General features: G+C 49.6%; 50 protein-coding genes and 1 pseudogene. 11 read left to right on the top strand and 40 right to left on the bottom strand.

What is annotated here, in order from left to right:
- Positions 1-171: 171 nt before the first annotated feature.
- From DXC51_RS10325 to argC, 19 genes and pseudogenes are all read right to left on the bottom strand, one after another.
- Positions 172-624 (bottom strand): GatB/YqeY domain-containing protein, encoded by a 453-nt coding sequence (locus DXC51_RS10325; protein WP_025490722.1) that lies wholly within the window; start codon positions 622-624, stop codon positions 172-174.
- Between the two features lie 138 nt (positions 625-762).
- Complete coding sequence (locus DXC51_RS10320; RefSeq protein ID WP_025490721.1) at positions 763-1,305, bottom strand: hypothetical protein; 543 nt, start codon at positions 1,303-1,305, stop codon at positions 763-765.
- Between the two features lie 145 nt (positions 1,306-1,450).
- Positions 1,451-2,455: a DNA polymerase III subunit delta gene (gene holA / locus DXC51_RS10315; protein WP_025490720.1), complete on the bottom strand. Its 1,005-nt coding sequence runs from the start codon at positions 2,453-2,455 to the stop codon at positions 1,451-1,453.
- Positions 2,456-2,574: 119 nt separating this feature from the next.
- Positions 2,575-5,157 carry a DNA internalization-related competence protein ComEC/Rec2 gene (locus tag DXC51_RS10310; RefSeq protein ID WP_117544463.1) on the bottom strand — a complete coding sequence of 861 codons (2,583 nt, stop codon included), beginning with the start codon at positions 5,155-5,157 and terminating at the stop codon, positions 2,575-2,577.
- Positions 5,154-6,128: a GerMN domain-containing protein gene (locus DXC51_RS10305; protein WP_025490718.1), complete on the bottom strand. Its 975-nt coding sequence runs from the start codon at positions 6,126-6,128 to the stop codon at positions 5,154-5,156. The genes DXC51_RS10310 and DXC51_RS10305 overlap by 4 nt, the downstream gene beginning before the upstream one ends.
- A 131-nt stretch (positions 6,129-6,259) precedes the next feature.
- The gene (locus DXC51_RS10300) at positions 6,260-7,750 is read right to left on the bottom strand and encodes a sensor histidine kinase (RefSeq protein WP_025490717.1); all 1,491 of its coding nucleotides are present in this window, start codon (positions 7,748-7,750) and stop codon (positions 6,260-6,262) included.
- 51 nt (positions 7,751-7,801) lie between these two features.
- A complete protein-coding gene (locus DXC51_RS10295) occupies positions 7,802-8,491 on the bottom strand; it encodes a response regulator transcription factor (RefSeq protein WP_021638111.1) in 690 nt (229 codons plus the stop codon).
- A 157-nt stretch (positions 8,492-8,648) separates the two neighbouring features.
- Positions 8,649-9,311 (bottom strand): helix-hairpin-helix domain-containing protein, encoded by a 663-nt coding sequence (locus tag DXC51_RS10290; protein ID WP_117544462.1) that lies wholly within the window; start codon positions 9,309-9,311, stop codon positions 8,649-8,651.
- 300 nt (positions 9,312-9,611) lie between these two features.
- Complete coding sequence (locus DXC51_RS10285; protein ID WP_021638114.1) at positions 9,612-10,043, bottom strand: DMT family transporter; 432 nt, start codon at positions 10,041-10,043, stop codon at positions 9,612-9,614.
- 171 nt (positions 10,044-10,214) lie between these two features.
- Positions 10,215-11,753: a sugar ABC transporter substrate-binding protein gene (locus tag DXC51_RS10280; protein ID WP_117544461.1), complete on the bottom strand. Its 1,539-nt coding sequence runs from the start codon at positions 11,751-11,753 to the stop codon at positions 10,215-10,217.
- A 72-nt stretch (positions 11,754-11,825) separates the two neighbouring features.
- A complete protein-coding gene (locus DXC51_RS10275; RefSeq protein WP_021638116.1) occupies positions 11,826-13,043 on the bottom strand; it encodes an aspartate aminotransferase family protein in 1,218 nt (405 codons plus the stop codon).
- Positions 13,044-13,068: 25 nt separating this feature from the next.
- Positions 13,069-13,956, bottom strand: a complete 888-nt coding sequence (gene argB / locus DXC51_RS10270) for an acetylglutamate kinase (RefSeq protein ID WP_025490713.1) — start codon at positions 13,954-13,956, stop codon at positions 13,069-13,071.
- Positions 13,957-14,103: 147 nt separating this feature from the next.
- Entirely contained in the window at positions 14,104-15,327 is a 1,224-nt protein-coding gene (gene argJ / locus DXC51_RS10260; protein ID WP_117544460.1) for a bifunctional glutamate N-acetyltransferase/amino-acid acetyltransferase ArgJ, read from the bottom strand.
- Positions 15,328-15,368: 41 nt separating this feature from the next.
- Entirely contained in the window at positions 15,369-15,812 is a 444-nt protein-coding gene (locus DXC51_RS10255) for a GNAT family N-acetyltransferase (protein ID WP_025490710.1), read from the bottom strand.
- Between the two features lie 139 nt (positions 15,813-15,951).
- Positions 15,952-16,440: a DNA-deoxyinosine glycosylase gene (locus DXC51_RS10250; protein WP_025490709.1), complete on the bottom strand. Its 489-nt coding sequence runs from the start codon at positions 16,438-16,440 to the stop codon at positions 15,952-15,954.
- A gap of 210 nt (positions 16,441-16,650) precedes the next feature.
- Positions 16,651-16,761, bottom strand: a pseudogene (locus tag DXC51_RS30580) (DUF3990 domain-containing protein); the annotation flags it as partial.
- Between the two features lie 87 nt (positions 16,762-16,848).
- The gene (locus tag DXC51_RS10240; protein WP_117544459.1) at positions 16,849-17,313 is read right to left on the bottom strand and encodes an ASCH domain-containing protein; all 465 of its coding nucleotides are present in this window, start codon (positions 17,311-17,313) and stop codon (positions 16,849-16,851) included.
- 74 nt (positions 17,314-17,387) lie between these two features.
- On the bottom strand, positions 17,388-17,528 hold the full coding sequence (locus DXC51_RS29495) for a hypothetical protein (protein ID WP_155858268.1): 141 nt from the start codon (positions 17,526-17,528) through the stop codon (positions 17,388-17,390).
- A 26-nt stretch (positions 17,529-17,554) separates the two neighbouring features.
- Positions 17,555-18,622 carry an N-acetyl-gamma-glutamyl-phosphate reductase gene (gene argC / locus DXC51_RS10235; RefSeq protein WP_117544458.1) on the bottom strand — a complete coding sequence of 356 codons (1,068 nt, stop codon included), beginning with the start codon at positions 18,620-18,622 and terminating at the stop codon, positions 17,555-17,557.
- Between the two features lie 395 nt (positions 18,623-19,017).
- Between argC and DXC51_RS10230 the strand changes: the two genes are divergently transcribed.
- The 3 genes from DXC51_RS10230 (at position 19,018) to DXC51_RS10220 (ending at position 21,452) form a co-directional block, all read left to right on the top strand.
- Complete coding sequence (locus DXC51_RS10230) at positions 19,018-20,238, top strand: argininosuccinate synthase (RefSeq protein WP_021638127.1); 1,221 nt, start codon at positions 19,018-19,020, stop codon at positions 20,236-20,238.
- 10 nt (positions 20,239-20,248) lie between these two features.
- Positions 20,249-20,545 carry a DUF1294 domain-containing protein gene (locus DXC51_RS10225; RefSeq protein WP_021638128.1) on the top strand — a complete coding sequence of 99 codons (297 nt, stop codon included), beginning with the start codon at positions 20,249-20,251 and terminating at the stop codon, positions 20,543-20,545.
- Positions 20,546-20,681: 136 nt separating this feature from the next.
- On the top strand, positions 20,682-21,452 hold the full coding sequence (locus tag DXC51_RS10220; protein WP_117544457.1) for a LytR/AlgR family response regulator transcription factor: 771 nt from the start codon (positions 20,682-20,684) through the stop codon (positions 21,450-21,452).
- A gap of 243 nt (positions 21,453-21,695) precedes the next feature.
- Here the strand turns inward: DXC51_RS10220 and DXC51_RS10215 are convergent, their stop codons facing one another.
- Positions 21,696-22,535: a DegV family protein gene (locus tag DXC51_RS10215; protein WP_021638133.1), complete on the bottom strand. Its 840-nt coding sequence runs from the start codon at positions 22,533-22,535 to the stop codon at positions 21,696-21,698.
- A 696-nt stretch (positions 22,536-23,231) separates the two neighbouring features.
- Here DXC51_RS10215 and DXC51_RS10210 point away from each other — a divergent pair.
- Complete coding sequence (locus DXC51_RS10210) at positions 23,232-23,735, top strand: DUF5721 family protein (RefSeq protein WP_147332356.1); 504 nt, start codon at positions 23,232-23,234, stop codon at positions 23,733-23,735.
- Positions 23,725-24,615, top strand: a complete 891-nt coding sequence (locus tag DXC51_RS10205) for a helix-turn-helix transcriptional regulator (RefSeq protein ID WP_117544455.1) — start codon at positions 23,725-23,727, stop codon at positions 24,613-24,615. Before DXC51_RS10210 ends, DXC51_RS10205 begins: the two co-directional genes overlap by 11 nt.
- Positions 24,616-24,776: 161 nt before the next feature.
- Here DXC51_RS10205 and DXC51_RS10200 read toward each other — a convergent pair whose 3' ends face one another.
- From DXC51_RS10200 to DXC51_RS10115, 17 genes are all read right to left on the bottom strand, one after another.
- The gene (locus tag DXC51_RS10200) at positions 24,777-27,245 is read right to left on the bottom strand and encodes a beta-mannosidase (protein WP_117544454.1); all 2,469 of its coding nucleotides are present in this window, start codon (positions 27,243-27,245) and stop codon (positions 24,777-24,779) included.
- A 234-nt stretch (positions 27,246-27,479) separates the two neighbouring features.
- A complete protein-coding gene (locus DXC51_RS10195; protein WP_117544453.1) occupies positions 27,480-28,901 on the bottom strand; it encodes a DUF6034 family protein in 1,422 nt (473 codons plus the stop codon).
- Between the two features lie 367 nt (positions 28,902-29,268).
- Positions 29,269-30,657, bottom strand: coding sequence for a sensor histidine kinase (locus DXC51_RS10190; RefSeq protein ID WP_117544452.1), 1,389 nt, complete (start codon positions 30,655-30,657; stop codon positions 29,269-29,271).
- A 2-nt stretch (positions 30,658-30,659) separates the two neighbouring features.
- Complete coding sequence (locus DXC51_RS10185; RefSeq protein ID WP_117544451.1) at positions 30,660-31,340, bottom strand: response regulator transcription factor; 681 nt, start codon at positions 31,338-31,340, stop codon at positions 30,660-30,662.
- Positions 31,341-31,784: 444 nt separating this feature from the next.
- Positions 31,785-32,141 (bottom strand): SpoVA/SpoVAEb family sporulation membrane protein, encoded by a 357-nt coding sequence (locus DXC51_RS10180; protein WP_021635186.1) that lies wholly within the window; start codon positions 32,139-32,141, stop codon positions 31,785-31,787.
- Positions 32,142-32,520: 379 nt separating this feature from the next.
- Positions 32,521-33,636, bottom strand: coding sequence for a DUF3810 domain-containing protein (locus DXC51_RS10175; protein WP_243003176.1), 1,116 nt, complete (start codon positions 33,634-33,636; stop codon positions 32,521-32,523).
- Between the two features lie 808 nt (positions 33,637-34,444).
- Positions 34,445-35,425: a DMT family transporter gene (locus DXC51_RS10165; RefSeq protein WP_117544450.1), complete on the bottom strand. Its 981-nt coding sequence runs from the start codon at positions 35,423-35,425 to the stop codon at positions 34,445-34,447.
- A gap of 38 nt (positions 35,426-35,463) precedes the next feature.
- A complete protein-coding gene (locus DXC51_RS10160; RefSeq protein ID WP_117544449.1) occupies positions 35,464-36,480 on the bottom strand; it encodes a hypothetical protein in 1,017 nt (338 codons plus the stop codon).
- 409 nt (positions 36,481-36,889) lie between these two features.
- A complete protein-coding gene (locus tag DXC51_RS10155; protein ID WP_021635178.1) occupies positions 36,890-37,396 on the bottom strand; it encodes a shikimate kinase in 507 nt (168 codons plus the stop codon).
- Between the two features lie 5 nt (positions 37,397-37,401).
- Entirely contained in the window at positions 37,402-37,779 is a 378-nt protein-coding gene (locus DXC51_RS10150) for a RidA family protein (RefSeq protein ID WP_021635177.1), read from the bottom strand.
- A 160-nt stretch (positions 37,780-37,939) separates the two neighbouring features.
- Positions 37,940-38,170: a hypothetical protein gene (locus DXC51_RS10145; RefSeq protein ID WP_025490697.1), complete on the bottom strand. Its 231-nt coding sequence runs from the start codon at positions 38,168-38,170 to the stop codon at positions 37,940-37,942.
- A gap of 467 nt (positions 38,171-38,637) precedes the next feature.
- Positions 38,638-39,687: a stage V sporulation protein AD gene (locus DXC51_RS10140; protein WP_102286879.1), complete on the bottom strand. Its 1,050-nt coding sequence runs from the start codon at positions 39,685-39,687 to the stop codon at positions 38,638-38,640.
- 189 nt (positions 39,688-39,876) lie between these two features.
- Positions 39,877-42,084, bottom strand: a complete 2,208-nt coding sequence (locus DXC51_RS10135) for an alpha-galactosidase (protein WP_117544596.1) — start codon at positions 42,082-42,084, stop codon at positions 39,877-39,879.
- 71 nt (positions 42,085-42,155) lie between these two features.
- Positions 42,156-44,096 carry a beta-galactosidase gene (locus DXC51_RS10130; RefSeq protein WP_117544448.1) on the bottom strand — a complete coding sequence of 647 codons (1,941 nt, stop codon included), beginning with the start codon at positions 44,094-44,096 and terminating at the stop codon, positions 42,156-42,158.
- Between the two features lie 242 nt (positions 44,097-44,338).
- A complete protein-coding gene (locus DXC51_RS10125) occupies positions 44,339-45,181 on the bottom strand; it encodes a carbohydrate ABC transporter permease (RefSeq protein ID WP_021635172.1) in 843 nt (280 codons plus the stop codon).
- A gap of 18 nt (positions 45,182-45,199) precedes the next feature.
- Complete coding sequence (locus DXC51_RS10120; RefSeq protein ID WP_021635171.1) at positions 45,200-46,105, bottom strand: carbohydrate ABC transporter permease; 906 nt, start codon at positions 46,103-46,105, stop codon at positions 45,200-45,202.
- Between the two features lie 79 nt (positions 46,106-46,184).
- Complete coding sequence (locus DXC51_RS10115) at positions 46,185-47,501, bottom strand: ABC transporter substrate-binding protein (protein ID WP_117544447.1); 1,317 nt, start codon at positions 47,499-47,501, stop codon at positions 46,185-46,187.
- 170 nt (positions 47,502-47,671) lie between these two features.
- Here DXC51_RS10115 and DXC51_RS10110 point away from each other — a divergent pair, with 170 nt between their 5' ends.
- The 3 genes from DXC51_RS10110 (at position 47,672) to DXC51_RS10100 (ending at position 51,547) form a co-directional block, all read left to right on the top strand.
- Positions 47,672-49,219 (top strand): ATP-binding protein, encoded by a 1,548-nt coding sequence (locus DXC51_RS10110; protein ID WP_181970076.1) that lies wholly within the window; start codon positions 47,672-47,674, stop codon positions 49,217-49,219.
- The gene (locus DXC51_RS10105; RefSeq protein ID WP_117544445.1) at positions 49,209-49,901 is read left to right on the top strand and encodes a response regulator transcription factor; all 693 of its coding nucleotides are present in this window, start codon (positions 49,209-49,211) and stop codon (positions 49,899-49,901) included. Before DXC51_RS10110 ends, DXC51_RS10105 begins: the two co-directional genes overlap by 11 nt.
- A gap of 260 nt (positions 49,902-50,161) precedes the next feature.
- A complete protein-coding gene (locus DXC51_RS10100) occupies positions 50,162-51,547 on the top strand; it encodes an MATE family efflux transporter (protein WP_117544444.1) in 1,386 nt (461 codons plus the stop codon).
- A 116-nt stretch (positions 51,548-51,663) separates the two neighbouring features.
- On the opposite strand, the gene DXC51_RS10095 is transcribed toward DXC51_RS10100, so the two are convergent.
- Positions 51,664-52,119, bottom strand: coding sequence for a SpoVA/SpoVAEb family sporulation membrane protein (locus tag DXC51_RS10095; RefSeq protein ID WP_025490691.1), 456 nt, complete (start codon positions 52,117-52,119; stop codon positions 51,664-51,666).
- Positions 52,120-52,489: 370 nt separating this feature from the next.
- Here DXC51_RS10095 and DXC51_RS10090 point away from each other — a divergent pair, with 370 nt between their 5' ends.
- From DXC51_RS10090 to DXC51_RS10080, 3 genes are all read left to right on the top strand, one after another.
- Entirely contained in the window at positions 52,490-54,034 is a 1,545-nt protein-coding gene (locus DXC51_RS10090) for an amidase family protein (RefSeq protein WP_117544443.1), read from the top strand.
- A 371-nt stretch (positions 54,035-54,405) separates the two neighbouring features.
- Positions 54,406-55,674, top strand: a complete 1,269-nt coding sequence (locus tag DXC51_RS10085) for a Y-family DNA polymerase (RefSeq protein WP_025490689.1) — start codon at positions 54,406-54,408, stop codon at positions 55,672-55,674.
- Complete coding sequence (locus DXC51_RS10080) at positions 55,658-55,990, top strand: YolD-like family protein (protein ID WP_320620505.1); 333 nt, start codon at positions 55,658-55,660, stop codon at positions 55,988-55,990. The genes DXC51_RS10085 and DXC51_RS10080 overlap by 17 nt, the downstream gene beginning before the upstream one ends.
- A 198-nt stretch (positions 55,991-56,188) precedes the next feature.
- On the opposite strand, the gene DXC51_RS10075 is transcribed toward DXC51_RS10080, so the two are convergent.
- Positions 56,189-57,034 (bottom strand): MFS transporter, encoded by an 846-nt coding sequence (locus DXC51_RS10075; protein ID WP_117544442.1) that lies wholly within the window; start codon positions 57,032-57,034, stop codon positions 56,189-56,191.
- Positions 57,035-57,051: 17 nt separating this feature from the next.
- Entirely contained in the window at positions 57,052-57,612 is a 561-nt protein-coding gene (locus DXC51_RS10070; RefSeq protein WP_117544441.1) for an HAD family hydrolase, read from the bottom strand.
- Between the last annotated feature and the right edge of the window lie 59 nt (positions 57,613-57,671).

Genomic DNA, 57,671 nt, shown 5'->3' with positions numbered 1-57,671 from the left:
CTGTACAGGCGGTATTTTATAAAAAGATCAAAAAATACCTCTGACAGAAATTTTTCCCATCAGAGGTATTTTTTGATTTATTTACAGCTGTCCGGCAGCACTACAGTTGCCGTTATTTTATTAAACATCGGTTGGAGAACCATATCTGGCAGGTATGAAGCCAGCCGGATATTACGGCCGGACAAGAGCTTCTCCCACAAGCCTGTTGACAAGGGCGCCGTCCGCCTTTCCCTTGACTCTTGGCATAAGCTCCTTCATAATTTTCCCTTTGTCCTTCACAGTTGGCGTTACGATTCCCAGGCCGGCAAGAACCTCATTTATTTCTTTCCGGATGGCCTCTTCACTCATTTCCTCCGGCGCAAATTCCCTGAGTACCGCAAGGCGCTTCTCGCATTCCTCTACAATATCTGCCCTGTCTGCGGGAGCCAGATCCTTTGTTTCCTGGGTCTGCTTGATTTCCTTCTTAATGACCTCATTTTCTTCCGCTTCCGTCAAATCCTCTCTTTTGTCAATGGCCTTGTTCTTCAGCGCCGCAAGAAGCATGGAAAGCGTATCCTTCCTCTCCTTGTCCTTATTTTTCATGGCAGCTACCATTTCCGCTCTTACTTCATCAATTTTACTCATAATTTTCTCCCTTCTGCGCACCTTGGCGCCCATGTTATTTAATCCGTCCAGCTTGGGCGGTGAAAAATCTTTTTGCCTTTATTGTCTTTTTTAACCAGCAACCGTCCCGCCGCCCCTACAGCGGCTCCCGCCTCTTTCCTATAATTCTTCCCTGCAAAAATAACAGGTATACTTCTGTCTGCTTCCCTGCGGCACCAGATTTTCCGCACCGCAGTAGGAGCATTTTATCACCCGCATGCCCTGGGGCACGCTGTCACCCTCATATAATCTTTGTGCAGAAGGCAGACCGCCAGTCTCCCATCTGGTCCGCATTTCCTCCTGCCGCTTATCCTGCAGGTGATCCGCCTCATCCAGAACAGCCTTCTGGCGCAGGTAATCAGTCGTTGACATATTGGCCTGCTTTTCTGTTGCCATTGATGCCGGCGGTGTTTGATGAGTTCCTTTCACTGCACCGTGCCTGTGCTTTTCCGGAACCGTACCTGCGGAATAATCCGGCTGTGGCGCGCGGCTCTGCGGCATTGCATTCCCGTTGTTCCGGGTATTCTGCGGCGGTACGGTAGTGCCGTTCTTGTTATAGGGATTCCGGTCCTTAGTCCCCGAACCGTTACTTTTTCCCTTCAATACGCCGGATACAGCCGCCATGATTACAATCCATATGATTACAGAAATAATACCGCTCATACCTTTTCTCCTTTGCTGTTCCGAAGTGTGTCTGAAAACTGCCTGCCCTGAACCATAATGGCTGTCTTTACACAAACCCGTCCAGGATCCGAAACCTTTTACCAAAACGTGGGCAACGGATTTTCAATGCGGATTTTCAATGCAGTTAACCTGCATTGCTGTTTTTGTTTACTCCGGAGCTGTACCTTACAATCAGCAGTTCAACACCCATCGTATCGTTCAGCCGCCCGCTTTTTACCGCCTCATCGGTATCCACGCACGCTTCCAGCGCTTCACGCAGCTCTTCCTTTTTAAAACGGGAAGCCTGGCTTACGTATTTACCCGCTATAAAGCTGTGAAGCCCTGTCTTTTCCCCGATTTTCCTGTTGTCATAGCCCTTTGCCTTCAATTCCTTTACCTGGAGCAGCAGATTAAACTGCCTTCCTATCAGGAACAGGATACGCATCGGCGGTTCCTTCAGCGCCAGCAGATCATAATACAGCTTCAACGCCTCCCGCTGCTTCTTCAGCGCAATATCCTCAACCATGTCAAAAATCTGGCTGGTTACCTGATGCGTGCATACCGCTTCTATATCTGCCTCGGTAATGCTGTCTTTTTTCAGTGTATAACAGAAGAGCTTCTCCATCTCCCTGCTGATATTTTCCATGTCGGACCCTGTTTTCTGCAGGAAAAAATCCAGGCCCGCAGGAGAAATCGTTTTATTCTCCTTCTTAATCCTGCCCAGAATCCACCTCTTCAGCGTAGTCTCATCCTGTGTGGCAAATTCCACCGCACAGCCGCAGTCCCTGACAGCCTTAAACAGCCGGCTGCGCTTATCAACCTCCGACTCTATGAACAGGATGCACACGGACGGAGCAGGCTCCTTCATATAATCCGCCAGCTGTTCGCCGCCCTTTTTAAAAAGGCCGCTGTCCTCTATCAGAATCACACGCCTGTCCGCAAAGAAGGGCATGGTTTCCGCCAAGTCAATCACTTCGCCGGAATTCACATCCTTTCCTCTGAAAGCGGTGAAATTCATGGTATCGCCTTCCTGTACAAGCGCTTCCTTCAGCCTGTCCCTGTACTGGTTCTTCAGGTAAGCCTCCTGCCCATAAAGCAGATACGCCTGTTTGAACTGTTTCTTCTTTATGTCTTCCAACAGCTGCTGCATTCTCAGTTTCCTTTCCTGCAACGGTTCTGGCAGCTGAACTGTTACTTTTTCTTCCCTTCATTCCTTCGGGTTGTGAACTGCCGGGGTTTACTTTTATTATCATGACATATTCCGGGCCATCAGTCAACGTTCAAAAAAGTCTCCACCGTAATTTTTTTCTGCCTTCTGCGCACCGTAACCGCACCGCATTCGTTTGTGACAAAAACCGGGATCCGTGCGGCTTTCAAGCGCTCAAGAACCGCTTTATGCGGATGTCCGTAGGGATTATTTCTGCCGCAGGAAATAAGGGCGCAGGCCGGTGCTGCGGCATCCAGGAATTCCCGGGTGGTCGAGGTTTCAGAACCATGATGTGCGGTCTTTAAAATATCGCAGCTTTGCAGAAGTCCGGGGGAAGAGGCAAGAATTTTTTGTTCTCCCTCCGCATCCACATCTCCGGTGAGCAGGATGGAAAAATCCTTATCCCCGTTCTCCGCCCGCAGAGTGAGCTGCACAACCAGAGAGGCTGTATTCCGGTCTGTAAAGCTGTCCCTTCCATCCGGATGCAGACACAGGAATTCCGTTTTCCCATCCTTTAAAAGATCCCCGGCCGCCATACGGTACACCGGAATGTGATAGCTTCCGGCCATTTCCACAAGCCGGGACGGCTCATCCTGAACGACATGGGCCTGCGGCAGCACCAGGCCGCCGATGGAAACGCCACTCTTTTCCGCCCATTCAAAGACTGCCTCCAGACCATTGATATGATCCGCATCCCAATGGCTTACGAATACCGCCTCCAGCCTGCCCACACCCTGATATTTCAAAAATGGGATCACCTGCCAGGTTCCGGTATCCTTCTGCGAAGAGCTGCCCGCATCATACAGATAATGCTTACCGCTCTCCGTTCTGATATAAATACAGTCTCCCTGCCCCACATCCAGCATGGTCATCTGCATGCCGTCCTGAGGTTTTAACACAAAAACAAGACACAGCAGCACTGCTGCAGGCACGCCTGCCGGCCTGGGGATTTTCTCCGCCAGAAGCAGAAGAAGCCCAAGGCCTGCAGCAAAGACAAGAAGCTGCCACAGCTCCGGCTTTCCCGCATGCCAGATACCAGGCAGACCTTCGGAAAGCAGGCACAGCTTTTCATAAAAAATAAGGATTCCTTTCACCGGAAGCGCCAGGATACGAAGGAAAACAAAAACCGGCTCTCCTATGCCCCCAACAACGCTCCCGGCCAGTACAAGAAGCACCGTTCCTCCCATAAGAATCCCCATCAGCGGGATTACAAGCACATTCAGCAGGATGGACAGAAGGTTCCATTCATAAAACACAGAAAGCAGCACCGGCAGGGTGGTAAGGCTGATGCAGAAGCTGGAACGGAATCCCTGAAGCAGCCTCTGCATGACGGGATGCTTCTGTTTTTCCCCATACATTTTTATATAATTTTTCTTTCCTTTGTCTTTTCCGAAAAGCTTTACAGCATCACTGCCCATCCGTTCAAAGGCAGGAATGGTGACCGCTGCCCCGGCCGCTGCAGCAAAGGACAGCTGAAAACCGCCGTCCTGAAGCCAGGCAGGGTTTTCAAGCAGGAGCAGGGCCGCCGCCGTGGAAAGCGCGGTGGGCATATCATAGGTCCTTCCCACAATTTTGGCGGTCATATAGAGTAAAAACATAATGCCCGCCCTGGCCGCGGATGCTGAAAACCCGGTCATGACAAGATAGGAAAAAAGTACGCCGCAGGAAAGGAGGCCGGACAGCTTTCGTGATAAAAAGCGGCTCAGCAGACGGTAAAGCCCCATCCCAAGCAGGGATATGTGCAGGCCTGAAATCGCCAGGATATGGGAAATCCCGGCCCCCTGATACAACGCCTTAATTTCCGAATCCATTCCCTTTTTTTCTCCCAGAAGCATGGCCTTCAGTACAGACGCTTCCTTCTGCGGGAAAATATTTTCCAACACCTCCCCAGCGTGGCGCCGCAGACGATACAGTGCATGACGCCAGCCGGAATAGCCCTCGCTCTTCCCCGTCAGCACAGCCTGGGAAAGCTGCATGCTGATACCCTGCCCTGCATAATATGCCCTGGCATCAAACTCACCGGGGTTTGTCGCTGTTTTAAAATGGCGCGCCTTTCCCCGATAGCAGGCCCTGCTGCCGATCTCCGGCAGGCGAACTTCCCCCTCCTGCAGCCTGCACATTACACCGGTACCGCCCTGTGACCGCATTGGTATTCCCTGTTCCTGAGCGGACTTTTCCAGTGTCTGCGCCGGCATTCCCTGCTCCTGAGCGGACTTTTCCCATACCTGCATATCTATTTCCTGCAGCTGCTTCTGCGCTTCTTTTTGCGCCGTAATATTCTGTTTTAAGTCTCTGTCTGAAAAATTTACTGCCCTGATACCGGCAGCCGTGAAATTGTTTAGATTTGTATTAAGAGATATACTGTCAGTTTTTATTAACTCAGCATCTGGATCTTTAAACTTAAGATCCGATTGCGTTTCTGCCCCCTGATAGGGAAGCGCATCCGCAGCCTTCAGATAAACAATATGTACCATCTGCCCGTTTTCCGGGTCCATATAGCTTGTGATATCCGAAACCGTCCCGGCAACCACAGCCGTCTGCCCGTCCTCCATCGGAGGGGAGGGCTGGGGCAGCGGCTTTATCCATGTCATTATCCGGACTGCGGCCGTAAAGCCCAGCATAGCCAGGCATAAGGGCCGTCTCATTCCACATTTTCTCCTGTCTTTACGAGATCCAGGTTTCTTTCATAAAGATTGGACAGATTGAAAGTCTCCCTGTATACGATGTCTGTCTTTCCATTTACGGCTATCTGCACCTTGTTTACATTGGGAAGCTCCACCAGGGAGTTTGCAATGGAATAAATCACCACATCCGCAGTAACATTATAAAGCTGCGTCATGAAGTTTTCATCAAAATTCACGTAACAGATACCGTCCTTGACGGTTACGCTCAATATTTTCGTACCCGGATTAATCACCGGATATACGCCGTCGATGTCAGGACCCTTTACCAGATATTCCACCACCAGCTTTTCCATGGAAATATTGCTGTTGTATTCCACAGGCTTGACGATTTCCACCAGGCCGTCCCCTGCTTCATTGGCAAAAAAGAGCTTGAGCTTCACCATTTCATAGGAATTGATTTCTTTTCCCGCATTGTCAATGAACGCATCGGCAGTCATGGGACCGATTGCTGTTCCCGTGCTGTCTGCCAGCGGCTGTCCTCCCACCGTCATCAGCACATGATTGATTCCTTCCGCCTGGGAAAGCGTCCTCACAAGCGCCGCCCTCACCAGAACCTCCGTGGTGGGCGCAAGCTTTCTGTAGCTTTCATCCACATCCAGATCCAGCTGTCCGCCTTCCTCCACCCGGAACCCGGTCACCTGGAAGCTGTTTCCCACGGAAGACTTCAGGGACACATCCTCCGGCACCGCTTCCATGGCTTCCAGCAGTCCTGCTATCTGTCCTGACTGCTCCCCGGAATCAATATAGTGAACCTCTTTGGCTATTTTTGTTTCTTCCCTGTTGAGATAATAGATATCAAAGGCCGTTCCTTCCGGTTCCGCCGCCCCCGTACTACAGGCCGGAAGCACCAGGCAGAAAAGCAGCAGCATGCTGGCTGCCCATGCCGATTTTTTGTTTGAAGCATCCTTTTTTCTGTTCGAAGTATCCTTCATTCGATTTTTGAACCTCCGTTCAGGCTTTCCGTTCTTCCATACATGCCAACTGTACCTCAGATACAGTCCTGCGCTGCCTTATCATTTTTCCTGCACGATAATCCCCTGTAAAAAGGCCGCAGAAAACCACGTCATCTTACATAGGTAAGCGGGATCTTTACGGTAAAGCTGGTGCCTTCTCCCTCCGTACTGGCTACCTTCACCGAACCGCGGTGAAGAAGGATGGCATTTCTGGTAATGGCCAGCCCCAGTCCGGTGCCGCCGATCTCCCGGGAGTGGGATTTGTCCACTCTGTAGAAACGCTCAAATATATGATCGTAGTCCGCCTCCGGAATACCGATACCGGAATCGGAGATCTCCACGGTAAAAAACTGATGATCCGCATCCAGCAGCACCTTGACCCAGCCATGCTCCTTGTTGTACTTAATCGCATTTTCCACCAGATTGGTAAATACCTGGGTGATCTTCACCTCATCAATTTCCGCGGTGACCGGACGTATGCTTTCAAAGGTCACCTCCACATCCCGCAGCCTGGCAATGGGGCGGAGACGCTTTAACACCGATTCTATCAGTTCATTGATATCCACCGCCGTGATATTCATCTGGGCGGCCGTCTTGTCCATTTTTACAAGGGAGAGAAGATCATTGATGATTTTATTTTCACGTTCGATCTCATTGGCAATGTCCTGCATGAATTCCTGATACAGCTCCAGAGGCGCGTCCTCCTGCTGCATGAGGGAATCGGCCAGAACCTTCATGGAGGTAAGCGGCGTCTTCAGTTCATGGGAAACGTTGGAAACAAATTCCTGCCGGGAATCGTCAATCACCTTCATCTGCGTCAGCAGCTGGTTAAAGGCATCGATAATGTGCTCCGTTTCGATATAATCGGGAACTGCAATGGGCTCGTCCGTAAAACCGTCCTTTACCTCGGTAATCGCCTGGGTCACCCGGTTGAAGGGCTTGACAAGAATGGAGGAAAATCCCACGGCCACACCGAAAATACAGATGATCATCACGATCTCTATAATCAGGGCCTTCCGGTTCAGGATTTCCATTGTCGTCGCTATGCTGTCCGTGGAAACACTGGCAAGCATAACTCCAACTACCTGGCTCTGCTCCGGCTTCTTCCCCGCATCCGCCTGCGTTGTCTGATTCTTTCCGGAGCTGGGGGCTTCGATGGGAATGGTCATTTCGATATAACCGTTTTCCTTGTCATACCGGGTGGTGCTCTCTCCCTTGAAACACCGGATGACCTCCTCGGAAATAATCGTTTTGCCTTCACTGATACTGTATGTATCTTTTACAATACGGAAATTGCCGTTAATGATAATAACGCGGCCGTCGTACAGATTGGACATCTGTTCCAGCTCCGCGTTAATTGCCTCATTTGAGGTATCCTGCAGATAATTATTGTTCAGAAGATGGTTGGCAATGATCTTGAACTGCGTCTGCGTATCCGAGATACGCAGGTTCACCGCACGTTCTTCATAGCTCTGAAGGATACCAACCCTCATGATGAAGCTGGGAAGGATGCCCATCACCAGCATCAGAAAGAATATATAGACCTTCATGCTCCTGAGAGCAGGTATTTTCATAAATAGCTTTTTAAGCCTGGTAAGCATTTTGGCAGCCTCTACTTCCATTCAGCCTGGCACATTCCCCAAAGCCGGAAATCAGGCTCTGAAGAAGTAGCCGACTCCCCACTTTGTATGCACATATCTGGGTTCACTTGGATTGCTTTCGATCTTCTCACGAAGCCTTCTGATATGGACGTCCACCGTGCGGACGTCTCCGGGATAATCGCTTCCCCATACCAGCTTCAGAAGATTTTCACGGCTGTAGACTTTGTTGGGATTTAAGACAAGCAGCTCCAGCACATCGAATTCCTTGGCTGTCAGGTTGACCTCCTTGCCGGCAATATAGACGCGCCTGCTGTCGCAGTCCAGCTTCAGATCACCGTTCACAACGGTTTTGGGCGCGTTTGACGCGTTATCCCTTACTGTGGTCCTGCGCATTATGGCCTTGATCCTGGCCTTGACCTCCAGAATATTGAACGGCTTTGTAATATAATCATCGGCGCCGTATTCCAGGCCCATGATTTTATCCATATCATCATCCTTGGCCGTCAGCATGACGATGGGGACATTGGAAAATTCCCGTATCTGCTGGCATACCTCCAGTCCTGTCAGCTTGGGAAGCATGATATCCAGAAGGATCATGTCAAATTCCGAATTTCTCGCCTGCTCCAGCGCTTCCTCACCGTCATAGGCACAGGTGACCTCCATACCGTCCTGCTCCAGGCTGAAACGGATACCTTTCACAATCAGTTTCTCATCGTCTACAACCAAAACCCGCTTTCCCATAGCTCCTCCAAAGATTTTATTCCGTAACTGCCTGGTTTCTTCACAGTTACTGCCAAATCAATCCGAAACCGCCTGCGGCGGTGGATTTATGCACTCCTGAACCATTTTCCCGCATGCAGTGCAGCAAATGCTCCTGCCGGCCGGACCTTTCCCATCTTTACTGTCTGACGCATATCCTGTCCTTCAGCTTTGCAAAGCTTCCCTCCTTGATACCGTCCACCTTCATAATATCCTCAATGGATTGGAATTTACCATTCTGCTGCCTGTAGGCAACAATCGCATCAGCCCTTGTCTGACCGATTCCCGGCAGTGTCATCAGCTCCGCCGCATCCGCGGTGTTGATATCCACAAGGCCGTCCTTTCCTGATCCATTTTCCTCCATAACCCCGTCCGGCGAAAAAATTCCCTGTTCCGCTTCTTCCAGGGTCGGAATCACAATCTGCATCCCGTCCGATATGGGCGCCGCCTGGTTCACACCTCTTTCCGCCGCGTCCTCCGCAAGGCCGCCTGCCGCCTCAACGGCATCCACGACCCGGCTTCCCGCCGGCAGCCTGTACACTCCCGGCACAGCAACTGCGCCGCAAATATGTATCACACACTCCGCCTCACCGGACACATCCTCACCGCCGGAACCGCCCGCCCCGGGAAATGCTTCCGCCTCCCCCGCTGCGCCTTCTCCGGCATCATCTTCCTCCCCGGCCCCCGCCGGAACCTGATCCTGCGAAAGCTCACGCAGATCCATATCCCTGCCGCATCCGCCGAACATGAAAGAAAAGACCAGTACCAAAACAAGTACTGGAGTTATTCTGCAATTTGACATTTTATCTCCTTTTCAACGTATCACCGCTCCCGGCGCACCCGAAAAGGCCCCCGTAACTCACTGCCCTTCCATTGTAAAATAAAAAGAAAAGTTTTACAAGAGGAGAGTGGTTTTTTTTCACAGCTACAAGCCGGGCAGGCAGGAACAACAGCCTTGCTGCGGGGGAGCTTGCTCACCCACAGCAAGACTGTTGTTCCTGCCTATGCGGCGCCAGCCGCAAAGTGAGAGAGCGCAGCTCTCGAACCCCGGCGCCCGCCCCCCCCCAACCCCTAATCCCTTGCCCTTAATCCCTTGCCCTTATCACTCCCACTTAAACACCACAATCCCCGCAATAGCCACCGCCATCCCAATAGCCTTCCGCCATTCCCATCCGGTCTTCTCCACACCGAACATCCCGAACAGCTCAATCAGATAAGCCACCAGCAGCTGCGCCACCACGATCAGCATAACGGCCCTGGCCGGCCCCAGCATATCCATACTCTTAATCACCGTATAAGTAATGAAAGCCCCGATAGCGCCCCCCAAAAGCATATACTTGGGCTGCACCTGAAACACGCCAAGAAGAGAACTCCTGTCCGTAAACGCCCATGCGGCCAGACACACAAGCAACGCCGTGAACTGCACAAAGCAGTTGGCCGCCCAGATACTGGACGCCTTAGTAACCTGCGTGTTAAAAACACCCTGAATACTCATCAGCGCGCCGGAAATCAAAGCAATAAATAAACCAATCATATAGGCCTCCTGTCATAAGGGTCTTTTCAGGCTCCCGCAGCGCTGCAGCGGTTTCCAAACCGCTGCAGCGCCATCTGAAGCCCCGCCCTTTTCTACATTCTGCCCATACGATTGGCAACTTATTCAAAACTATTCGCAGCCGCACAGTCCCTCTGCGGTAACCGGCAATCCTTACTCTTCCTCGCCGATATAGCCTTCCGTCTCCTCAACAGGCTCCTCGATATACTCTTCCTCAAAAGGCTGGCCCGTCACCTGCGTCATAATCTTTTCAGACAGCGCTTTTAATGTATCCGTCGCACTTTCCCCCGACCATACCCGGGTAAAAGCAATTTCCATCTGCACCCAGTAATTACTCGTTGCCATCATCTTCGGAATCGGCACCGACAGCGCATACTCCCTGCCAAACGCCTCCGCCTGGGGATTTTCAAAGCTCACGCCCTTCCTGGCCGGCATCCTGCCCGTACGCTCATACAGATTCTGCGCACGCTCCCCGGTCAGATAAGCGGCAAACTCATTGGCAATGTCCTTTTTCTGGCTGTAGCCGTTTACCACCACCGCATTGGTCACGGAAAGACTGCGCGTCTTCAGCTCCTCATCGATATTGGGTATATTCGTCACCCCATACTCATACGGGAACTCCCCGTTCTTCTTCGCTTCCTCGATCCTGCCCACAATATCCGTGGTAGCCACCGTAAAAACCAGCTTGCCGTCAATAAATTCCCGAATTACAGAATCGTAATCCACCTCATCCGGATCAATGGAAAAAAACTGATTCAAATCCTGATACGCCATCAGGCACCGGATGGCATCCAGATTGTAAATATCAATACTTTCCGTATCGTCACCGCAGGAACCGCCCACATCAATATAATTCCCCACAAAGAAGTAATTATAAAAAATATCGTCCACATCCCACTTGAAAACAGCCTCTACCTGCTCCGGCGCATCGTAGCTGTCCGCAAAAGAAAGGATATCATCGATTGTAGACGGGATCATTGCATTAATCCGTTCCTCCAACTGCGCTTCCTCAGGGACAAACGTCTCCGGCTCACCGGCTTCACCTTCGCCCTCTGCGTCCTGTCCCCCTTCAGCCGCCCCTTCCGTACTGCCTGCATCCAGCGGCTCACCGTTTTCATTCAGCGCCTCCATGGCGGCCTCGCCTTCCGCCGCATCCGCTTCAGCCTCCAGAGAAGCCGCCGCCAGCGCTTCCATATAAGTCTTATTATAAATCAACGCGCTTGTCTCATAATAAAAGGGGTAACCGACCAGCCTGTCCTTATAGGTCACCGCCTCCAGCGCCGGCCGGGAAAAATTCTCTTCGCTCACAAGCCCCGCCTCATCCTTCACAGGACTTGCCAGTCCCGCAAGATAAGCCTTTTCCAGACAGTCATTGCTTATGATATATAAATCCGGATAAGAATTGGTCTGCAGGGAATCCTGGTTGATCGTCTCCAGATATTCAAGGCCCGATACCAGCTTCGGAATCACACGGACATCTTTTTCCTCTGAAAAATCCAGGGCAACGCTGCCCAGATAATCGCTCAGGGCTTCGTCCGTATACCATAAATTCACCGTAGGCTTACTAAGCAGGGCGTTGTCGGGTATTTTGGTAAGATCAGCCAGCCTGTCGCTTGCGATCCCATAATAAATCAATACACCGGCGGCCGCCGCGACCGCTGCCACGGCTGCAATTCTTTTCCAAAGCTTCATGCAAAATCTCCTTTTTTCGGGGCGTTTTTAATACCGTCCGGCAGACAAAAAGAACAATAGGGCTGCCAGAGGCTACGATATTTTTACTTCATCCAGGCAGTCCCTGAGGATTACGATCATGTCATCCACATTCTCCCGGGTAATCACAAGAGGCGGCACAAAACGGATAATATTGGTTCCCGCATTGATCAGGATCAGCCCCTTTTCAAGCGCACGGCTGATAATATCCCCAACAGGGATGGAGAAAACCAGCCCCTGCATCAGTCCCACGCCTCTGTGAGCCTCAATAAAATCATAGTTATCCACCAGGGCGGCCAGTTTTTCTTCCAGATATGCACCGACCTGTCTTACATTATCTATTATATTGTCCTTTTCGAATAAATCAAGAACTTTACTCACAGCCGCGCAGGCCAGCGGATTCCCTCCGTAAGTGGTGCCATGGTCACCGCTTGTCAGGGAATGGGCTCCCACCTTTTCCGTCATCAGGAATGCGCCCACCGGAACGCCGCAGCCCAGAGCCTTTGCCGTCGTCATAATATCCGGCTTCACGCCGTAACGCTGCCAAGCATACATATAACCTGTACGCCCCATGCCGCACTGGATCTCATCCAGAATAAGAAGGATATCCTTTTCATCACACAGGGCGCGCACCTTTTTCAGGAACTCCTCCTGCGCAGGATAAATACCGCCTTCTCCCTGTACGGTTTCCATAATGATGGCACAGGTTTTGTCCGTCACCTGTGAAAGGACGCTGTCAAAATCATTCAGCTGCGCAAAACGGATATTTCCTATCATAGGCTCAAAGGCTTCCCTGTAATGGGGATTTCCCGTCACGGAAAGCGCGCCGAAGGTACGGCCGTGGAAGGAATGCTCCATGGCAATGATCTCATGATCCGTGCGTCCGTCCTTCAGATATGCATATTTCCTGGCTGCCTTCAAAGCGCCTTCAATGGCCTCCGCGCCGCTGTTGGTAAAGAAAACCCTGTCCATGCCGGAAACCTTTTTCATTTTCACAGCCGCTTCCACAGCAGGCACATTGTAATAATAATTGGAGGTATGGATAATTTTATCGATCTGTGCCTTCAACGCGTCGTTATATTCCCTGTTATTATAGCCCAGGGCAAAAACAGCGATGCCGGCGCAGAAATCCAGGTACTTTTTGCCTTCCATATCATACAGGTAAACGCCGTCGCCCTTATCCAGAACCACCTGATACCGGTTGTAGGTATGTAAAAGAGCGGCTTCCGCCTCTTCGATATATTCCTTCATGCTCAAAGCTTTTTCACTCATGCCATTCTCTCCTTTTTACCGCTTCCTACACTTCCTCATCATCGGATATAATCGCCGTTCCCACGCCTTCGTTTGTAAAAATTTCCAGCAACAGGCAATGGGGAACCCTTCCGTCCAGGATATGCACCCGGTTAACGCCGTTGCGGATGGCTGAGGTACAGTTGTTCAGCTTGGGCAGCATGCCGCCGCCGATGATTCCTCCGTTGATTAATTCCTCCGCCTGTCCGGCAGTCAGCCGGGAAATAAAAGAGGATTTGTCATTGATATCCTTATACAGCCCTTCAATATCGGTAAGGAAAACAAGCTTATCCGCTCCCACCGCCTTGGCAATGGCGCAGGCGGCATCATCCGCATTGATATTGTAGGTATTGAAATCATCATCCAGCCCAACCGGGGCCACAATCGGGAGAAAATCCTTTTCCAGAAGGTCATAGAGCACCTTGGGATCCACTTCCTTGATATCACCTACAAAGCCGATGTCCTGGCCGTCCGCATATTTTTTATCCACCTTCAGAAGGCCGCCGTCCTTGCCGCTGATACCTACGGCCTTGACGCCAAGCTCCTCCACCATGGTCACCAGATTCTTGTTTACACGGCCCAGGACCATTTCCGCGATTTCCATGGTTTCCTCATCCGTCACGCGCAGGCCGTTCACAAACCTGGCTTCCTTGCCTACCTTGCCCACCCATTTGCTGATGGCCTTTCCGCCGCCATGCACGATAATCGGCTTGAAGCCCACCAGCTTTAACAGGGTAACGTCCTTGATGACGTTCCTCTGCAGCTCTTCATTGCTCATGGCGCTTCCGCCGTATTTTACCACAATAATTTTACGGTTGAATTTCTGAATATAAGGCAGCGCTTCAATCAGCACCGATGCCTTCTGCATTACCTGATCCATTTCCTTCTGTTCCATCTTCGCTCTCCCATCACATGTTTGCATCCGTCCTTGTAAAATTGCCGCACGGTGGGCCGGATGCTTTCTTCCTCTGCGTATTCATACGGTCTGCGCTGCAAAATGCGCAGGCCTGTATGAATGCTTTCATTGCGCAATTTATTTTTCTCAGGAGCGGTAATCCGCATTGATTTTTACATAATCATAGGTGAGGTCGCAGCCCCAGGCAGTGGCCTGCGCTTCGCCCATCTTCATATCCACAACAACAGTCACCACAGGGCAGGAAAGGATTTTAGTGGCCTCCTCCTCGCTGTAATCCGTGGCCTGGCCGTCCTTATATATCTGAATCCGTCCCGCGCTGCTTTCAAAGAAAAGCTCAATCGCCTCCGGATCGAAGCTGGCTCCGCTGTAGCCAAGCGCGCAGAGAATCCTTCCCCAGTTGGCGTCATGGCCGAAAATGGCCGCCTTGGTCAGGCTGGAGCAGATGACGGATTTGGCCAGCGTCCTGGCGTCCTCTTTATTTGCCGCATGGATGACTTTTGTCTCAAACAGCGCGGTAGCCCCTTCACCGTCCCCTGCCATCATTTTTGCCAGCGTTTCGTTTACCTCGTGAAGCGCCTGGCAGAAATGGAGGTAATCCTCGTTTTTCTCCGTGATCTCAGGGTTTCCGGCGCAACCGTTTGCCAGTACCACCAGCGTATCGTTGGTGGAGGTATCGCCGTCTACGGAAATCATGTTAAAGGTGTCCACCACATCCGCGCTTAATGCCTCCTGCAAAAGCTCTTTGGAAATGGCGATATCCGTGGTTACAAAGCCCAGCATGGTGCACATGTTGGGATGAATCATCCCGCTGCCCTTGGACATGCCGCCTACGGTCACGGTTTTGCCGCCGGCCTCAAACTGCACAGCCACCTGCTTGGAAATCGTATCCGTGGTCATTATCGCTTCCGCCGCCTGGGTTCCGGCTTCCAGCGTATCCTTGAGGCAGCCTGCCAGAGCCGCCACGCCTGCGGTGATTTTGTCCATGGGAAGCTGCATGCCGATAACGCCTGTGGATGCTACAAGCACACAATCCCCGGGGATTTGCAGCGCGCCTGCGGCGGCGTCTGCCGTTTCCTGGCAGTAAGCGTAGCCCTGACGTCCCGTACATGCATTGGCGATTCCCGAATTCACTACCACGGCCTGAATATAGGGGGAGGTATTAATTTTTTCCCGATCCCATACCACCGGCGCCGCTTTTACCACATTGCTGGTAAAAACACCCGCCGCCTTACACGGAACCTGGCTGTATACCATCGCCATATCCTTCCTGTTCTTATACTTCACATTTGCTTCCACGCCGGCCGCCATAAACCCCTTTGCAGCGGTCACGCCTCCTTTGATATGTTCCATATTCTCCTCCTTTGGGCAGGGTTGAAATCCCCGCTGCCGCTTCAGTCGTTAAAACGCTCTATATTTTCAGTGTTAAGTACAAAATCGTAATAGTTCAGATCCTCCCGCTTCGTCCAGCCGATGCAGCGCCAGAAGGTATTTCCCACATCATTCTTGGTAAAGGCAATGAGGGATACCTTGCTGATATTCTCCTTTTTCAGCGCATTCATGGCAAAAACCACCATGGATTTGCCGATTCCTCGCATCCGGTATTCCGGATCCACACAAACATGGTACATACAGCCGCGTCTGCCGTCATGCCCGCAGAGAATTGCTCCCACGATTTTTGAATCCTCCACCGCTACCACGCTGGTTTCCGGATTTCTTTGCAGAAAGCGCTCCACGCCTTCTCTGGAGTCGTCGATGCTGCGGATGGAAAATCCTTTGATTTTATGCCACAGCCGGCTTACCTCGTCATAATCATCAATGTTCATTGTTCGTACCATGTTTGTAATTCCTCACTTCTTTATGTATTTCGGCAGTCTGGTAAACGGAACTGCCACATGCCTTGGAGAGTATCTGCAATTTTCTCCAGGTCTTTTTAAACGCTGCGGGATGAAGCGGATGTCTGCTTTCACCGCGTATTCACATATATTCACGAATCACGCTCCAGGCCTGTATGAGCTTTTCCAACGTCCATGCCGCATTGGCCGGGCTTGTGGAGGGCAGTCTGATAATTTCCCTGCCGGCCTGCTCCATACAGTATTTCCGGTAAAGCTGGCACGCCTTATCCCCATTGGCAAACACCGCCCGGATGGAGGTCTGCGCCAGAAGGCCGCCGATGTCATTGGCCTTTACATTGCGGATGGAACTGTCGCTGGAGCCTTCAATATCACAGGTATCTATCACATCCCAGATGGCAATATGGCCGTCAAGGAGCATTTTCTTCTTTTCTTCAATGGTTACGGGTACCTCTTTCTTAAGAAGCGCCGCCGTCACCCTCCAGAACCGGTTCTGGGGATGGCCGTAGTAAAACTGCTGCTGCCTGGATTTCACGGAAGGGAAGGTCCCCAGTATCAGGACACGGGAATCCCTGTTGAAAACAGGCTGGAATTCATGGGTTACTCGTTCCATAAGCTTTTTCCTTTACTAAAGAAATTACAGTTCAGCCTGCATCCGCCCTGCAGTCTCCAATATTGCTATTGGTTCACAATGAAAAACATCCGCATAATCATAAATTCTTTCAATAGCCTCCTTACCAAGGGCATCCGTAATAAATTTACGAGGCTGCAGAACCTTGCGTCCGATAAATTCAATGGACTGCATGTAAAAAACAGTGCACTGTTATTTTTTTCTGCCATGGATTTTTTCACTCCTTTGGAATGTGAGGGTATCCAGCGCCAATATAGTATGGAAACTTATCTGATGTGTTGGGCGATTAAATTTTGCCAGTTCTTACAACTTTAAAAACCTTCAACAGTTTACGCCTATCCGTACCTTCTGTCAATTCCTTCCTGGCAGCCACCCCACATCCACAATCATTTACTGTTTGTTTTCGCTCTCTCCCCGGTAAACCACCTCAAATTCCTCGCAGACGCAAATCATGTCTTCGGTAAATTCAATTCCACACTCTTCCCTGCACTCCCGGGAAAATGCCTCTCTGTGGGCTTTTTTCCAATAGGCCAGGGATTTATCGCCTTCGCCCTCCCTGCGCGCATATTCTTCGGTAATATCACAGAAACGAACCTGCGTTACCTTTGTGATCCGGGTGATGCAACGGGGCCGCTGTGTGCTGTCCAGGATGACGGAATAGTCTCCGGCGCACGGAAGCGGCTCCTGCTCCAGTTCATAGAGCTTAAGGAGGCTGGTGGTGGCTCTTTTTTCTCCGGTCAGCACAAGCGTGCAAAGCTCATCTGCGATTTCCGGATATCCGTAGTAATACGCCTCATATTTTTTAATCTCCGGGCAAAATCCTTTTACGAAATCCGCAATACTGTTCTGATCCATTTATCCCTCCCAGCCTCAGGCTTCCGGCATTCGGCGCTTCACCACCCTGCCTTAGAATTACAATTATCTTGCACTTATACATCTGCCACAACAAGCTCCATCCGGATTCTTCCCCATTTTTCTTTCTGAAATGCAAAGCATTCCGGGGTTCTCTCATCCGTGCTCCAGCCTGCTATAACGGCGGCATCTCTTTTTTGATAAGGCCTTAATCTCATGCTCGCTCCTCCGCCGGCCGGTTTCCTTACGGGAACATGGGAACCAGCTCCAGCCCCTTGGTTTCCGGCAGACCGAACATGAGATTCATATTCTGCACCGCCTGTCCTGCCGCGCCCTTCACCAGGTTATCCATAGCGCCCATCATGATGACGCGTCCGGTTCTTTCATCGATTTTAAAATTCACGTCCACATAGTTGCTGCCCTCCACCCATTTGGTTTCCGGGCATACATTCTTATCCAGAACGCGGACGAATTTTTCCTTGTCGTAGTATTTATCGTAAGCCGCCCGTACCTCTTCATAAGAAGGAAAGGCCCGGGTGCCGTCCGGCTGCAGCGTACTTTTCAGGGAAGCATAAGCCGTTATCAGGATGCCCCTGTTCATGGGAACCAGATGAGGTGTGAAATTTATCAGCATTTCCTCTCCTGCGGCCAGGGAAAGCTGCTCCTCGATCTCCGGCGTATGTCTGTGGTTTGCCACGCCATAGGCCTTGATATTCTCGTTGACCTCACAGTAAAGGTTATCCACCTTGGCGCCCCTGCCGGCCCCTGAAGTACCGCTCTTGGCATCAATAATCACGGTGGACGGATCGATCAGTCCTTCCTTTAATAAAGGATAGATGGAAAGAGTGGAGCAGGTGGGATAACAGCCGGGATTTGCCACCAGGCGCGCATTTTTCACCGCCTCCCTGTTGATCTCACACAGCCCGTAGACGGCTTCTCCTATGTACTGGGGAGCCTTATGCCCAATGCCGTACCATTTTTCATAGGTCGCCACATCCTTGATGCGGAAGTCCGCGCTCAAATCCACAAGCTTTGCATTGGAAAGAATCTCTTCATTAATAAGGGACGCGCAGAAGCCCTGGGGTGTGGCGGTAAAAATCACATCCGCCTGCTTTGCCAGTTCTTCCATATTATCATCCAGACATACGGCATCCACTATCTGGAACATGTTTTTATAGACTTCATAGTACTTCTTGTCAATATAGCTGCGGGAGCCGTACCATACGATTTCCACATCAGGGTGGGCCGTCAGCAGTCTTACCAGCTCTCCTCCCGCATAACCTGTCGCTCCAATAATTCCTGCTTTTATCATTTTCCTTCCATTCCTTTCCCTTAACCGTTCAGTTTTCAGTTATCTCACAGATACTGTCAGAATCCGGCTGATATTTTCCGGTAAAACCAGTATAATCAGAATCCGCCCGAAACTCAACCTTTTCTGTCTTTTCCATCCCGCATAGTCACGGTGGCATCCCCGGTTTTCGCATAATTATACGTCTGTTTTGCATAATATGCAATAGTTTTTTAAAGTTTATGCATATTTTTCATAAAAAACACTTAAAAATATGCATATTTTTTCACTTGCATTCTAAAAAGTTTTGTTGTATATTAATTCCAGAACAAATGAGCCGGCGGCCACAGGCCAGGGCTCCTGAAATTTCACATAATTAATAAGCATGCCGGTTTTTTGCGGCAGGAAAGAGGAACATAATGAAAGAAAAAGTAATCCTTGCCTACTCAGGCGGACTTGACACCACAGCGATTATCCCGTGGCTGAAAGAAAACTTTGACTATGAAGTCATCTGCGTCTGCATCGACTGCGGACAGGCGGAAGAGCTGGACGGTCTTGAAGAAAGAGCAAAATTCTGCGGCGCTTCCAAGCTTTACGTTTTGGATGTTATCGACGAATTCTGTGATGAATACGTTATGCCCTGCGTAAAAGCACATGCGGTTTATGAAAACAAATATCTGCTGGGCACCTCCATGGCAAGGCCCCTGATCGCCAAGAAGCTGGTGGAAATCGCCCGTAAGGAAGGCGCTACCGCCATCTGCCACGGCGCTACCGGAAAAGGAAATGACCAGATCCGTTTTGAACTGGGTATCAAGGCACTCGCTCCCGACTTAAAGATCATCGCAGCCTGGAGAAATGAGAAGTGGACCATGGATTCCCGTGAATCCGAAATCGAATACTGCAAGGCGCACGGCATTGACCTTCCCTTCTCTGCAGACAGCAGCTACAGCCGTGACCGTAACCTGTGGCACATCAGCCATGAAGGACTGGAGCTGGAGGATCCGGCCAATGAGCCTAACTATGAGCATCTGCTCGTACTGGGAACCACTCCTGAAAAAGCGCCCGATGAACCCGAATATGTAACCATGACCTTTGAAAAAGGAACCCCCACCAGCATCAACGGTGAAAAAATGAAGGTTTCCGATATCATCCGCAAGCTGAACGAGCTGGGCGGCAAGCACGGCATCGGCATCGTGGATATCGTGGAAAACCGTGTGGTAGGCATGAAATCCCGCGGCGTTTACGAGACTCCCGGCGGAACCATCCTTTATGAAGCTCATCAGCAGCTGGAAGAGCTGATCCTGGATCGTGAAACCACCACCACGAAGCTTGATATGGGCAATAAATTCGCACAGATCGTGTATGAAGGAAAATGGTTTACCCCTCTGCGCGAGGCTGTCCAGGCTTTCATTGAAAGCACTCAGGAAAATGTAACCGGCGAAGTGAAATTCAAGCTCTACAAGGGAAATATCATCAAGGCAGGCACCACCTCCCCTTATTCCCTGTACAACGAATCCATCGCTTCCTTTACCACAGGTGACCTGTACGACCATCATGACGCAGAAGGCTTTATCAATCTGTTCGGCCTTTCCAGTAAGGTACGCGCCATGAAGCAGCAGGAAATCGAAAAAAATAAATAAGGGATTTCCCATGAATGTTATTTTAATTCTTTTTCTTTATGTTATAATAGTGAATATAGTGGGTTTTGCCATGATGGGTATCGACAAACGGAAGGCAAAAAGAGGTGCGTTCCGTATCCCGGAGGCCAATCTTTTTCTCACCGCCCTGGTGGGCGGAAGCATCGGCTGTATCGCCGGGATGTATACCTTCCGTCATAAAACCAAGCATAAAAGCTTCGTTTTCGGCATGCCTGCCATACTGATTGTTCAGCTGGCAGTGATACTTTATCTTTTGTTTGCGGCACCAGTACATTTCACGCTTATGTAGCAAAAGAAATCCGCCCGTCTGGCAGAACAGTCAGACGGGCTTTTTGCTGTGCGGCCGCAAAATAAAGCATCACAGCGGTGCAAAACGCCGGGCGGACACGCCATAAATCTGAACATACAAAGAGGAGGAAAAAGCAATGCATCTAGCGGTATGTGATGACAATATAGCGGACAGGAAACAAATGGAACGGCTTCTTGGGCGGGAATCGGACCGCAGGCTGAATACCACCGGGGTTCTTTACGTGGATTCCTTCGGCAACCGCAGCGCCATTTTGTCAACTCCCATGATCTATGACGGCCTGTTTATGGATATGGTTGAGGACGGCTGCAATGCGGCGGAAATCGCCCGGGAGCTGCGAAACGCCGGGAATACCCTCCCCATCGTTTTCTGCTGCTCCAAAATCAATTACAGGGAGGAAACGGACCTGCCTGACAACTGCTTTTTTATGGACAAGCCTATCCAGCCCGCAGAGCTGACCGAAGTCGTGGAGACCCTTCTCACCATCAAAAACAGCCAGGAAAAGCGGATGGAATTCCGTACGGATACGGAAGCCTTTTATCTGACGGAGGAAGAAATCATGTACGCCTATCCCGATGACCGTTATATACGCATTCATCTGGCAAACGGCGGAAACAGGGAGTGTGTTGCCAACATGCTTAATTTCAGCGCCACCCTGGGCTTCGATACTGACTATTCCGCAAGGGGCACCACCAAGCTTGATCTGGGCTTCATCCGTGTAAGTGAATCCGGCCTGCTGGCCATGATCGGCTGCAGCGCCGTCATCAACTTAAAGTATGTGGATAAGGTTTCCGCCTTCCATCTGACCATGACGGACGGGCACAAAATTAAAATTGCGCCTTCCAGCAAAAAGGCGCTTCGCCAGATGGCCGCGGAAATGAAGGAATGAAGGGAAAGCGGCTGAGTAAGGCTGCAGATCTATTTCTTTACAGTTACCATATCATAATATGTTTTACCGATCTAAAAACGGCTCCGCCTGCTGGCAGCGCCGTTTTTCCTTTTTTCATTTAATTTTTAAACAGCTCTTGCAACTACTGCAAAATCCATCCTAAACCGCCTTTGGCGATGGATTTTGGCACTTCTGTAGCATTTCCTTACGGTCAATTCCTGTGCGCCGGGAATACTTTTTCTGTCAGACTGCGATGATAATCCCGCCGTCATTGGCATACATGCTGCTGATTCCTGCAGTATCAAGGATTCTGGCTTCCGCGAACTTTGCCTTTGCCAGAATCATGTCACGCACGCTCTCGGCCTTTGCCAGATTGTTGCAGTGCGTAATCATAAGGCATTTTTTCTGCGGATTCGCTGTTTCCCTGGCCACAATATCCGCCATCTTCTGCAGCGCCTTCTTCAGCCCGATGGCCTGTCCCAGCTGAATGATCGTTCCTTCCTCCGTGGCTCCCATTACAGGCTTGATATTAAGTGTGGAAGCCACCAGGGCCTTCACGCCGGTAAGGCGGCCGTTCTTTCTGAGCGTTTCCAGGTTGTTCAGGACAAAATACGTATTCATTTCATCCCGGAAAGCTTCCAGCTGCTGAACGATTTCCTCAAACGCCAGACCTTTTTCCTCCAGTTCCATTGCCTTCAGTGCAATCTGCGCCTCGCCGCCGGAAGCTGATTTGGAATCCACCACATGAATTTTCTTATCATGGTGCTTTTCCTCGTAAAGATTCTTTCCCAGCACTGCGCTGTTATGGCTTCCGCTCAGGTTCGCAGACAGCGTGACAACGTAGATGTGCTCCGCATCACAGTCAAAGCTCTGTTTATATCTATCCGGTGAAGGGCAGGAGGAACGGGGGCACTCAGGGCACTCCGCCACTCTTCTCAGAAATTCTGCCTGATTAAAGGTCTCATCATCCTGTATCCGCCAGTCCCCTACTTCAATCCCCAGAGGCACAATCTCAAAACGGGGATCTTTTTTCAGTTCATCCGGCAATTCACAGCAACTGTCCACTACAATTTTATAACTCATTGATTCCTCCGATTATTCACTACAATTACACGTAGTTTTCATTACCACTTATAATAACACCCGCCTACATATATTGTAAAGAGAATTTCCAAAAGTTATGTATTTTTTCATCGCATTTTATAGGGGGATTGTAATCCGGAAGGCTTTGGGGTTTTGCTCCGGGGGATTTTCCCGCCCTGTCCCAGCCGTCCGGGGTGCGGGGGAGGTGTCTGTTCTGAGCGGTCAGACGTAAAAATTGGATATTTCTAACAGTATATTTTTCCCCTTCTGCTGTTAACGCGGCTGAACTCCTCACGCACGACTTCGTCTGTGCGTTCGTCAGACAAGCCGCTAGGGGCAACAGCAGAAGGGGAAAAATATGCTGTAAGAAATATCTCAATTTTTTCGTGATTCCCTTTCAGAACAGACACCTCCCCCGCACCCCGGACGGCTGGGACAGGGCGGGAAAATCCCCCGGGGCAAAACGTAAAGGTTCTGGAGGACAATGCGCCTTATAATGGATAAAAGATGGAAGGCGAAAGGTGGTTGGCTGGTTTTGAATGGATTTCATTGAAAAATAAGAGAGACAGGTGGGTTAATAGACAGGGAAAAAGCGGGTGGTGAAAATGGTTGCTGTTGGGGGGAGTTTTCATTATAATAGAGGGGAATGGGGCCGACGTGGGCGGGCTGAGGGCGGAAGCAGGATGGAGAGAGATTATGATTGCATTGCAGGTGAAAGAAGTTAAGAGTTTTATGGGAAAGCTTTTGGGGTCGTCTTGTTTTGATTCTTTTTTGTTGGAGGAAGCCACGATTTCCACGTATAATACGTTCCATATTGACGGGCATATGAACCGGGATTTTTTCAGCAGTGAGGAGTGGGATGATCCTGAGTTGCGGCCTGATGATTTTTCTGCGTGGAAAAATGTGCGGCCGTTGTGTTTTGATTTGATTAAGGGGAGGAAAACACCGTCGGGGTTTAAGTTTATTCTGCATCTGATGCCCCGTTTTATTCCGGGGATCCTGAAGGCGGGGGAAACGGATATTACGGCGGATCAGGTGAAGGCTTTGGTTCTGACGTGTAAGTATGACGGGAGCGGGCTTACTTTGGTGACGGGTACCGCTTTTCATACTTTTATTATGGATAAGAGTGTGGATGTCCTGTGGGACAGGACAGTGAGGACATTTCTGACGAAAAAGGGGATCGGTTTTGATGAACTCTGATTTGCGGGGCTGCGGATGCAGGGATAAGGAGGGGCGCGGCGGGAAGCCGTGCGCGGAGGTTCCCAGGCTGACTTTAAAGGGGGAGGAATGTGGTTTCCAGCATCAGTTCAGTGTGCGGGAGACTTATCCGTTTCATACGCATACTTTTTATGAGTTCTTTCTTATTAATAAGGGGAAGGGGATTCACAGGATCAATGGTTCCTCCGTGCTGCTTTCGGAGGGGTCTTTTGTTTTCGTGAGGCCTTCCGACAGGCATGGGTATGATTTTTTGAATCAGTATGATCTGGAGCTGATTAATATTTCTTTCCTGCCGTCTATTTTTGAAAAGATATGCGGGCTTCTTGGATGTGCGCCGTCTTTTTTTACGGATTCCCCTTTGTGTCTTCAGACGGAGCTGGCTGAGCCGGTTTTGTCTGATATCCGGGAAAAAATGCTTCATGTGGGCGGTTTGGAGCCTGGTGCGGCGCGGCGTTTGTATTTGAATGCCGTACTGCCTTATTTTTTGTATCATTTTTGTCCGGGGCCGGCCCTGCAGGAGGTGGATCCGCTGCCGGGATGGCTTTCTTCGCTGATACGGCGGATGGAGGAGCCTGAAAATTTCATTGAGGGGCTTCCCCGGCTGATTTCCCTGGCGAATGTTTCCCAGGAGTATTTAAACCGTTCTTTCCGCAGGTATCTGCATATGTCCCCTACGGAATTCATTAATATGAGGCGGATGGATTTTGCAGCTTCCCTGATTCTGGAAAACAGGATGGAAATTATTGATATCTGCCAGGAGTGCGGGTTCAGGAACCTGAGTTATTTTTACCGGGTTTTCCAGCGGCAGTATGGGTGTGCGCCGGGAGAATTCCTGCGAAAGAACAGGCCGGGCAGGGGATAGGAAAGGCAGTAACTGTTAAGGGGGAATGGAGTTACTATACGAAGGTAAAAAAGTAACAGGGGGCCGCAGCTCCCTGTTTTCTTTATAAAAAATATTTTGGAAAAATTTTGCAGTTGGTTCCCATAATCCGGTAAGTGAAACGGACGGGCGTTTAACAGGTGTTAACGGATATTATAAACGCTGCGTATTTTCAGGCCGTCCGGGCTTCCTTTCAGGATTTTTACCTTTCTTTCTCCGGCGTCCATGTCGAAGTAGTTGTCTTCAAGGAGCATGTCATCGGCTTCGTTTATGATTTCCACGCCTCTTGCATAGGCCTGTGCCCTGACGGTGAGTTCATCGCCGGAAACGGTAACCGTAAGGCCGGGATCTGCGAAGCGGTAGTGCTTGGGCGCGCAGAAGATGACGGTTCCGCCGGAAACGCGTTCTTCTCCCCGGAAGCAGGTATAGCTTACATAATCGCCGTAGGTGTCGGCATCCATACAGTCTGTTTTTTCAAGCCAGAGGCTGGATAACGGGGATACGGTTACTTCTTCGCTGCCGGAGCGCAGGATTTCGGATCGGTTATTTCTGAGCGACCACTCCACGCGCAGCTGCTGTTCCTGCATGGTTTCGTTTGCCACGCACAGATGGATGGATTTTTTTACCTCGTAAGGCTCTGCATTGGGGTTGGTGTCCTGGGTGAGGATGCCTTCCTCGGCGCAGGAAAGCATCACCGGGGCGAAGAAACGCTTCGCATAGTAGTGCAGCGCCTTCCATCTTCCGCAGTAGTCAATGGAGGACCAGCTGGCTACCGGCCAGCAGTCATTGAGCTGCCAGATCACGGTTCCCATGCATCTGCCGCGGTTTCTGCGGAAGTGCTCCACTCCGTAGCGGATGGCTTCCGCCTGGAGAAGCTGGGAGGCATAAAGGGTGGTGTCAAAATCATTGGGGTACAGGAAAGTCTGTTCCATGTAATTCATGATTTTCCCATTTGCCGTTTTGTTGCGCTGATGTTTTTCCATAACATAGGAAAAAATATTCCGGTCCTCAGGCTCAGTAAAGGTTTCCACCGTTTTTAAGGAGGGGAAGGACTGGAAGCCGAATTCGGAGACATAGCGGAAGTAGAATTTCCGATATTCCGTGATTGGCTTGTTTCCATGCCATACGTCCCAGTAGTGTACATCCCCCCGGTTTTCATCGTTGGGATCATCGAAAGCGCCGCCTGAGGAGGGGCTTGCGGGCCAGTAAAAGGTATTGGGATCGTATTCCTTGAGCACCTTGGGAATGATGTATTCGTACATTTTAACGTAATCGCTCTTCTCCTTCGGTCTGGATACCCAGTTGCCCTGCGCCACGAACATTTCCATTTCATTGTTGCCGCACCACAGCCCCAAGGATGCATGGTGGCGGATACGCTTGATATTGTCGATGAATTCGGCAGTGATGGTTTCCTCAAACTCTTCCGTCAGATCATAGACCGCGCAGGCGAACATGAAGTCCTCCCACACCACCAGGCCCAGCTCGTCGCAGGCATCCCAGAAGCTGTCATAGGGGTAATTCCCGCCGCCCCAGACGCGAATGCAGTTGAAATTAGCATCCTTTGCCTGCTTCAGCAACGAGTAGGTTCGTTCCGGAGTCACCCTTGACAGGATATTATCCTCCGGTATGTAGTCCGCGCCCATGGCAAAAATACGCACGCCGTTTACCTCATGGGCAAACTGCTCGCCGTATTCATCCTTTTCCCGATGTACGCTCATCGTGCGCAGGCCGATACGGCCGCTCCAGCTATCCAGTACATTTCCATCCTTTAAAAGCTCCGCTTCCACCAGATACAGGGGCTGCTCTCCATAGCCGTTGGGCCACCAGAGGCGGGGATTTTCAATCACGGCTTCTTCCGGGCAGGCTTCCGTAAGGATTACCTTGCCGTCAGGATCGGTCACCTTCACACGCCAGGACAGGCCTTCCAGCTCTTCCTCATCCCTTCCGAAACGGCAGATATTTTTTCTTCCTGCTTTCTGTACGTCCACACGAAGCTGTAAGGCCACGCGGCCCGGCTCGTGCTTCTGGGTAATGTAAACGCCGTCTAGTCTGGCATGGTCAAAGGCAAGCAGCTTCACCGGACGCCAAATTCCTGCATCAGGAAGGCGGGGACCCCAGTCCCAGCCGAACATACAGTGAGCTTTCCTTAAATAGGGAAAGCCCTGCATGGCGTCGGAGCTGCCTTCCATTGGCCTTTCCCCATAAGCCTCCCTGATAAAACGGGTCGGGGAATACAGCACCACCTTCAGCTCATTTCCGCAGTCACGCAGCAGGCTTTTCACCGGGAATTCCCAGATTCGGTGCATATTCCGGACACTCCCCAGCAGCGTTCCGTTCAGGCTGATATCCGCGATGGTATCAATCCCGTCAAAATGCAGTAAAACCTCTTCCCTCTCCCTGATTTCCTCCGGCGCGTCAAAATATGTAACATAGGTAAAATCATTATCCATGATTTTAAGAGCCTTCAGCTCATTGTCCCTGTAATAGGGATCCTCCATCCTGCCGTTGTCCAGCAGATCCTGGTAAACGCTTCCCGGTACGGCGGCGGGCAGAAACTCCTCCGTATTGTTGATGCACATCTGCCAGTTGTCATGCAGCATTTGTATCCGCATCCCAAATCCTCCTTGTTTTTCCGAAGGAAAAATGCGAGCCTCTGCGAGCAGAGGATTTTCCTCCTTGTTTTTCCGAAGGAAAAATACGAGCCTCTGCGAGCAGAGGATTTTCCTCCGTATTAAAAAAATCTCGTATGTAATCAAGTTATCACTTCTGCCCTGTCTTTTCTTCTTTTTTGTTGACCGATTATTGTACTATATTGACCTGATATAGCTGCCAGTTACAAGCCGGCATCAATACCCCAGATTCCTGTCAATTACCGTGCCATCCATGGCATTGATGGTAAACCAGCTGTCGTAGGGGCCGCCTATTACTTCCGTTGTTCCGTCCTCTCTTTCCACGGTCTGGCTGCCGAAGAAATCCCACACCGGCACCATGGTTCCTTCCATTACGTTTCCTTTTTCCATCACGCGCATATAACCCAGGCGGATTTCATCTATGGCAAAGTTCACCTTCATGTTGTTTTCCGTATAGAATGCATATTTTTTCTGGAACATTTCCTTAAAAATTTTCTGGATTTCATCAAAGGGCATCAAGAATACGTATTCATCGGACTTATCGGTCACCGTATACGGATCCCACCACTGGAAATCAACCAGGCCCCCATCATTGTAGATCATATAAAGCTTTTCATAAGGCCAGGACGACCAGTTTCCTTCCGAGGTGCTGCCGTCGGTATGGGTATAGGTTACAGGAATACCGTCTATCACTCTTGTAAAATAAACGCCGTAACCGTTATCCGCAGCCACCATTTTTCCCTCTTCATCCTCTGTAAAGGTTGAAAAATATTCTCCTCCGCAGGACATAAACTCATCAAAGCCCATATCTGCAGCTGCTTGTTCCGCTTTACTGATGATATCCTCCGGTGGTGCGTTCAGGGATGTGCCGGCTGCCGGAGTGTCACCCACCGGCATATAGTTTCCTCCATTTTCCAGATAGGAAACCATGAAACTGATCCAGCGCCAATCGGGAGTCAGTTCATTGCCAAGGCTTACAACATAATCTTTTCCGTCCGCGGTAACATTGCCCATCAACCAGTTTTTTTCAGGGGTCCCATTTGCCGCGGCGTCCGGATCGTACTGTACCTTTGCTTCAATTTCCCTTGTGCCCACCGTATCAGGCGCATACTTCAGCATTTCCTCAAAGTTTTTTATTGCTTCCCCGTAGCTTCTTTCGTCCCCGTATTCATCCACATAGGTTGCGCCCGTGGCTTCCAGCCTCTTCAGCTCCTCTATCCGCTGCTCAATTTCCGCTTTTGTAAAGCCATGGGCCGGATCGTCTTCCTCCACCGCACGTTCCCACAGTGCCCCGCCACCCAGCAGCACACGGTTAACCGCATCATAATCCTCCTGGGTAAAAGTGCGGGAAGCCACGGTTTTCAGCCGGAAGCCCTCCGCCGCGGGAACCGTGACGGACGCGTCCACCGATACCGAAAGCTGCCCCGCTGTATCTGAAAACTCCAGGGCAAAACGGCTGGGCGCCTGCACCTGATCTGCGATACTGCCCTCTGCCGCGGCCTGCGGCGCCTGTGTACTTTCCTCCTTCGGTTTTACCAAATCCTCCTGAGGCTCCGGGGTTCCCCCGCATCCGGCTAAAACGGAGGCCGCCAAACCTGCCGCCATGATTACAGCCATCCAACGCTTACTTTTTCTCATTTTCAATTCCCTCTTTCCGTATTTGTGTTGCTGTTCACTCCGTGACCAATAACTGTATAAATCCATTAAAAATTGCCTGCGGCAATGGGATTTATACACTCTTGAATCACTTTCTTACGTACTATGCAGTAAATGCACAGTACTGAGTGAACAGTAACGTATTTGTTTCATCTCTGCCTGTTTCAGGGCAGCTGCCCTGCGCATCTGTGCGAAGCGTTATGCTTCAGGCATAAACCAAGCATACGCCCGTGCCTCGTAAAAAGTATGCAGCAGGATGTAAACATTTTGCAAACAGGGTTATATTTTAAAACATACGCAAGCCCCGGCCGGACCGTTACCAGCCGTTTCAGTTCCTTCACAGCTTCCGTCAGGCTTCCCCCTGGAAAACCACCGTTACCCGAGTTCCTTCCCCTTCCCTGCTTTCGATATGGAGAGACGCGTTATGAAGCTCCGCTATCCTGCTGCAAAGCGCCAGCCCAAGGCCGATGCCCCCGGCTTTTCTGCTGCGGGATTTATCCACCATATAGAACGCCTCTGTAACGCGGGGCAGATCTCCGGGCGGTATTCCCCTGCCCTGATCGGTGACGCTGATTTCATTTCCGGCAGCCTCCAGACGGATGGCATCACCCTCTTTTCCGGCTTTCACAGCGTTATCTATCAGATTAATAAGAAGACTTTCAAAAAGATCTCTGTCCAGCCTGCGCATCTGGCCGTCCGACCGGGTTTCCAGCGTCATCCCGCACTCCTCCAGGTGATATTTTTCCAAATCCGCCACCCGGGAAAACAGGTCCTCCACCTCCGTCTCCTCCAGCCTGATACTATCGTTATCATACAGACCGATCAGGTTCATCAGCTTGCCGGACAGACGCTCCAGCCTCCTGCACTCATCATGAATACGATGCAGCGCCTGTTCCCGCCGCTCCTCGCTCAGCTTCACATGCAGCAGGGTATCGGAATAACCGATGATTGATGTCATAGGCGTTTTCAACTCATGGGTCAGGCTTCCAAGCAGCATCCCTCGCTGCGCTGAAACCTTTTCCAGCTCCGTCACCTGCTCCTCAATCCGATCCGCCATACGGTTAAAGGAAGCCGCCATGGCGCCGATTTCATCCTTTGAACCAGCCTGCGCCCGCTGCCCGAGCCTTCCCTCGCTGATATCCGCAGCCGCCTGCTGCAGCTTACGCAGCGGCTTCAGCAGCCTGCCCGTTATGAGAAAAATAATCAGCACCGATAAGACTGCCGCCGCAAAATAAATCTCCGCAAACAGCCAGGCCTGTTTTTCCATATCCGCATAAAGCTCCGTAATGTCCTGCACCAGGACAAGCCGGTAGTCCGAAAGGGAATCCGCGGGCAGTTTTTTCCCGAGAATCAGCAGATGCTGCTCCCCCACCTGCCGGAAATCCGCGGAAGCCTCTGTCCCCGCCCAGCGCTCCTCCCGCGGGTTTACCAAATCAAAAGCCGTGAGATTGCAGACTACCTCCCCGTCCTTAATCAATATGTATTTTGAAGCGCCGTATTTTTTTAAAATATAATTATAAAATGAGCTTCTGGTTGCCTCCGTGTAGCCCTCAAGCTCGCTGTCGCTGATTTCCTTCCCCAGCGCATAGGCGGTGGCGTGAAGCTGCTGCTCATAATTTTCCACCGTTTTTGTCTCATTATACTGTACGGTGCGGTGAACCACAATTCCCCCTGTGACGCCGGTCGTCACAAGCAGTACGGAGGTGGTCAGAAGAGAAATTTTTTTCCAAAGCTTCATATTCAATCCTCCAGCCGGTAGCCTGTTTTTGGAATGGTCCGTATGACCTCAAAAAAATCCAGCTTCTTGCGCAGCCGCCCGATATGCACATCCACGGTTCTGGTTTCCCCCATATAATCGCTGCCCCAGACCTGATTCAAGAGCTGCTCCCTGGAAAAAGCCACATTTTTATTGGCCGCCAGGAGCACCAGCAGCTCATACTCCATCGGCTTGAGGGCCACCGGAATTCCCGCCTTCATGACCTGATGCTCCTTCCTGTCAATCCTCACGTCGCGGATTTCAATGATTTCCTTCCCCCTGCCTGTCCGTTCCAGCACCTTTTCCATACGCACCAGCAGCTCCAGTACCTCAAAGGGCTTCACAATATAATCCTCCGCCCCCGCCCGCAGCCCGTGTACCTTGGAAATCACATCCGCCTTGGCCGTAAGATATATCACCGGAATTCCGGCCGACTGCATGCACCCCATCAATTCAAACCCATCCTTGCCCGGCAACATAATATCAACCAACGCCAGCGCATAAGACACGCCTCCCTCTCCGCTGCCGGCCAAGCCCGATACGATTTTTTCCGCCTCCACCCCATCATAAACCGGAACCGGCTCATACCCCGCCGCCTCCAGATTCATACAGATAAGCTCCGATATGGAAGCATCATCCTCAATCACTAAAATTCTCGTCTTCATCCTCTTTCCCCTCATCCGCACAACAATCAAATCCCCCGCTGCAAGGAACAGAATATTTATCCTTTAAAAAATTATGTACTAAAAATACTGCCTGCCCATAATCCCCTTTAGTGTAACACACCATCCACAGAAAAAAAGCACCAAAATGTAAACATACTGCGCGGCCCGGGGAGGAACCGCCCTATGGCTGCAACAGGCGGCGGCCCGGGGAGGAAAAGGAAGTTTCCCGGACACATTTTCAGACCATGGAGATGAGACTAAAAAAAGTGTCGGCCCCACCTGACACTTTTTTCGCCCAAGGCTCATCGCAATGCCCGATCTGACTGTGTCCGGGAAACTTCCTTTTCCTCCCCGGGCTCCTGTTGCAGCCAAAGGGCGGTTCCTTTCCGGGCGTCCACTCCCTTCCGAGAGGCCGCCTTCTCCTATCGGAGGTTCACACCCCCATTATTTTTTCATTTTGGGTTTGAAAATAAGGGAGGCAATGTAGCCGAAGATAAGCGCGGCGGCGGTCCCTACGGCGCCCGCCTTGAAGCCGCCGGAAAACAGGCCGAGAAAGCCCTGGCTATCTACTCCTTCCTTGACTCCCTTCATCAGGGTATTGCCAAAGCCCAGCAAGGGAACGCTGGCGCCGGCGCCGGCAAATTCCTGGAAGGGTTCGTACAGGCCTATGGCGCTGAGCACGGCCCCTGTACATACAAGAAGAACCATGATACGGCCGGGCATGAGCTTTGTTTTTTCCATGAGTATCTGGACGAGGGCGCAGATAAGGCCTCCCACCCAGAATGCATTAATATAATCCATCTTAATAATCCTCCTACTGGTTTTGCGGAGCAAATGCGAGTCCTCTGACGCGCGTGTACAAATCTTTTATTCCCGCGAGCAACGAGCCAAGTATCCATGCTTGCATGGATATTTGGCGACTGCCGCGAGGGTCAAATACCCCGTCGCTTGCAGCGGGGTATTTGATTGCGGAAGCGGGGCTTTCTGTGATTTGCGTTCAAATAGTTTTTTCTACGCTGTAGTATGAGGAGTTTTGCGTTAAAATATTCTTTTTGGCAAAAGAAAAAGAAGCAGCGCGGGAAATTGATTTTAGCCGTTTTGCTTCTTTCATTGTTAAATTATTTAACACAGGCTTCGTACAGGCTGGAAAACCATCCGGCCTGTACGAAGCCTATGTAATTTAATATAAAATTCCGTCGTAATATTTCAAAAGAAGGGTAACCACGCGGCTGTAGCTTTTCATGCCGTCCTCCACTCCGTTGATTTTCAGCGTGGCTTCAGTGAACTGATTGGAGGCTTTTTTTACGGTTGCAGTCTGGATCACGGCCTTTTCTTCCACCTTTTCCCACGCTTCGGCAGTGAGGAACAGGTCGTCGCTGTAAACGCTTTTCGCTATTTCCGGATGTTCAAAGTACTTGGATGCCTTATGGTTAATGGAATCACGGAACTCATTTTCCACATAGTTAAGTACGCTCATGTAGCCGCTGTACTGAAAGAAGATGTCATCGGAGTTAATACATGCCAGAAAACCGATAAAATTGGCTTCGTCCTCGTAAATGAAGCCCTTCAAATGGGCAAGCTCATGGCAGATAGTTGCCGGCTTGTTCACGATGTACATGCGTTTATTATAGTTGGCTTCCATTGAAAACGGGAAGTAGTAGCCCATCATATGTTCCTGGCTGAGGAAATCAGAGGAATGGATGGTCTTGGCCCTCGGATAATAGCCGGACAGCTGGCCGTACTCCTTTCCAAGCTCCTGCATGGCGGTAATCGCCCCTGCGGTAATTTCGTCATTATATACAAGATAGCCGGCATCGTCCCGTTCCATCTCGACAGTCAGTTCATTCAGCTTTTCCACAATATGATCTCTTACAAGGGCAAGCTCCTTGTCAGTATACCCCCGCTCTGTTTTTTCGGGCATATATTTTTCATCAATGGGAGAAGCATGGTAAAGAAGAAAGCAGTTGCACGTCATAATCCAGAAAACCGCAAGCAGAATCCAGGCAAAAGCCGTATAGAAGCCTTTGCACACCCGTTTCAGCCATTCCCTTCTCACAAAAATCCTGACAGCCGCCAGAAGCACCGCTTCCAGCAGAAGCAGCAGACCAAAGGCTATCATCCACTCTCCCACGGAAAAAGGAAAGACGGACATCAGTCTGCCATAGGTATTAATGGACACCGGAAATATAAACCGGATATGCCAGTCACAAAACGCCGTGCAGTTCCATGCCAGAATATTGATTACAACGATTGCCGCAAACAATGCAAACCATATTTTCTTCTTCAAAAATCTCATCCCCCGCTCACCTGGCCTGCCGGCAAATCAAATGTCTTTCCCGGCCTGTCAGGCTGTTTTTTCCCCTATTTATACTATACCTGCGGGGCGGTTTCAAAACAAGGGAATCACAGAAATGCTAGAAAGAGTTAACAGTCTATTAACAAATCTGTAATGGAAAATTTACGTAACCAAATGACATCGGAGACTGAACAGTTACAAATTTACGATAAGTAGAGGATAAAAACTTGACAAAACAGATCGTATATGTTCCTGCGTATTGACAAAATAAGGGGAATTTTATCTTTCAGGAAATGGGCATAAAAAACGGGGCGAAAACGGTTCGCCCCATAATTATCATGGTGTTCATTCTTTTATTTTTGAAGACGACGAACGGAATGTGCAAGGATTAATTTTACAAACCACCAGAACACAGTTCATTACAATTAAAAAACTCATAATTTGCAGTGAGTTTATCAATATCTTCTCCCCATTCTGCATAGCCTGCCCCAAAGCAACAATACTGCCACATGGGAATTAGAACCATAGAAGCAATCTCCCTGCGGTAATCCTTAAAGCAGCTTTGCCACGTATAATCTTTTACGCCATGCTTCAACAGGCTGTCATAATAATGTTTTACAAGGTCAATCTGTATCTTTTCCCTGAATTCATCGGGAAAATTAACTCTTGTCAGGTGAGCTAAATCCTTTCCAAATAATCACTGTCTATCTGTGGATTTGCAGACATCATTTTTTTATATACCGGATCCCCTTGCCAAAACATATTTTTCCCCCATTCACCTTATACGGCTGATTGCATGTTACCTGTTTTATGAATCAGCCCCGGACATAAGCGCCGCCTCCCCGGCCTTCTCCGGCAGCTGCACCAGGATTACCGCCGCAAAAACAAGAACACATCCGAATATTTCCTTTAGATTCAACGTCTCCCCCAGAATCACCCAGCCGGCCAGCACAGACACCACGGATTCCAGGCTTAAAATCAGCGAGGCCACGGTAGGATCCAGGTGCTTCTGCCCGATTATCTGCAGGGTATAGGCCACGCCGCAGGACATAACACCTGCATAAAGAACAGGGACTGCGCCGCTTACCAGCCCGCTCCAGGTCGGTTCTTCAAATAGAAAGGCGCCGATTGTACAGATAATCCCCGCCACAAAAAACTGGATGCAGGAGAGCTTCACGCCATCCGTCTTTGGTGAAAAATAATCAATCACCAGGATATGGATGGAAAAAATCACCGCACAGATAAATACAAGCACATCTCCCCGGTTCAGGCTGAGTGTCTCATTGACACAAAGCAGATACATTCCTGCCGCGGCAATCGCCGCCCCGGCCCAGACAATTCTTCTCACTTTTTTCCCAAAGAAAAGTCCCATAATGGGAACAATGATAATGTAAAGAGTGGTAATAAATCCGGCCTTCCCCACCGTGGTATACTGTATGCCGATCTGCTGGAACATACTTGCCGTGCATATGGCGAGACCACAGCAGACGCCGCCAATCAGCGTGATCTTCCGTCTTTGTTTTCTCTCCTCCGCCGTTTCCTTACGTGTCTCTGCCTTCTTCTGTTTCTGCTCACGGAATGCAATCAGAGGCAGAAGAACCGTGCCTCCAATAAGGCTTCTTGCACCATTAAAGGTAAACGGCCCCATATAATCCATCCCTACGCTCTGCGCCACAAAGGCCACACCCCAGATGGATGCCGCAAGAAAAAGGAGCAGACTACTTCGGTAGCTGTGATCTCTGCCGTGACCGATCTGTCCGCCCCTGCTGCTTTCGCCGTTTTGATTCATTTATATGTACCTTCTTTCCCGAAATTTGTCTTTCTGTTTCAGAGCGCGCTTGAAAAATCATTCCCGCTCTTCAGCCTGTGATATATCTGAACATTGTCATAATCCGGCGCAAATTCCTCTGCCGCCTGATAAATCTTCCTGATTGTCTCCACGCTTTCTTCCAGCTCCTCTGCCGCTTCCTCCGGACTTTTCCCTTTTACAAGCTTCCTGCAGGCCAGCTTGATAAGCAGAAGAATTTCCCCTTCCTGTTTTGCCATTTCTTCTATTTCTTCCAAAGCCTTACACATATCCGTTTCCCCTTTCCCGCTGTCTGCGTCTGCTTTCCACCATCTGTCCGCATGAAGAAGCGCCTTCAGCATATCGTAAGTATCCGGTGGAATATGTCTGAACATTTCACTGTTTTCCTGTATATACTCCTTCATTCCCGTTCCGTCGCCGGCCATCTTCAGCAATGAAAAAATAAGCTTCCAGTCCGTACGGAAATTATCCGGTTCCGCATTTTCCGGCTGTATTAAATTGAGCCGGTAATTTGACAGATATGGACGCATGTCCTCAAATTCCTCCGGAATATCCATCATGTCCAGAAGCTCCATCGGCCCATCCCACGGTGTTGTTCCGTAATAAAGGCACAGCGTTACCACCGGCACGAGCCTGTCCTCAGGGAAAAAGCCTGATAAAAACTGAGCGCTGTTCTGATAGTCTGCGTTTTCCCGATGCCTTACTGCCGCCTGCTCCACCTGGCTGGTATAGCTCATGGCATCGTAGAGCATTTCCCTTACAGGCATAGCATAGTGTGCCTTGTCCTGCCCTTCCACAGCGAATATGGCGTACAAGGCATTTCCGCATGCCTTCCGGACCGCATCCCTGTATCTCTTAACAGTTACCTTCCTGCCATCCTTATCCGCAAAGCTGACAATCGCTTCCCCTGGCAGGCTCTCTAGGCTGCCGGCCTTCAGCACCTGTTTCCCGCCAAACAGCGATCCATTAAACAGATCACAAAAATGGGCCGGATTCTCCAGAAATCTTTTTACTGCCGAATCTTTTTCTTTCTTCATACAAGTATACATTCTCCTTAAATCTTGTTGGTAAATCCAAAAGATGTATACTTTATACAGGTTATATTATAGACATATCCCGTCGAAAAAGCAATTCCTTCGGATACCAAATATAAAAAATGGAATCAATGGCTGATACAGCCGGATGAGTAAATAAGAATTATGAAATATTTATAACTGTTCAGTACCCCTCGCAGTTACAATTATTTATACCATATATCTGGAGAATCCGAAATAGTAATTATTCACAAATTGTAAAAAGTGCAGAAGAAAAGGCAGCAATTCAGTTTTTTCACAGTAACCGGAAAAGGTTACGCGGCCTCATGTGTTTTTTAACTGTATAAAGGATTCCTTTGCAGCATAAAATATCGTTACAAAGGAATCCTCAGAAATACTGTTAAGTAAAAATTCACAGGGCAAAGTGAGCGGACAGGTCGGATACGATCTGGCGGATTCTTTTTCCTTCGCAGAAAAGGATCACATCCGCATATTTTTCATATAAAGGAACTCTCTCTGCATAAAGCTCCTCCAGCGTCTGCCCGTCCTTCAGAGCCACGCCACGCTGTTTCAGATCGCCCAGCCGTCTGTTGATTTCCTCACAGGAAAGCTGCAGATAGACTACTGTGCCGATCTGTTTTAAGTGTTCCATGGCTTCTTTTCCATAGATTACACTACCGCCGGTGGCAATTACGCAGTGCTTCGCCTCTATCCGGCTGTTCACATCATTTTCCACCTGAAGGAAGCCGTCCAGCCCTTCTTCGGAAATGATTTCATGCAGCAGACGGCCGGTTTCCTCCTGGATAACCAGGTCGGAATCCAAAAAATGATAGCCCAGGCATTTGGCCAGAACAACGCCGACCGTGCTCTTGCCTGCGCCGGGCATTCCAATCAGTACGATGTTATCTTTTGTATTCATATAAATTATCCCAGGTACGCAATTACTTCCACTTCACAGAGAACGCTCTTGGGAAGCTCTTTTACCGCAACACAGCTTCTTGCGGGCTTTTCTGTAAAATATTTCTCATATACGCTGTTGAATGCAGCAAAATCTGCCATATCAGCCAGGAAACAGCTTGTCTTAACCACACTGCCGTAATTTACGCCTGCTTCTTCCAGAATGGCTCCGATATTCTTCATTACCTGTTCTGCCTGGGCCTCGATGCCTTCCGCTTCAATCGTACCGTTTGCCGGATTAATCGGAATCTGGCCGGATGCAAACAGAAAATCTCCTGCTGCTATCGCCTGTGAATAAGGTCCTATTGCCGCAGGTGCTTTATCGGTCGCTATTTTCTTTAACATAATATTTTCCTCCTTTTATTTCAGCTGCTGTCATGTGAATCAATTTCACTTTTCCAATCATACCATCAAATTTCGTGTCAGGCAAGAATCATTGTGGTCAAAAATCAGCTATAATTGAGGTATTCGTAACCCTGGAATACAAAAGCTTTTGCACATTTTCTTATTCGTCAAAAGCTACGGTTACATAGAAGCCCCTCTCATTTTCAATGACGGCTGTTACGTCTCCTTCCTTTGACAATAGTTTTTCCCGGAAGGGATAGTTCCCGGACATGGCAAGGGAAGGGTCAATTGTATAATAATAGTTGCTGGGAAGGACTCCTTCCGTTACCGTTACATGGTCGCCTTCCTTTAACAGGCCGGGCCGTTCCATTTTAAATTCCATTGTGCGCATTGCTTCATCCTTCTTTCCTGAAACTGCATTTCCTGTAATCAGCGTTTCCTCTTCGGCCGTTATGTTACAGCTAAGCCTGCAGCCGCTCCGTAACTGCAGCCACCCATGACAAACCGCCTTTATTGAAGGACGGAAGTTTGGGCTTAATTTATTCTGTGTCTCCCCGGTTTCGCACGGGAGCCGGATACGGCTGAACTGCAATGCTATTATACTGCCGCCGCATGTTATTGGCAATGTCTGTTCCGCGTGCTTTGATGCTCAACCTGCCGGTTTCTCTGTTATCCCCCAAGCCCAATCTGCCACTTCCTATACTTCCATAACACACCGCTGTCGAACAAAATTCTCCCATGTCATATGTATTATCGCATAAAAGTAAGGTTTCCAACCACACCATCATACAATAACATCGGGGCCTGCAGCAATCAGCAGCCCCCGATGCACATACACGTACTCTTATAAAAACTAATCTATACCGGACTTTCCAGCACTACCCCATGGGCGATTCCCGGAACATTCTGTCCCTCATTAAAGCTTGTTTTGCTCAGAAGCGCTCCTGTAGGCGCAAATAATACACGCTTCCACACGCCCTCCTCCAGCATTTTCAGGACATAGGCGGACAGTGTCACTGCCGAACAGCCGCAGCCTGAGCCTCCTGCATGGGTATCCTGTTCTCCCGCATCGAAAATTTCAATGCCGCAGTCCATATGCTGGCCGGAAATGTCTATTCCTTTTTTATTCAGCAGGTCAATTAATACGGTCTGTCCCACTTTTCCCAGATCGCCTGTAATGATTTTATCGTAGTAATCAGGCTGCCTGCCGAAATCCTTCAGATGCTGCTCAATGGTATCCGCAGCGGCAGGCGCCATACAAGCCCCCATGTTCATGCTGTCCTTCAGTCCGTAGTCCACGATTTTTCCCGGCGTAAGACCGGTGATTTTGGCCCTGGCCTTCCCTGTTTTCTCCGCACCCAGCAAAAAAGCGCCGCTACCCGTCACGGTCCAGGTGGCCGAAAGAGGGCGCTGGTTACCGTAGGCAAGAGGAAAACGGAACTCTTTTTCCGCACTGGCAAAGTGGCTGCTGGTGACACAGGCTGCCTTATCCGCAAAGCCTCCGCTTATAATCATCGATGCCAGGGTCAGGGAAAGGCCGCAGGTGGAGCAGGCTCCATAAAGGCCGAACAGAGGAAGTTCATAGTTCACCAGGCCGAAGCTGGTGGCGATTTCCTGTCCCAACAGATCCCCTGCAAACAGGTATCGTACCTCCTGCGCCTTCCAGCCTGCTTTCCGCAAGGCGGTGCCCAGTGCCTCCTTCTGCAGGGTGCTCTCCGCATCTTCCCAGGTCTGGGCGCCGAACATGTCGTCCTCTCCCACCAGGTCAAATAAATCGCCCAGCGGCCCTTCCCCTTCTTTTTTCCCCACAATGGAGGCGCTGTCTATCATGTATACCGGTTTCTGAAGGCTCACGCTCTGCTTGCCCAGAATCGGGGAAACCGGTGTTTCTTTCCTGTCTTTTTCCATTTTTACCGCATTCCTTTCTATCTGGTCTGCAGTTATTATTTGGTTATTTTAAGGAAAGTATGCAAACATAAGCCCATGGAAAACCAGAATTCTTTTTTTCATAAATTTTACAGACAGGGTAAGGGAAAGGAAGCCGCCAAAAAACGGCGGCTTCGGATTGTTTTTCCTGCGTTATATTTTCACTGCCCCTTAAACCTGCACCAGATGAATCAGTTTTCCCTGAAAATCGCCCCACATCCCGGCGACCTGAAGACCTGCATACATCAGCGTATCTCCGCCGAAGACGCCGTCTTCTCCCTCGATACGATACTTTTTATCCGGGTGCAGCCCTCTTAAGAATACTCTTCTGCTACGCTGGCCCGTACGGCCTTTTACCTGGATAAAAGTTACAAGGCTCTCCGTTCCGTCCTTAGATACCACCTGCCAGCTGTCATACATCTGATTTTCAGAAGCGGATGCCAGACGGAAATAATCGCCCTCTCTCACCAAATCATTATACTTATGATACATGGCGGTCTGCGCCGGAATCTGTTTCCTGTCCTCCTCCGGTATACGGGTCACATCCAGTTCATAGCCAAAGGTGCCTGCCAGCGCCACATATCCCCTGGTTTCAAAAGGCGTCACCCGTCCCACCGCATGATTGGGGCAGTCACTGACATGCGCGCCGATGGTAGACAGCGGATAAATCAACGCCGTTCCTTCCTGAATCGCCAGCCGTTCGATGGCATCCGTATCATCCGAGCACCAAATCTGAGGACTGTAATACAGCATGCCCGCATCATACCGGGCGCCTCCGCCTGAACAGTTTTCAAGCAAAATATTCGGGAACCTGGAAACCAGGCGCTCCTGCAGTGAATAAACGCCCAGCATATAACGGTGGGACAGCTCTCCCTGACGATCCGGCGGCAGCGCCGCACTCCCCAGATCACTCAGCGGCCGGTTCATATCCCATTTCACATATTCGATGTTGGCAGAGCTTAACACCCGTTCCATCATCTCCCATACACCGTCCACTACCTCACTGCGGGAAAAATCAAGCACATATTGGTTGCGCGCCCTCCCCGGGGTCCTGCCCGGCACTGCAATCGCCCAGTCGGGATGCTTGCGGTATAAATCGGAGTCCGGAGATACCATTTCCGGCTCAAACCACAAACCGAATTTCATTCCCAGCCTGTTGATTTCCTCCGCCAGGCCGGACAGGCCGCCGGGCAGTTTTTCTTCATTCACCACCCAGTCACCCAAGGCGCAGTTGTCACTGCTGCGGGCGCCGAACCAGCCGTCGTCCAGCACAAGCATTTCAATCCCCAGTCCTGCCGCTTCCTTTGCAATGGCAAGCAGCTTTTCCGTATTAAAATCAAAATAGGTTGCTTCCCAGTTGTTAATCAGAATGGGGCGTTTTTTATCTTTGTATGGGCTTCTGATAATATGCTGTCTTATAAAATCGTGATAGTGCGCCGTCATTCCGGAAAGCCCTGAGGCAGAATAGGTCAGCAGCGCTTCCGGAGCATCAAAGTGCGCGCCTGCTTCCAGCTTCCAGCAAAAATCCACAGGATTAATGCCCACCTGCAGTCTCACAGAATCATACTGGTTGACATCCGCCCGGAATTCATAATTCCCCGAATAAACCAACTGTACGCCGTACACTTCACCGGTATCCTGTGTGGTATTGGGGGTGACCAATGCAATAAATGGATGATCCTGGTGGCCGGATTCCCCCCGTCCTGATGTGACACCCTGCATCCCGATCCCAATCTTCTGCCTCTGGATATGACGCTCTCTGGCCCAGGAGCCGTGCAGGGTAATCGCTTCAAACTCACGATTATCCATATCCATGCACATGGAGGAAACCTTTGTCAGCCAGATTGTGTTTTCACTGTTATTTAGTATAGACACATGCCGCGCAATTACATCCGTGTCCTCAAAAACAGAATAGCTGAGCACTGCGGTCAGGTTAAGCACGCTGTCTGTGCAAAGCAGCTCCAACGTAAAGCACCCCTCCGGCTTACCGTCCTTTCCCGTCTTTGCAAAGGAAGCAGGCAGTCCCGGAATTTCTTTTTTCCCTGCAAAAATTTCATGCGAGACATATGAAAGGCTGCAGGCTGTATGGCCGGCCTGCGTCTTTACCCTGAAAGCGGCTTCCCGATAGTCGCCTGTTCCGTGTCCCGGATATTCCATCGGGAAGGAATCCAGGAAGGATACCCTGTCTCTTGCATTCACCGAAGGCACATAGGGCGATTCTTCTGTTCTGAGCAGATATGCCAGATTATGATCCTCCAGTTTTTTTCCATAATAAATGTGCCCTATAAAATTTTCCTCATCTGTTATCCCGATCAGATAACTGGTATTTTTCGTATCCAGCTTAAAAATTCTTTCTTTTTCAAAATATGTAATTCCCATACTTTTCTCCTTGCCTTCCTTCATTTTAAATATCGGATGGATGCCTCATTTCCTGCCTTGCCTGCCATTTTTCACACCGCTCCTCCTTCCAGCACCTTCATCTCAAACGGCTCCATCCTCATCGGTATTCCCCTGAAATCAAATTCCTTTGCTGCTTCATCATTATTAAACAGAAAGGTGAAGCGCTTCCCCTTGCCTTCGCGAACCGTCACTTCTACACGTTCCGGCAGATTCTCCACGTAGGGAATATCCGTCTGACGCAGCATCTCTTCCGCCAGCCTGCGGCAAAGCCCGGGCAGCCCTACCGTTCCGATATAATAAACGCATCCCTTCCCATAGGAATTTTTCGTTACCGCCGCCTTCCCTGCATAGAAGTTCTCCCCATAGACCGCCAGGGTTTCTGCGCTTTCCGTTCTGATTATATCACACCAGCGCATACCCTGGTAATACTGACCATCAATTATTACCGGAATTTTACGATTGCCGACAGCATCATATTCTTCCACCCAGCAGCCTGTCATATCTGAATAACCGGCCGGCAGCGGCTGCATAATACAATTATTATGTTCATCCTTCACTCCGCTGCGGGCCGTCAGCAGTACAATGCCGCCGTTTTGCGCAAATGTGTGCAGCTGGTCTGACGCCTTTTGGGAGCGCACATACATCGCTGGCGCAACAACAATGCGGTATTTCCCCAAATCTGCCTCCTGGTCAATAATATCCACATTCACTCCGTAATGGGTAAATGCACTATGAAAAGCCTGCATCTGTTCCAGATAGTAAGCGCCCTCCGCCTGCAGCTGCAGGCTAAAAGCATATTCACTTTCAAATCCGCACAGCAGCGCCACCCCGGACCGGATTTCGGTTCCTTCCATATGCTTCAGCTTTTTCACCGTCCGGCACAATTCTTCAAATTCCGCATACCGCCTGCCAGGCACATTGCTGTGATCGATCAGGCCATGCCAGAACATCTCGGCGCCGCCTACTGCGCTGCGGAAACGGAAATTAATGACCGCATCCGCCCCATGGGCAAATGCCTGCATCCCATAGCCTTTGATCATTCCCGGCTTCACCGTAGGCGCCATAGGCATCCAGCACCCCGGCGTTCCGCTCAGCTGCTCCATAATCCAAAAGTTTTTTTGCTTCACGCCCCGGATGAAATCCAGATGAAAGGCGTGAGAATAATATCCCTCTTCCGGCAGCACCGTCGCAGGATAATTGTCATAAGAGCAAAAATCCAGCTTGTCAAACAGCTTATAAAAATCCGGCATATGATCACAGAACCAGGTATTGGTGGTAATCGGAGTCTGCGGAAAATACTCCCGCAGCAGCCGCTGCTGAAAATTCACATAATCTATCGTACTGTCCGACATAAACCGCTGATAATCCAGCATATAGGCCGGGTTATACTGTGTCACAGGGCGATCTCCCAGGGGCGGGTGAACCTGGGACCATGCAGAATAGCTTCCGCTCCATACTTCATTATGATATGCCTTGTTAACAGCCTCCAGGGAACCATATTTCTCTTTCAGCCACTCCCGGAATTTTTCCGCACAGCTGTCACAGCAGCAAAATCCGGCTTCCACTTCATTATCTATCTGCCAGGCTGCCAGATTGGCCATATTCTGATAGTGCTCTCCCATTTTTCGGACAAACTTCTCAACGAATATGCGGTACACCGGCGCATTATAGCACCGGTGCCCCCGTATTGCCGCCTCCTGTCTCTTTCCATCCCTGCCTACCTGCAGGACTTCCGGATATTTTTCATACAGCCAAAGCGGCGGGCAATTGGTGGGCGTACACAAAATAACCTCAATATTCCTGTCTTCAAATAATTTTACCGCCTCATCCAGCCAGGCAAAATCATAGACGCCTTCCTCCGGTTCCATTTTACTCCAGGCAAACTCCGCCATACGCACCAGACTGACACCGCTTTTTTTCATTAAGTCCGCATCCTGCTCCCACAGGGATTTATCCCAATGTTCCGGATAATAATCCACGCCTGTTTTCATTTGAAGTCCTCCATCTCAATATTCTTTTAATTATATCTGTTGCTGTAAACATATAAAACAGGAACGCCCGGCGGCTGTTCCTGAAAATATTTTGAATAACTGCAAAATATGCTTCCTTCCAGGTGACAAGCTATATTATATCACTTGTCTGCCCGGAAGGGAGCATATCATTTAGTACGCCTGTGTACCTCCTTATGTAATATAACCATATCCATAGCGCCTCGATTTCAGGCAATTACCCGTTACCCTTTCAGGCCGGAGAACGCAATACCTTCAATCAGATATTTCTGCGCAACACAGTAAATCAGCACCATGGGAAGCAGTGAACAAACGGTTCCCGCCATAATCAAACCATATTCCGCGCCATATTCCGTCCGGAAAGCGGCCAGGCCAATCTGTATTGTTTTCAGCTTATCCGTATTCAGGTAAATCATCGGGCCCATATAGTCATTCCACATGAAATTAAAGGTAAAAACAACAAGGGTAGCCAGTCCCGGCTTACACATGGGCATTATGATCTGAGAGTATATTTTCAGCTCCCCGCAGCCGTCGATCCTTGCCGCCTCGGACAGCTCCATCGGAATACCAAGCATGAACTGCCTGAGCAGGAACACTCCGAAGGCGCTAAAAAGATTCATGAGGATAATGGACCAGTGGCTGTCATAAAAGCCCATATTTTTGATGATAATGAACTGCGGGATCATGATGGCATGCCAGGGAACCATCATCGTTGCAAGATAGCACAGGAAAATCTTGTCTCTCCCCGGATAATCCATCTTTGCAAAGGAATAAGCAGCCAGGGAGCAGGTTACGACCTGTCCGACCGTAACGATTATGGACAGCTTAATCGTATTCAGATAATAGGTGAGAAAATTTACCCTTGTCCACACCTCCTGGTAGTTGGACCAGCGGAAAACCTCCGGAATCCATTTGATAGGATATTCAAAAATTTCCCTGTCATATTTAAAAGAGGATGACAATGTCCAGAAAAACGGGACCAGCATGGTCAGTCCGATTATCATTAATATGACAAACAGCAGGGAATGCTGTATACGTACTTTTCTTTTATATGATTTTGTCAGCATGCTGAAAGCTCCTTCCTTTTACTGCATATAGGTAACCCATTTTTTCTGTCCCCTGAACTGGATCAGTGTAATGATCAAAATAATAATAAACAGGAAATAGGCCATAGCAGATGCATAACCGAAATTAAGGTATTTAAAGCCTTCCTGGTAAATCCGGTAAACCAGCACATTGGTCGCCCGGCCCGGTCCGCCCTCCGTCATAATGGAAATCAGATCGAATACCTGGAAGGAGCTGATCAGCGCCAGTATCGTAACCATAAACATGGTAGGTGAAAGCATGGGCAGCGTGATGTGGAAAAATCTTTTCAGCCCGTTTGCCCCGTCAATTTCAGCGGCCTCATACAGCTGCTTCGGTATGGACTGGAGCCCGGCAAGAATGATAACCATATAGTAGCCGGCCTGTTTCCAAATGGCAACGATCATGACTGACACCAGCGCCGTACTGGAGGAAACCAGCCACTGAGGCGGATTGCTGATCCCGATATGGCTGAGGAAAAGATTCAGCGGCCCTCTGGTCGGATGAAAAATCATGGCCCATACAATACCGACTGCAACCATGGAGCTGATATTCGGGAAGAAAAACATGGTCCGGAACAATCCTGTCCCCTTGATCCCCACATTCAGCGCCACCGCAAGGAGCAGGGCAATAACGATGGTACACGGCACCGTAACGCCGGTATAAACCAGGTTGTTTATAAAAGAAACCTGAAAATATTCATCGCTGAACATTTTTATATAATTGCTTAATCCGACAAAATCAAAGGTCTTAAAGCCATCATAATTGGTAAAGGAAATTACCAGTCCCATAATAATGGGAATTCCCATAAAAATTAGAAAACCGATAAAATTCGGCAGGATAAAAAGGTAGCCCTTCAGCCATTCTTTTTTAAATTTTTTCTTTGGCACAGCTGCATTCTTAGCCATTTTCTCACCCTTTCCTGAAAAAGGGGGAGCAATTCCCGCCTCAACGGTTACCCGCTCCCCTTTTGTCACAGTTTATCTCTTACTTGCCCATCAGATCCGCTCTCTGCTGCAGGAACTTATCCATAGTTTCCTCAATGCTTTTTTCTCCCAGCAGGTAAAGCTCGGCATTTTCCTTGTAGATATTAAGAATCTGGTCAAAGTTGCTGGATGCCGGAGATTCCTGGACTTTTTTCGCATTGAAAATTACGGATACGGAATCCTTTCCCACGGCTTCCTTATAAGCTGCTTCCGCGCCCTCATCCGTATAAGCATGTACCATTCCGGTGCTCGCATAAATGGCAGCGCCTTCCGGTCCGCACAGGTATTTCAGGAAATCAAAGCTTTCCTCCGGATGTTTGGTAGTAGAGGTGATTCCCGCAAACTGGAACTGTCCCCAGGTGGTGCCTGGTTCCACGCCGTCCGGAATAGGCATCGGGGCGATTTCCCAGCTGACATCTGTTTTCCCTGCATTAATATCGTTGAGAAGCATATTGATCATCCATTCACCCTGAGGCATCAGCGCTACTCTCTTGTTTTCAAAATCTGCAAGATACTGGGTATCCGTAGCCTTCATTTCTCCAAGGCTCATATGGGATTTGTCCACATTGTACAGCTGGTTTAAAAGCTCCAGGGAATCCTGGACTGCGGTAACATCATCCGCATTCACATACACGCCCTGCTGTGTGGCCATGAACTGTGTATGCCAGTCAACCCAGTAACCGCCCCACTGTTTGTCAGGGCCTTCCCCTGCGGTGAGCTTTTTGGCCATCTCCGCATATTCCGTCCAGGTAAGCTGCTCCGGCATCTCAACGCCCGCTTCTGCAAGCAGGTCGGGATTATAAAACAGCATCCAGCAGGTGGTCCTTGTGGGCAGGGCAAAAATCTGTCCGTCGGGATAACTGGAATCCCACATAGCGCCGTATTTGCTGATATCCAGTTCACTGTTTTTCACCAGCTCCGTCAAATCCATCAAAGAACCGGTATCCCTGTACTGCGTCACCTGCGCAAGCCCTCTGATATCAACGATGTCCGCTTCATCTCCGGCCGCCATCATAACCTTTAATTTGTCATCATAGCTGTCATTTGCAATACTGATCATTTCCACATGGACGCTGTCGCTCTGTGCATTGTATTGCTCAACTACCTTGGAAATATAGTTTTCTTCATCACTCCAGATATAGAATTTAAGGTTTGTCTTTTCACCGCCCTTTGTATCTGCCGCCGCAGTATCCTGCGCCGCCGTACCTGTGCCGCTGTCAACCGTACCTGCACTTTCTGTTTTTCCGCCGCAGCCCGCAAGCAGACTGCATGTCATTACTGCCGTTACTGCCATTGCCAATACACGTTTGAACTTCATTTCAATTCCTCCCTGATACTATTTATTTGTCGTAGAACTTATTGACACGACTTAGTATATATGTAAACATACCCAGTGCAAAGGTTGAAATTTTATAAACCTTTGTGTATATTATACTAATAGAGTGATCGTACATTTCGCATTTTGTACATATGCGGGGAGGATTTATAATGTTTTATGCGCTTTTTATTCTTCTTTTCATCATATTTTTTATGCTTTACCAACATCACAGGGAACAGCATACCATTTCCTTTACCCTTGTTCTTGTTTCATACTTTTTTGCCATTATTGGGATGATGATCTATTTCTCCCGTGACGCCTATTACTACAATGTGATAAAGAACTATTTCTATCTGCCGGATCCTTTATGGCGTAAATTATTTTTCCTGCCCATCTCCCGTTTTAACGTCATACGTATCATGAATGTTGCAAGCCTGAGCATTGTCCTGGCCAGCGTATATTTTGCCCTGAGCTTCCACACGCCCTTTACTCCCAGGACAATAAAGCTCACAAAAATCGGAATCTGGATTTATCTTATGCTGCAGCTGCTTATTTACGATCCTTCAGTTAACATCCGTCTCTATTATCTGCTATACCCTTCAGTTATGGGATCGCAGCAGTTCTATGATGCGGAAAAAGTTATTTATCTCATCACACGCAGCGGAAATAACCTGCTTATGCTCTTCAGCGTGATTATCCTGTTTGTATCGTTCTATCATTCACCGCGGATACAGCTGATCCGCTATAACTTTTTACTGATGGCGGTCTGCTTTTTTACGCTCAGCATCTTTTATTTTACTTTTATCTCAAGAACGCCTTCGTTCCTGCTGCGCATTTCCAAGCTTGCGGATTCCTATTATTTCTGGTATATAAATCTGGGCAGCAATGTAATATTCTACAATGTATTTCCTTTTGTGCTCATTATTTTCCTGCTGCTGATATGCTACAGCCTTTATAGGCTCTCCCACATCAGCCATCAGATTGATGTGGAATCCTTTGAAATATCCAAACAGATTGACGCCACGGAAACCACCTCCAAGGTATTCTGCCATTACATAAAAAACGAACTTCTTGCCATACAGTCGGAGCTGGAGCTGCTTCCCGCCATGGAGTGTCCCGAACAATCCGTCCAGGAAACCATACACCGCTGCGAAAAGCTTTACAGCCGGATTGATGAAATCCATAAAAGTACGAAAACCGACGAGCTGCATCTGATAGATATTGATTTGAAAGAACTGCTGGAACGCGTCCTGGAGGCCTTTAAAGAGGAGGCCTGCCATATAAAAATCTGCTGCAACTTTCCTGATTACCCTGTCATCGCCCTGGCAGATCCCGTATACCTGGAGCAGGCAATCCACAATATCGTAGGGAACGCCATCGACGCCATGATGGAAAAAAGCAGCCGGGACGGCGAGGCTGACAGCCGGCTTCTCACCCTCAACCTGCGCTATACCGACGACTGGATACACCTGGAAATACAGGATACGGGCACAGGCATTTCACAGAATAATATTAAAAAAATATTTACTCCCTTCTTTTCCTCCAAGTCCACCTCCAGGCACTGGGGAATCGGCCTGTCGCTCACCTACCGGATCATCCAGGCGCATGAAGGGAAAATTGAGGTGCACAGCGTCCTGGGCAAGGGTACCTCCTTTCAGATACTGCTTCCCAAAATAACACAGATATTTAATGAAAAAAGGAGTTTTCATGGAAAATAAGATAAGGGTGCTCATCGCAGAAGATCTGGAGCCTATCCGGAAAAAATATGTATATTATCTGTCCCAGTGCGCTGATATCGAACTGGTAGGCAGCGTAGAAAGCGGAAAAGAAGCGGTTGAAACCGCCCTGTCGGCCGTTCCCGATGTCATTCTGATGGATATAGAAATGGAAACAAAGGATGCCGGGATCCGTGCTTCCAGGGAAATACTCGCCCATTATCCCGACATTAAAATCATCATCCTCACCGTGTATGAGGATGATGAACTGATTTTTTCGGCCTTCCAGCTGGGGGTATGCGACTATATGCTGAAGAACTCCACCAATGAGGAGATTATATCCGGCATAAAGGCGGCATACGAAGGCCGCTCTCCCATCCGTCCCGAAATCGCTGGTAAAATCCGAAGTGAATTTAAACGGGTAAAGACCTATGAAACCAGCTTCCTTTACATGCTGAACCTTCTCTCCTCCCTCACCGTGACCGAACTAGATACCCTTTATCTGCTTTCCTCCGGCCATACAAGGGCTGATATCTGCGCTATCCGGCATGTGGAGATGTCCACCGTCAAGTCACAGATACACAGCATCCTTCACAAATTCAAAAAGAAGTCCATCGCGGAAATCATAACCTCCACAGAGGATCTTCATCTGCTTGAACTTGTCATCAAAAACAGGCCTGACTAATAATGTGTGTAACAGTTCACCCTTTGGCCGAACTGTTACTGTATCCGCCCATTAAAAGTCGCCTTTGGCGAGGGGCGGATGCCTGCTGCCGCCACATTTTCTCACGGTTTGCGCAGTGAATGCGCAAACCTGCCTGCACTGTTACAAATGTGCTGCCGTTCAGCCCGAATCCACTATACATCCTTCCCGCTTTTATTGTATAATAGTAAAAGCGTTCCTCCAACCGGGGCGCGTTCTAATGACAGAGGGGGATTACTCAAATGAAAAAGAAGTTCTTTGCCGATGAAACCGGTTTCTACCGCCAGATTTTCAAGCTGGTTCTGCCTATTGTTATCCAGAATCTGCTGAGCGCCGCCGTCAGCTCGGCGGATATCGTCATGCTCAATTATGTGGGGCAGTCATCCATTTCCTCCGTTTCCCTGGCCTCCCAATATGCCAACATCCTTTTCATGGTGTATTACGGGCTTGGCACGGGAGCCACCATGCTGTGCGCCCAGTATTTCGGCAAGGGCGACATGCATGCCATTGAGGTGGTGGAAGGGATTGCGCTGCGTTTCTCCATCGTGATTTCACTGGCGTTCGCGTCCGTGGCCCTGCTGATTCCCGAACTGATGATGAAGGTTTTTACCAACGATCAGGAGCTGATTGTGCTGGGAGCCTCCTATCTGCGTTTTATGAGCATCACCTACCTGTGCTGGGGCATTACGGAGGTCTATTTGTCCGTGCTTCGCAGCATCGGCCGGGTTACTGTGAGCATGGCGCTCAATATTCTTGCCTTTTCCCTTAACATCCTGCTGAATGCCGTATTTATTTTCGGTCTTTTCGGCGCCCCCAAACTCGGCGTTATGGGTGTTGCCATTGCTACTGCAACCTCCCGTATTGTGGAGCTTGCCTGCTGTTTCCTTGTTTCGTTTTTCAGCAAGGATATTAAGCTCAATTTCAGGTTTATGTTCATCCGGAACAAACTTTTGTTCCAGGACTTTGTAAAGCTTTCCCTGCCGGCACTGGGAAATGATGTGAGCTGGGGCGTCGCTTTTTCCACCTATTCCATCATCATCGGCCACCTTGGCTCCGATGCGGTGGCGGCCAATTCCTTTGTAATCGTAGTGCGTAACTTCGGCACCATCCTCTGCTTCGGAATCGCCAGCGCAGGCGGCATTCTGCTGGGAAAGGTAATCGGTGAAAACCGTTTGGAGGCCGCAAAGGAGGATGCGAAAAAACTGATGAAGCTCACCATTCTCAGCGGCGCGCTGGGAGGCCTTCTGATTCTGGCTGTAACGCCCTTCGTGCTCAGATACGCCACGCTTTCGGAAACAGCCATGCATTATCTGAAATACATGCTTCTCATCAACACCTACTATGTCATGGGCGCCGCCGTCAACACCACTCTCATCGCCGGCGTTTTCCGGGCGGGCGGCGACAGCCGGTTCGGTTTTGTCTGCGATACCATTGATATGTGGTGCTACGCCGTCCCGCTGGGCTTTATTGCAGCCTTTGTGTTCAAGCTTCCCGTCATGTGGGTTTACTTCCTGCTGTGTACGGATGAATTCGTCAAATGGCCATGGGTCCTGAAGCATTACCGCAGTGAAAAATGGCTCAACAACATCACCAGGGACAACCTGTTTGAGGAAAAGGCCCTGCAATAGCCGGGAGCCGGTGCCATCAGGCTCCATCAGCAACAGCCCTCACGTTCCGCCTTATATCGTCAAAAAAAGGGACAGCAAACCGGCATACGCCTGATTTGCTGTCCCTTCCTTATTGATTACATCACGCCCATCAGCTTCAAAATCCAATATATCACTCCCAACACCCAGCTGGTAAAAATCCCGTACAGGATAACCGGGCCGGCTATCGTAAATATCTTGCAGCCCACGCCGAATACCTGGCCCTCGCTTTTAAATTCGATGGCCGGGGCCGCCACGGAGTTGGCGAAGCCGGTAATGGGAACGAGAGCGCCCGCACCTCCCCATTTTACAATAGAGGGATATATGTTAAATCCGGTAAGCACCACGCTCATCAGAATCAACAGTAAGGCCGACCAGCCGCCGGAGGCCTCTTTGTCCAGCCCCATTCCGGCGCAGGTATTCAGAATCGCCTGCCCTATCACGCAGATAATTCCCCCAACCACAAAGGCCTTCAGCATCTGCAGCCATATATTATGTGTAGGAGTCACCTGCTTGACGTACTCCTGATATTCTTTTTTTTGCTTTTCATCCATAGCCGACATTCCTTTCTGTTATACAGGAAACTGTAGTTCCTTAGAATCTTTGTCAGTATATGGAGATGCTGTAAAAATTATTCGGAGGCGTTTGTTTTTCAAAATATCCAATTTGAATAAAAACAGGCCAGAGGCGCATCCTCCTCTTCCCGTAAAGACTGCACCGCAATTTTCTGCATACGATCTCCCTCCGTTATCTCCATCCGGACGCACTGGTTGTATCCGGTGCCCTTGTCCGTACCAGCCATGTCTGCTCACAATTATACGGATGTGCCTCTGCCGGTATAATCTTCCATAAATCCGGTGATTCTAAAGATATGGAATGAACCCGAATATGCCGCTTGGGCGGCAGAACCGCAGGAGGTTAAACATGAGCAGAAAACGAAAAATAATCGGCGGCATCCTTTTGCTGCTGTTTCTCTGTATAACAGGCGTTTTCATTTACCTGAAAGCAGTCATTCCTCCGGGCGAAGAATGGCTCGCATACAACAGCGGTAAAATCACCGCGGACATCGACCGCCAGCTGGAGGATTTGGATATTGATACCCTGATATCCGAAAAGGAAAGCCTGGTTCTTGAAAAAAACATTGATGAGCTTCAGCAGGCAGTGGGCCAGGGGAAGCTGACCTATGAAGAGCTGGCCGCCATCTGTCTCTACCGCATTAAAACGCTTGACCAGAGCCGGCATGGCTATAATTCCGTAACGGAGGTCGCTGTGGATGTTCTGGAGCAGGCCAGGGCCTGTGATACCTCGCGAAGCGCTCTCCTCCAATCAGGCATACAGTTCCCGCCTTCTCCTCTGTTCGGTATTCCCGTATTGCTTAAAGACAATATCAATACCGCGGATATTCCCACAAGCGCCGGGGCCGAAGCCTTTTCCACTTTCCTTCCCAGGGAGGACGCCGCCCTTGTCCGCATGCTGCGGGAACAGGGCGCTGTCATCTTAGGGAAAAACAATCTTTCAGAATTTGCCAATTACCTTTCCTCCGTCATGCCCTCGGGCTACAGCGGGAAGGCCGGCCAGACCGTCAATCCCTTCGGCCCCCTGAAAATCTCTCCCTCCGGCTCCAGCAGCGGCAGCGCCGTATCTGTTACCGCCAACCTTGCCCCTGTCTCCTTCGGGACGGAAACGGCAGGATCCATTTCCGGGCCTGCCGCCGCCAACTCCGTCGTAGGCTTCAAGCCCTCCCGTGGCAGCATATCCGCCGAAGGAATCATGCCGTTGATTCAGGCGGTTGACACCCCCGGCCCCATCGCCAAATGTGTCAGCGATGCTTCCCTCGCCTACGGCGCCCTTTCCGGTTCCTATGCCGATCTCTCCGGACAGGAAGACGCCCTGAACGGCGCGGTGATCGGCCTGCTTATCTATGATTACAATCAGGAAGACATGATAACCCAACTGAAAACGGCGCTGGAGCATGCCGGCGCACAGGTAAAGGAGCTCCCCGGCATTCAGGATGTATCCGTGCAGAATATCATTTATCTGACCTTCCGCCGGGATTTTGAGGCGTATGCGTTAAAATACGGTCTTCCCATCACCACCCTGAAAGAGCTTATTGCTTATAATCAGGAAGATTCCAGGCGGCGCATCCGTTATGGACAAGATCTTCTGGAAGCAGCGGACGTGGTGGAACAGTGCGATGACGGCCCCATAAAGGGTTCCATACAGGAAGCGCAGGGAATTCTGGATACACTTTTTTCAGAGCACGGCCTGGATGCCGTCGTTTTTCTGAACAGCACGGCCTCCGCCACTGTTTCCGCCGCCGGTTATCCTCAGTTGACGGTGCCCCTTGGCATGGATAAAAAAGGAGTCCCACAGGGCGCGACCTTTGCTGCGGAATATGGCCGGGAGCGAAAGCTTCTGGAGCTTGGCTATTCCTTTGAACAAAATGTGCAGGGGCGGTTCCAGCCCTGAACGAAGGCTTTTTTTCCAGAATTTTCCTGAGGCATTAGAGCCTTGCAGTTCGCCGCAGCCACAAAATCCATTTGATACTCGTAACAGTTCAGATAGCAGATCTGTTACTCCTGTTGCAATTATTCAGCTGTCCAGCCCTTTCACAGTTACTTTATTTTCCCTATATTTATCAAAAAATTTTTTGGTTGTTTACTCCGAACATCAGTTCTGTTATAATTAAGTTATACGGCTGCCCTGCAATGCTTTCTGCCGCCCTTCTTCTTTCTTCCCGGCATGCCAGCAGGGCGCAGCCTGCTCACTCTTACAGGCGGCGTACTCTGTTAAGCCGGGCCTGTGCAGGATAATATCCATATGGACTGGAGGTCCTGGGAATGTCTGACAGAATGTATTTATGTATTGATTTGAAATCTTTTTATGCTTCCGTAGAGTGTGTGGAACGCGGCCTCGATCCTCTTACCACCAATCTGGTTGTTGCGGATCCTGAACGTCACAGCGGCACTATATGTCTGGCCGTATCCCCCTCCATGAAAAGCATGGGCGTCAGGAACCGCTGCCGTGTATTCCAGATTCCCGACAATATGAAATATATCATGGCGCCGCCGCGCATGAAGTTATATATCGAACACTCCGCCAATATTTATTCCATTTATTTAAAATATGCGGCCAAAGAGGATATTCACGTATATTCCATTGATGAAGCCTTTCTGGATATCACGGATTATCTGCCTATGTACCGCCTTACAGCCAGGGAACTGGCCCTTCGCATCCTTCAGGACATCCGTGACACCACCGGCCTTCCTGCAGCCTGCGGCATCGGTACGAACCTGTATCTTGCCAAAATAGCACTGGATATCACAGCAAAGCATAATTCTGATTTTATAGGCTATCTGGACGAAGAGACTTACCGTAGGACTTTATGGGATCACCGGCCGCTTACCGATTTCTGGCGGATCGGCCCCGGCATTGCCAGCCGGCTGTCGTCCATGGGAATCACCTCAATGGGCGAGGTTGCCCATATGGACGAAAAGCTTCTTTATAAAGCCTTCGGCGTTGACGCAGAATATCTCATCGACCATTCCTGGGGAAGGGAACCCACCACCATCGCGGAAATCAAAGCCTATAAATCAAAAAACAATTCCCTCTCCAGCGGCCAGGTGCTGTTTCGGGAATATAATTATGAAGAAGGGCTGCTCATCGTCAAGGAAATGGTGGATCTGCTCTGTCTTGACCTGGTGGATAAGGGCCTTGTCACGGATTCCATTTTTCTTTACGTGGGTTATTCCCGGGATACCGCAAAATCCTCCCACGGGACCTCCCCGCTCACCGTAACGACCAACTCCGTACGTGTCATTACCAAAGCTTTTTCCCTGCTGTATGAGAAAATAGTTAACAAAACCGCCCCTATCCGCCGCGTAAATATCGGCTTTAACAATGTGGTGGATGAAGCATACGAGCAGTACGATCTCTTTACCGACCCGGCCGAACTGGAAAAAGATCGGAAAATACAGATGGCCGTCCTGGACATCAAGAAAAAATTCGGCAAAAATGCCATCATGAAAGGAATGAACCTGGAGGATGCCGCAACTACCAGAGAACGGAATCTTCAGATAGGAGGTCATAAAAGTGGCGAATCAGACTAAGGCCGACCGTGCTAAAATTTTCATGCCCTTCGATGCAGTAAAAGGCTTCCGTGAAGCTCTTGCTGAAAAAGAGCGGATCATTGTTCCCAAAACAGAACTGTCAGAGGAGCGCAAGGAAGAGCTGGACCGCAGGCTGAGGATGATACACACCGGAGACATCATCACCGTCGTTTACTTTCATGACGGTGAATACGTAAAGCTCACCGGCATGGTCTCAAAATTCAATCCCGCCGGCAGAACGCTATCCATTGTTAATACCATGATACCCCTTGACGATATCCGCGAACTGGAGAATTCTGCAGGAGATAATTTCTAGGGCAAACGAATATAAACCAGCCGGGGCACAAACCTGCTTTAATAAATGGGCGGGAAATCTCATCACAGCTATGCCCTGCGCGCCCTCCCTGTCCCACTACAACAAACGCTGCAGGCCTTTTTGCAGCCTGCAGCGTCTGACTATTATACATATTTAAAATTCCCGTTTCGTTTTTACGGTTTCTTTCTCAATCTTTTCTTACTGTTTCCCATGCTCCGCATCCCAGTCTTCATTTGCTTTTTCCACCTTCAGAGAATACAGAAGTATTATCATAATTATAACCGTGATAAACGGGAACCACAGATACAGGAAGTTCAGCATATTAATACAGGACTGCGGCTGAATCTCCGCGTTTGCTATATAACCGCCGGCTGCGAGCAGCCATCCGGTTAATGCGGTACCGATGCCGCTTCCGATCTTAATTCCCAGTGAGGAACAGGAGTACATGGTTCCGTCAATCCTCTTGCCTTTTGTCCTGTAGGTATAATCGCTGGTTGCTACAATCAGCGCGTTCAGATCTCCGGTCAGGGGGCTGACACAGAGTCCGGCAAGAACGGAGAAGCACAGCATCATGGGGATATTGCCCATCATTCCCCCCACAATAAAACCGATTCTCATAAAGAAAGCGATACAATACCCGAACAGATTTACCTTATACATTCCCTTTGCTTTTTTCACCAGCCAGGGAGTAAATGCCAGGCCGATAATCATCGGGAACATCTGCGCCGCGGAAAAGGTTCCCAGCAAAGCGGGATTGCCCAGCACATAGGTCATATAATAAATACCGATGCCCGCAATGCCAGTCTGAATATAAGTCAGGACATAAACAGCTACAATAATCAGATAATATTTGTTCGCAAACAGAAGCTTGGCGGATTCCCAAAGGGACAGCTTATCTTCCCCTCCCTTTTCAGCGGAGGTCTGCACCTTTTCTTCTTCATCCGGCACTTCCTTTACAGACAGGACGGATATGGTATTTACCACCAGTCCGATAAGCCCGTACACAATTGCCACGTTACGCCAGCCTGCAGCGCCGCCGCCCATGGATGCCACTGCCAGGACTATCTTCCAGGCGCTTTATCCTCAAGTTTTCTGTTCAGTTCCTCCAGTAAAGCAGGAAGCTCCGAAGGATGATGTACCGTATAATCCGGCCTCCAGTCCTCTTCCTCTATAGTTCTGTAATAACGCGGCGACCAGTCCAGCCAGATGCTGGTAATCCCAAAACGGTTTGCCCCTGCAATATCCTTTTTCAGATTATTGCCAATCATGACAATCCGTTTTTTATCCTTTTCCTCCAGTCCCAGCTGTTCCATGGCTGTCTGAAACATAATTGCCTCCGGCTTCTGCTGTCCCACCGTTTCCGAAACTACCCAGGCATCGAAGCAGCTGCGCAGTCCGTTTTTTCTGTAAACATTCTGAAAGGACGCTTCTTCCCCGTCCGCTACAAGCGCAATAGTGTAACCTTCCTCATGCAGCTGCTGCAGTATTTCCCCTGCATTTTCAATAAACTCCGCCCGGCTTACAATCCCCGGTTCCTGTGCATCATAAACCTGGGAAGCCTCGTCGATAATGGTGTCTCCGCTGTCTGTAAAGATAATCAGCGTTTTATTTTTCTCCATCATACTTTCTCTCTCTATACTTTCTTATTTATTTTGCACAAAAAAGCCTTTGTTTTAGCCAT

The organism is Eisenbergiella massiliensis, assembly GCF_003435485.1.
The sequence above is the reverse complement of the archived record's forward strand: the minus strand, read 5'-3'. Positions and strand labels throughout refer to the sequence as shown.

What these genes read in the sequence shown, in the direction of transcription:
- DXC51_RS10325 (WP_025490722.1), bottom strand. Translation starts at nt 624, where the DNA reads ATGAGTAAAATTGATGAAGTAAGAGCGGAAATGGTAGCTGCCATGAAA.
- DXC51_RS10320 (WP_025490721.1), bottom strand. Translation starts at nt 1,305, where the DNA reads ATGAGCGGTATTATTTCTGTAATCATATGGATTGTAATCATGGCGGCT.
- holA (WP_025490720.1), bottom strand. Translation starts at nt 2,455, where the DNA reads ATGCAGCAGCTGTTGGAAGACATAAAGAAGAAACAGTTCAAACAGGCG.
- DXC51_RS10310 (WP_117544463.1), bottom strand. Translation starts at nt 5,157, where the DNA reads ATGAGACGGCCCTTATGCCTGGCTATGCTGGGCTTTACGGCCGCAGTC.
- DXC51_RS10305 (WP_025490718.1), bottom strand. Translation starts at nt 6,128, where the DNA reads ATGAAGGATACTTCGAACAGAAAAAAGGATGCTTCAAACAAAAAATCG.
- DXC51_RS10300 (WP_025490717.1), bottom strand. Translation starts at nt 7,750, where the DNA reads ATGCTTACCAGGCTTAAAAAGCTATTTATGAAAATACCTGCTCTCAGG.
- DXC51_RS10295 (WP_021638111.1), bottom strand. Translation starts at nt 8,491, where the DNA reads ATGGGAAAGCGGGTTTTGGTTGTAGACGATGAGAAACTGATTGTGAAA.
- DXC51_RS10290 (WP_117544462.1), bottom strand. Translation starts at nt 9,311, where the DNA reads ATGTCAAATTGCAGAATAACTCCAGTACTTGTTTTGGTACTGGTCTTT.
- DXC51_RS10285 (WP_021638114.1), bottom strand. Translation starts at nt 10,043, where the DNA reads ATGATTGGTTTATTTATTGCTTTGATTTCCGGCGCGCTGATGAGTATT.
- DXC51_RS10280 (WP_117544461.1), bottom strand. Translation starts at nt 11,753, where the DNA reads ATGAAGCTTTGGAAAAGAATTGCAGCCGTGGCAGCGGTCGCGGCGGCC.
- DXC51_RS10275 (WP_021638116.1), bottom strand. Translation starts at nt 13,043, where the DNA reads ATGAGTGAAAAAGCTTTGAGCATGAAGGAATATATCGAAGAGGCGGAA.
- argB (WP_025490713.1), bottom strand. Translation starts at nt 13,956, where the DNA reads ATGGAACAGAAGGAAATGGATCAGGTAATGCAGAAGGCATCGGTGCTG.
- argJ (WP_117544460.1), bottom strand. Translation starts at nt 15,327, where the DNA reads ATGGAACATATCAAAGGAGGCGTGACCGCTGCAAAGGGGTTTATGGCG.
- DXC51_RS10255 (WP_025490710.1), bottom strand. Translation starts at nt 15,812, where the DNA reads ATGGTACGAACAATGAACATTGATGATTATGACGAGGTAAGCCGGCTG.
- DXC51_RS10250 (WP_025490709.1), bottom strand. Translation starts at nt 16,440, where the DNA reads ATGGAACGAGTAACCCATGAATTCCAGCCTGTTTTCAACAGGGATTCC.
- DXC51_RS10240 (WP_117544459.1), bottom strand. Translation starts at nt 17,313, where the DNA reads ATGGATCAGAACAGTATTGCGGATTTCGTAAAAGGATTTTGCCCGGAG.
- DXC51_RS29495 (WP_155858268.1), bottom strand. Translation starts at nt 17,528, where the DNA reads ATGAGATTAAGGCCTTATCAAAAAAGAGATGCCGCCGTTATAGCAGGC.
- argC (WP_117544458.1), bottom strand. Translation starts at nt 18,622, where the DNA reads ATGATAAAAGCAGGAATTATTGGAGCGACAGGTTATGCGGGAGGAGAG.
- DXC51_RS10230 (WP_021638127.1), top strand. Translation starts at nt 19,018, where the DNA reads ATGAAAGAAAAAGTAATCCTTGCCTACTCAGGCGGACTTGACACCACA.
- DXC51_RS10225 (WP_021638128.1), top strand. Translation starts at nt 20,249, where the DNA reads ATGAATGTTATTTTAATTCTTTTTCTTTATGTTATAATAGTGAATATA.
- DXC51_RS10220 (WP_117544457.1), top strand. Translation starts at nt 20,682, where the DNA reads ATGCATCTAGCGGTATGTGATGACAATATAGCGGACAGGAAACAAATG.
- DXC51_RS10215 (WP_021638133.1), bottom strand. Translation starts at nt 22,535, where the DNA reads ATGAGTTATAAAATTGTAGTGGACAGTTGCTGTGAATTGCCGGATGAA.
- DXC51_RS10210 (WP_147332356.1), top strand. Translation starts at nt 23,232, where the DNA reads ATGATTGCATTGCAGGTGAAAGAAGTTAAGAGTTTTATGGGAAAGCTT.
- DXC51_RS10205 (WP_117544455.1), top strand. Translation starts at nt 23,725, where the DNA reads ATGAACTCTGATTTGCGGGGCTGCGGATGCAGGGATAAGGAGGGGCGC.
- DXC51_RS10200 (WP_117544454.1), bottom strand. Translation starts at nt 27,245, where the DNA reads ATGCGGATACAAATGCTGCATGACAACTGGCAGATGTGCATCAACAAT.
- DXC51_RS10195 (WP_117544453.1), bottom strand. Translation starts at nt 28,901, where the DNA reads ATGAGAAAAAGTAAGCGTTGGATGGCTGTAATCATGGCGGCAGGTTTG.
- DXC51_RS10190 (WP_117544452.1), bottom strand. Translation starts at nt 30,657, where the DNA reads ATGAAGCTTTGGAAAAAAATTTCTCTTCTGACCACCTCCGTACTGCTT.
- DXC51_RS10185 (WP_117544451.1), bottom strand. Translation starts at nt 31,340, where the DNA reads ATGAAGACGAGAATTTTAGTGATTGAGGATGATGCTTCCATATCGGAG.
- DXC51_RS10180 (WP_021635186.1), bottom strand. Translation starts at nt 32,141, where the DNA reads ATGGATTATATTAATGCATTCTGGGTGGGAGGCCTTATCTGCGCCCTC.
- DXC51_RS10175 (WP_243003176.1), bottom strand. Translation starts at nt 33,636, where the DNA reads ATGAGATTTTTGAAGAAGAAAATATGGTTTGCATTGTTTGCGGCAATC.
- DXC51_RS10165 (WP_117544450.1), bottom strand. Translation starts at nt 35,425, where the DNA reads ATGAATCAAAACGGCGAAAGCAGCAGGGGCGGACAGATCGGTCACGGC.
- DXC51_RS10160 (WP_117544449.1), bottom strand. Translation starts at nt 36,480, where the DNA reads ATGAAGAAAGAAAAAGATTCGGCAGTAAAAAGATTTCTGGAGAATCCG.
- DXC51_RS10155 (WP_021635178.1), bottom strand. Translation starts at nt 37,396, where the DNA reads ATGAATACAAAAGATAACATCGTACTGATTGGAATGCCCGGCGCAGGC.
- DXC51_RS10150 (WP_021635177.1), bottom strand. Translation starts at nt 37,779, where the DNA reads ATGTTAAAGAAAATAGCGACCGATAAAGCACCTGCGGCAATAGGACCT.
- DXC51_RS10145 (WP_025490697.1), bottom strand. Translation starts at nt 38,170, where the DNA reads ATGCGCACAATGGAATTTAAAATGGAACGGCCCGGCCTGTTAAAGGAA.
- DXC51_RS10140 (WP_102286879.1), bottom strand. Translation starts at nt 39,687, where the DNA reads ATGGAAAAAGACAGGAAAGAAACACCGGTTTCCCCGATTCTGGGCAAG.
- DXC51_RS10135 (WP_117544596.1), bottom strand. Translation starts at nt 42,084, where the DNA reads ATGGGAATTACATATTTTGAAAAAGAAAGAATTTTTAAGCTGGATACG.
- DXC51_RS10130 (WP_117544448.1), bottom strand. Translation starts at nt 44,096, where the DNA reads ATGAAAACAGGCGTGGATTATTATCCGGAACATTGGGATAAATCCCTG.
- DXC51_RS10125 (WP_021635172.1), bottom strand. Translation starts at nt 45,181, where the DNA reads ATGCTGACAAAATCATATAAAAGAAAAGTACGTATACAGCATTCCCTG.
- DXC51_RS10120 (WP_021635171.1), bottom strand. Translation starts at nt 46,105, where the DNA reads ATGGCTAAGAATGCAGCTGTGCCAAAGAAAAAATTTAAAAAAGAATGG.
- DXC51_RS10115 (WP_117544447.1), bottom strand. Translation starts at nt 47,501, where the DNA reads ATGAAGTTCAAACGTGTATTGGCAATGGCAGTAACGGCAGTAATGACA.
- DXC51_RS10110 (WP_181970076.1), top strand. Translation starts at nt 47,672, where the DNA reads ATGTTTTATGCGCTTTTTATTCTTCTTTTCATCATATTTTTTATGCTT.
- DXC51_RS10105 (WP_117544445.1), top strand. Translation starts at nt 49,209, where the DNA reads ATGGAAAATAAGATAAGGGTGCTCATCGCAGAAGATCTGGAGCCTATC.
- DXC51_RS10100 (WP_117544444.1), top strand. Translation starts at nt 50,162, where the DNA reads ATGAAAAAGAAGTTCTTTGCCGATGAAACCGGTTTCTACCGCCAGATT.
- DXC51_RS10095 (WP_025490691.1), bottom strand. Translation starts at nt 52,119, where the DNA reads ATGGATGAAAAGCAAAAAAAAGAATATCAGGAGTACGTCAAGCAGGTG.
- DXC51_RS10090 (WP_117544443.1), top strand. Translation starts at nt 52,490, where the DNA reads ATGAGCAGAAAACGAAAAATAATCGGCGGCATCCTTTTGCTGCTGTTT.
- DXC51_RS10085 (WP_025490689.1), top strand. Translation starts at nt 54,406, where the DNA reads ATGTCTGACAGAATGTATTTATGTATTGATTTGAAATCTTTTTATGCT.
- DXC51_RS10075 (WP_117544442.1), bottom strand. Translation starts at nt 57,034, where the DNA reads ATGGGCGGCGGCGCTGCAGGCTGGCGTAACGTGGCAATTGTGTACGGG.
- DXC51_RS10070 (WP_117544441.1), bottom strand. Translation starts at nt 57,612, where the DNA reads ATGATGGAGAAAAATAAAACGCTGATTATCTTTACAGACAGCGGAGAC.